This window comes from Streptomyces sp. NPDC058464 (assembly GCF_042721035.1).
Classification (GTDB): Bacteria; Actinomycetota; Actinomycetes; order Streptomycetales; family Streptomycetaceae; genus Streptomyces.
This window is the reverse complement of the sequence record NZ_JBHXMA010000019.1, coordinates 169,558-215,195: the sequence shown is the minus strand read 5'-3', so window position 1 is coordinate 215,195 and position 45,638 is coordinate 169,558. Positions and strand designations below refer to the sequence as shown.

The following is a 45,638-nucleotide window of genomic DNA, read 5'->3' as shown; positions in this document are numbered from 1 at the left end:
CCCCACAACCCCACCCCCACCCAACTCCCCCACCCCAACCCCAACCCCACTCCACCCCTCCACCAACACCCCACGCTCACCCACAGAAACCATCGGCAGTTCCGACAGCCGTACCTCCGCATCCGCGGCGACCGCCCCCAACATCGTGGTCAGGTGGCCGATCAGCCGCGTGATCGTCGTCTCCTCGAACAGCGCCGTGCTGGACTCCACCACTCCGGCCAGTTCCGTGCCGTCGTCCATCACGATCAGTCGTAGATCGAATTTCGCGATGACATCCGTTCCGACATCGCCCGGGTCCTCGACGTCGTAGTTGAAGAACGCCTGGACCAGCGGGGTACGCGACCGGTCCCGCTCGGTCACCAACGCATCCACCAACTGCTCGAACGGCAGATCCTGATGGGCGAAGGCCCCCAGTGCCGCCTCCCGCACCCGGCCCACCAGGCCCGCGAACGACGGATCACCCGACAGGTCCGTCCGCATCACCAGCGTGTTCACGAAGAACCCGATCAGTTCCTCGGTCTCGGCGCGGGTCCGGTTCGCCACCGGTGTTCCGATCACCACGTCGTCGGTTCCCGCGTACCGGCCCAGCAGCGCCGCGTACGCGGCGAAGACCACCATGAACATGGACGCGCCGCACTCACGGGCGACCTTTCGCAGTCCCTGTGTCGTCTCGCCGGGGACGGTGAACCGGGTGACCCTGCCCGCCGACGACCGGACCGGCGGGCGCGGGTGGTCGGTGGGCAGTTCGAGCAGGGGCAGTTCGGCCAACCGGCGCTTCCAGTAGGCGAGTTGGCTGTCCAGTACGTCGCCGGTCAGCCAGTCCCGTTGCCAGAGCGCGAAGTCGGCGTACTGAACCGGCAGGGGCGGCAGCGGATCGGACTCACCCGCCCGCAACGCCTCGTACAGTGTGGTCAGTTCGCGCCGGAGGACTCCGCCCGACCATTCGTCGAAGGCGACGTGGTGCAGGGAGAGCGCCAACACGTATCCGGGCCGGCCGAGGTGGATCAGACACGCGCGGAGCAGCGGGCCGGCCGCCAGGTCGAACGGGGCGAGCGCGTCGAGGGCGATCAGCCGGTCGGCCGCCCGTACCGGCTCCGCCGCGGTCGACAGGTCGGCGATCGGCAGGGGCACCGGGGCGGGCGGGTCGATCAGTTGACGGGCCGTGCCGTCGGGGCCGGCCACCAGCCGGGTCCGCAGCACCTCGTGCCGGGCCACCATGGCGTCCAGCGCGGCGCCCAGGGCGCGTACGTCGGTGTCCGCCGGCAGCGGCACGCGCATCGGCACGTTGTACTCGGTCGATCCGGGTTCGAGCTGGTCGAGGAACCACAGCCGCTGCTGGGCGAAGGACAAGGGCAGCGTCTGGTCTCGGGGGGCCGGGGTCACCGGCGGGGCCGGGGTCCGCGCCGCCGGTCCTTCGACGGCTGCGGCCAGGCCTCGTACCGTGGGCTGGTCGAACAGGACTGAAAGCGGCAGTTCGACCTCGAACACCGTGCGCACCCTGGAGATGACCCGCATGGCCAGCAGGGAGTGGCCGCCGAGTTCGAAGAAGTCGTCGAGTGCGCCGACCGGGTCCACGCCGAGGACCTCGGCCAGGATGCCGGCTAGCAGGTCCTCGGTCGGGGTCGCGGGCGTGACGTAGGGGCCGTCCAGGGCGGTGCGGTCCGAGCCGGGGGCGGGGAGGGCGGCCCGGTCGGTCTTTCCGGCCGGGGTGAGCGGCAACGCGGCCAACACGACGAACACGGACGGAATCATGTAGTCCGGCAGCCTGCGCCGCGCATACGCCCGCAGGTCGGCGCGGTGCGGGAGGCCGGCCCCGGGATCGACCGGGATCAGGTAGGCCGCCAGCCGGGACCGGGCGCCGTCCCCGGTCAGCGTCACGACCGCGGTCCGTACGCCGGGGTGGGTGGCCAGTGCGGCCTCCACCTCGCCCGGCTCGACGCGGAAACCGCGCACTTTGACCTGGTCGTCGGCGCGGCCGACGAACTCGAGGTCACCGGTCGCGGTCCTGCGCACCAGGTCGCCCGTCCGGTACAGCCGTGTTCCGTCCCCTGCGAACGGGTCGGCTACGAACCGCTCCGCCGTCAGCACCGCCCGGCCGCCGTAGCCACGCGCCACCTGCGGCCCGCCGATGAACAACTCCCCGGTGACGCCCGGCGGTACCGGCCTCAGTTCCTCGTCGAGGACGTGCAGGGACGTCCGGGGCAGGGCGGAGCCGATCGGCGGTGCCTGCCGGGTTCCGGGATCGACCTGTCCGGTGGTGACCATCACCGAGGTCTCGGTCGGCCCATAGGTGTTGACCAGCCTGCGGTGGGGCGCCCATGCCCGGGCCACCCGCTCGGTGAGCCGTTCGGCGCCCACCAGGACGGTGCCCAGGCCGGGCAGTTCCTCCGGTGTGAGCATGTCCAGCAGCGACGGCACCACGCTGGCGGCCCGCACCGCTCCTGCCCGGAGCAGCGCCGTCAGGCGGGACGGTTCGGCCCGCTCCTGCGCGGTGGCCACCACCAGGGTGCCGCCGCACGTCAGCGTGGCCGCGATGTCGAGCACCGCGGCGTCGAAGCTGAACGAGGCGAACTGCAGCATGCGTACGCCCGGAGCGATCCCGAGCACAGGTCCGAGGCCGGCCACCAGACGGGCCAGTCCGGCGTGGGGCACCTGGACGCCCTTCGGCGTCCCGGTCGATCCCGACGTGTAGATCGTGTAGGCCAGTGCGGCCGGGTGGACCGGCACGGGTTCAGGGGGGACGGCGGGCAGCGCGGCCAGGTCGGTGCGTACGGCCGGGTCGTCCAGCCACACCACCGCCCTGCCGTCGTCCACCGCCTCCGCGACGGCGCCGCCGAGGCCGCTCACGGCGCCCCGGCCGACCGGCCTGCTCGCCACGCTCCGGTCCCCGACCAGGGCGGTCGCGGCGCCGTCGGTGAGCATGAACGTGAGCCGCTCGGCCGGGTAGTCCGGATCCAGCGGCAGGTACCCGCCCCCGGCCTGCCACACCGCCAGTACGGCCGTCACCATCTCCGCACCGCGCGGCAGGTACAAGGCCACCGCGGACTCCGGTCCGACCCCCCTGGCGCGCAGGTACCGGGCCAGCCGGGCCGACCGGCTCATCAGCCCGGCGTAGGTGAGCGACCGCTGCCCGCACACCACCGCCACCGCGTCCGGGTGGGTCGCCGCCCGGGCGGCGACGAGCTCGTGCACCGGGATGAAATCGGCCTTTTCCTCGTCGGCCGGGTGATCGGAAGCCACTGCCAACCCCTCCGTCGGAACGCGGCGCTCAGGATGTCGCGGGACCGGAACCGCCGCCGGCCTGCCGGACGAACTGCTTGTCGTACAGGTCCGCGTACAGACCGCCCGCCTCCAGGAGCACCTCGTGGCTGCCGCGTTCGACGATCCGGCCCCCGTCGACGACCAGGATCTGGTCGGCGTCGCGGATGGTGGACAGCCGGTGGGCGATGACCAGCGAGGTGCGGTCGGCCAGCGCGGTCTTGAGCGCGCCCTTGATCGCCGCTTCGGACGCCGTGTCCAGATGGGCCGTCGCCTCGTCCAGGACGACGATCGGCGGGGCCTTCAGGAGCAGCCGTGCCAGGGCGATCCGCTGTTTCTCGCCACCGGACATCCGGTACCCCGCGTCGCCGACCCTGGTGTCCAGGCCGTCGGGGAGCGAGGCGATGAGCTCCCAGATCCGGGCGGCGTCGCAGGCCTCGACCAGTTCGGCTTCGGAGGCGTCCGGCCGGGCGTACAGCAGGTTGGCGCGGATCGTGTCGTGGAACAGGTGGGCGTCCTGTGTCACCACGCCTATCGCGTCGCGCAGCGACGTGAGGGTGAGGTCGCGGATGTCGTGCCCGCCGATCCGTACGCTTCCGGACGCCGGGTCGTAGAACCTGGGAACCAGGTGGGTGATGGTGGTCTTCCCGGCGCCCGAGGGCCCGACGAGCGCGGTGAGCCGGCCGGCCGGGGCGAGAAAGCTGACCTCGTCGAGGGTGAGGGTCTTGTCGTTGCGTTCGGGTGCGGGGAGCGCGATCGACTCGAGTGAGGCCAGGGAGACCTCCGCCGCGCTCGGGTAGTGGAAGGAGACGTCGCGGAACTCGATCTCCGGTACCGGGCCGTGCACGTCGGCAGGAGCGCCGGCGCCGGCGCTCCTGCGGGCGTGCAGTGCCTCGGCTTCGGGCCGCTCCGCGACCAGCGGCCGGAGATCGAGCACCTCGAAGACCCGGTCGAAGCTCACCAGCGCGACCAGGACGCTGACCGGCAGGCTGGTCAGCTGGTTGACCGGGCCGTACAGCATGGTGAGCAGGGTGATCATGGAGACCAGCGTGCCGACCTGGAACGCGTGGTCGACGACGAGTGCGCCGCCGACGCCGAGCATCAGCGCGAGGGCGAGTGTGCTGGCCAGGCCGATGACGAGGGCGAGCGTCTCGCCGGTCACGTCGGTCTTCACGCCGACGTCGCGAACCCGGCGCGCTCGTGTGGTGAACAGGCCGGACTCCTGGTCCCGCCGTCCGTACAGCTTGACCAGCATGGCTCCGGCCACGTTGAACCGCTCGTTCATGAGCGAGCCCATCTCGGCGTTGAGCTGCATGGTCTCCCGGGTGAGCCGTTCCAGCCTGACCCCGATGATCTTCGCGGGAAAGATGAAGAACGGGATGGTCAGCAGCGCGGCCAGGGCAAGTTGCCAGGACAGGTAGAACATGGCGGCCAGCACCAGGACCAGGGTCAGCAGGGTCTCCGCGGTCTGCGACAGCAGCATCGTCACCGCCCGCTGCGCGCCTACGACGTCGGTGTTCAGCCTGCTCACCAGCGCGCCGGTCTGGGTGCGGGTGAAAAAGGCGAGCGACTGCTCCTGCACATGCGCATAGGCCTGGACGCGGAGATCGTAGATCAGGCTCTGCCCGATCCCGGCCGACAACCGGGCCCGGAAGTAGTCGGTTACGGCTTTCACCAGGGCCAGCCCGGCGATGGCCACGGCGAACCCGATGACGACGCCCAACCGGCGCGGCACGATGCCCTCGTCGATGACCTTCCCGAACAGCACCGGGGCGACGGCGGCCATGCCGGCGCCCAGCAGCGTGACCGTCATCAGCAGCAGCAACGGCCAGCGGTACGGGCGGATGTACGGGACGATCCGCGGCAACGTCCCCGGCCTGAGCCGCCTGCGGGGCTGTCCGGGTCCGTCCCCGGCTCCCCTGCCGTCCAGTCCCGGGGGAGCTGGAACAGTCCTGCCTGTCATGTCAACCGACTCCGTCTCGGCCCGTCCTCCACGATCCCTATGAACTGATGGCAGAGAAGTTCTGGGAGAAATAGATCAGAAGGCTGCATTTTTCATCTGAAACATGCACATCGGTGACGGCGCCGATCAGGAGCAGATGGGTCGCCCGCTCGACGACGCCGTCGACCTTGCAGAGGAAGTGCGCGGGGGCGTCACCCAGGACCAGGACGCCCTCCGCACTCGGCCGCCAGTCACCGTGGTCGAACCGCGCGGTGCCGCGGACCCCCGCCACCCTTCCGGCGAACACCTCGGCGACCGGACGGTGTTGCGTGCCGAGGATGTTGACCGCGAAGGCGGGCACCTCCCCGATCACCTCCCCCAGCCGGCTCCGCCGGTTCACGCCGACGACGAGGGAGGGAGGAGTCACCGACAGCGACGAGACCGCCGTGGCGGTCAGTCCGCACGGGCTGCCGTCGGCGGTGGCGGTGGTCACCACGCACACACCGCTCGCCAGCCGCCGCATCCCCCGGACGAAGCCGTCGGCCAGATCCATGATCAGCCGGCACCGTGCAGCCGGCGGAGGAACTCGTGGTTGGCGGGCAGCGACGCCACGAGCGACCGCTGCTGCTCCCGGACCTCCTGGAACACGGTCTCGGCCCGCGCCACCGACCGGTCCCGGTAGGTCAGCGTCGGCGGTCCGTCCGGGGTCAGGCCCAGTCCCGCCAGGATGCAGTAGTAGTTCCCGTTGTTCCAGAAGTTGCGGAACTCCGCCTCGAGGTTGCCGTAGTAGGTGCTCACGTCGGTCACCGGCTGGTCGACCGGGATCCCGGCCCTGAAGGCCTCGATCTTGGCCGCGATGCTGTCCGACAACCGCAGTTCCTTGTTCGCCGACCAGAAGGGCGTGTCGTGTCTCGGCGAGAAGTAGTAGTGGATCTGCAGGAAGTCGCGCGAGTCGTCGAACATGGTCTCGATCTCACGGTTGAAACGGTCGCTGAGCACCGGGTTGAAGGTCTTGTCCGGGAAGTGTTTGACGAGCTGGTACAGGGCGCCGTAGATGAAGTAGAGGCCGGTCGACTCCAGGGGTTCCAGGAAGCAGGACGACAAGCCGATGCCGACGCAGTTCTTCACCCAGGCGCGGCGGTTGCGGCCGACCCGGAAGCGGATCTGGTTGAGTTCGGTCTGCGCCGGGTCCAGGTCCCACAGACCGCAGAAGTCCTTGGTGGCCTCGTCGCGTTCGGTGAACCGGCTGGAGAAGACGTAACCGCTGCCGAAGCGGCCGAGCATCGGGATCCGCCAGGTCCAGCCCGCGCGCATCGCGATCGACGAGGTGAAGGGCTCCACTCCGTACCGCTCGTCGTCGTGCGGGACCGAGGCCGCCACCGCGCTGTCGCAGAGCAGGTAGTCGCTCATGTCGACGAAGGGCTCGGCCATGGCCTTGTTGATGAGCAGTCCCCGTGTTCCGGAGCAGTCCACGAAGAAGTCCGCGCTCAGCGTCCGGCCGTCCCGGGTCCGCAGGGCGGTGATGTGGCCGCGCTCGTCGAGCACGGCGTCCTGCATCTCGCCCTGGACGTGCTCGACGCCGAACCGCTCCGTGGCGACCCGGCTCAGGAACGCCGCGAGCCGGTGGGCGTCGAAGTGCCAGGCGTAGTTCGTGGCCCGCCGGCCGTCCAGCCACCGCGGGGACCTGTTGGCGTCCAGGAGCGGCGGCTCCTTGAAGCAGGCGTAGGCGAAGTCCTGGTCGGTGCCGCCGGCCTGCTTCTTGTTCGCCCAGTAGTGGGAGAGCGGGAACCGGTCCACCTCGGGGAGCAGGCCGAAGAGGTGGTAGAAGTGGTCGGTGCCCTCGCCCATTCGGCGCGGCTCGGGCGCAGCCTGGCCGGGGGTGCGCCAGTTGACGTACTTGATGCCCATCTTGAAACTGGCGTTCACCTCGGGCATCCACTCGTCCTCTGCGATGCCCAGCTGGTCGAAGAAGGCGCGCTGGAGGTTCGGGATGGTCGCCTCGCCGACCCCGATCTTGGGGATGGCCGGCGCCTCCAGGACCGTGACGCGCACGCTGCCCTGAAAGTGGCTGCCGAGATAGCAGGCGCTCATCCAGCCCGCGGATCCGCCGCCCAGGACGACGATGCTCTTGATCCTGTTGTCCACGGTCACCACCGCCACTCGTGCTGGCCGTAGAGGTGGTCGGCCTTGACGCCCTGGGCCGCGCACCAGGTCATGAATTGCTCGACCTGCTTGAGCTGGAAGGAGTCCTCGTTGTACGAGGTCGCCATGACGTGGCCGACGAGCCACTGCTCCTCGCCCATGGCGTAGATGTAGGCCTCGCTCGCGCCCAGTTCGGACACGATCGCGCTGGCCTGCTCCGCGTTGGAGCCCGAGAGGGTCCGCGAGTCGCTCATCTTCTTGCTCACCGGCCGGACCAGCAGCGCCTGATAGAGCCAGGTGAGCGGGGCGCCGGCGCACTCCATGCCCAGGAAGGCGACGTCGATCGGCCCCAGGTGGTTGCGCATGTGGCGGTAGAGCCCGGGGTCGATGCCGGAGGAGTCCGCTCCGATGAAGATCCTCCGGCCGCCGAGTTCGAGGTGGTAGGTCGTCTTGGCACGGATGTCGAGATCCGCGTGCTCGCCGAGGAACGGCGTCGCGGTCACCTTCCCGCCGGGGAACTCCACCTCGGAGAAGTCGTCCACCTCGATCACGGGCAGTCCGACGCGCTTCAGGTAGAGCGCCAGCGACGGGTCGCAGAGGTTGCCCCGTGACGAGCCCGGTACGACGACGGCCCCGACCCGGCCGCGCAGTTGCAGCAGGGTCTCCAGCACGATGTGGTCCTGGTGGCCGTGGGTGATCAGCACCAGGTCGATGAAGTCGGGCAGGTCCCGGTAGGTGTACCGGCCGGAGGCCGTGCTGTCGGCGCTGACCCAGGGGTCGGTCATGACCGCGGCTTCGGGTGTCTGCATGACCAGGCAGGCGTGCCCGAAGTAGCGGATCCGGCCGCCGCCCTCGATGTGGCGGTCGCCCGCCAGGTCGGGTGCGTCCGTCAGGAGCCCGTCGAGTGCGCCGGCTTCGGCGTCGCCGAGTTCCAGTGCCTCGCGCAGGCGCGCCGTTGTCGTCGGCTCGATCCGCGCCCGGAACAGGTCGACGAGGCCGGGGTGGCGGAACGGGATCGGCAGGTCGAGCACGCCGGGGGCCGGCAGCCGCGGGGTGCTGAGGATGAAGGGCCGTTCGACGCCCGATTCGAGAGACAGCTGAACCGACTGCCGGTCCTCGGAGTAGACGTCGCTCTCGTACACGACCGGCTCGTGGAACCGGAACGACGCCTGGTTGCTGGTGTCATAGGTCAGTTCCACGAGTCCGGCGACCTCTGGGGGCAGCTTCGGGTAGAGCGGGGTCAGGTCGAACCCGGTCGCCTCCCGCCCGATGAGCTCGTCGACCTCGGCGACCGCCTCGGCGAAGCGGAGCTGTGCGGCTCGGTCGCGCTTGATCGAGGCCAGCAGCTCCCGTACCTCGCCACTGCGCTCCTCGGGGACGTTGACGAAGAAGCCGCCCCGCAGCTCGGGGTTGACACTCGCGTTGATGTGCACCTGCGGCGACTGCAGGTACGACTCGAGCAGCGGCACCTGAAGGAAGGCCAGGTTCATCGCGGACTGGACCGGGGCCACGTTGTGCATCCAGGCGTAGAACCGGTCAACGAGCGGTTCTACGATCGCGTTCGGGCGAAGGAACTTCGGCTCGTCCATTTCGGTTCTCCCTCGGTGTCCGGTGCTGTTCAGTCGACGAGTACTTCGGCTTCTGTTACGACCTTCAGGCGCCCGGTCCCCTTCAGGGTGGTCAGGTCGATATCGGCGATGCAGCGCACGGGGTCGTCGTTGAGAATGAGCGTCCCCTCGACGTGCACACTGCCGCTGCCCTGGTCGAAATCGGCTCCGGTGGTGTCGGAGGCCGAGCGGTCCAACTGAATTCCGAGATCGGTGCCGCCACGTGTCTCCGTGAACTTGATGAACACCGTCCCGATCTCGTCGAGGCGGGTCCTGAACTCCTCCAGCGAGGGGTTCGGTCCGCCCACCGCCACCGACTGGTCGGTGGACAGGCGCTGGGTCAGTTCATCCATGGGTTTACCCTCCCGAGGGCGATGTCTTCGCGGGCGGTCCGCTCAGCTCTGTTCCGGCTCGGCGTAGGCGAAGGCGAGGTCTTCCGGAATCTCGAACTTCAGGACCTCCGTGCAGAACTCCCGCCATTCGGGAGTGACGTCGGAGAAGAGCCTCTTGTCCTTGTCCTTGCCCACCGGGCTGATCAGCACGGTGAGTTCGTCGCAGAGAAAGACCGGCTGGTCATCGGCGATGTCGTGCTCCTCCGGGGCCGCGCCGGCGGCCCAGCCGGGGAACGTGCGCAGCTCACCCAGTGAATAGGCCTTGCAGTATTTCTTCACCAGTAACCCTCCAGGAGTTCCCGCCTTCAGGGAGTATTCGGCGCCAGACGGACTTTACGACAACGGCGCTTCCCCATCGAGAGTGTCGGCCGCGCATCCCGAAACCGCACCTGTTCAACTGACGCGAATCATCGGTTGAACGAGAAGTGAGGGCGCCTTGTCGGCCTTGTTCCCGGCTGCCATAGTCGGCGGGATGGAGCCGATGAACAGCACCGAGGGTCTTGACGAAGAAGCCCATGTAGTGGTGGTCGGTGGCGGACCGGGCGGATCCACACTGGCGACGCTGATCGCGATGCGCGGACACCGTGTCGTCCTGCTGGAGAAAGAGAAGTTCCCCCGATGGCAGATCGGTGAGTCGCTGCTGCCGTCCACCGTCCACGGGATCTGTCGGCTCACCGGTGTCGCGGACGAACTCGCCAAAGCCGGATTCACCAGGAAACGCGGCGGCACAATGCGCTGGGGCGCCAACCCCGAGCCGTGGACCTTTTCCTTCTCGGTGTCACCGCGCATCGCCAGTGAGACGTCCCATGCCTATCAGGTCGAGCGGAGCAGATTCGACCAGATCCTGCTCGACCACGCCCGGCACACCGGTGTCGACGTCCGTGAGCAGCACGCCGTCGTCGACGTCGTCGAGAGCGACGGCAGGGTCGGCGGCGTGACGTACGCCGACGCCGAGGGCGCCCGGGGGACGATCCGCGCGCGGTACGTGGTGGACGCCTCCGGAAACAGGAGCCGTATCCACCAGCACGTCGGGGCGGCCCGGGAGTACTCGGAGTTCTTCCGCAGTCTCGCGTTGTTCGGCTACTTCGAAGGCGGCAAGCGGCTGCCCGAGCCCAACTCCGGCAACATCCTGTGCGCCGCCTTCGAGAGCGGCTGGTTCTGGTACATCCCGCTGAGCCCCACGCTCACCAGCGTCGGCGCGGTCGTGCGACGGGAACTCGCGGACCGGGTCCAGGGCGATCCCGAAGCGGCGCTCACCTCGCTCGTCGCGGAATGCCCGCTGATCGGCGAGTACCTCCGGGACGCCACGCGGGTCACCGAAGGCCCGTACGGGGAACTGCGGGTGCGCAAGGACTACTCGTACGCGAACACCCGGTTCTGGCGACCCGGCATGGCACTCGTCGGCGACGCGGCGTGCTTCATCGACCCCATCTTCTCCTCCGGCGTGCACCTGGCCACCTACGGCGCGCTGCTCGCCGCCCGCTCCATCAACAGCGTGCTCGACGGGACGGTCGAGGAGGACACCGCCTTCCGCGAGTTCGAGGAACGGTACCGGCGTGAGTACCGCGCGTTCCACGACTTCCTCGTGTCCTTCTACAACATGCACGTCGACGAGGCCTCCTACTTCTGGTCCGCCAAGAAGGTCACCGAGAGCACCGGTTCCGACCTGCAGTCGTTCGTGAGCCTGGTCGGCGGGGTGTCCTCGGGCGAGGCCACCCTGGCCACGCAACAGGCGCTCGTGCAGCGCTACACGAGCCAGTCCGGTGAGTTCGCGGCGGCGGTGGACGAGCTCGCCGGCAGCACGGAGCCGAGCATCCTGCCGCTGATGCGGGCATCGGTGGTCAAGGACGCGATGCAGGAGGGAGCCAACGAACAGATCCGTGCCCAGCTCGGGTCGGACGTCGGCCCCGAGATCCCGCTCCTCGACGGCGGGCTGATCGCCTCGCCGGACGGGTTGAGCTGGTCCTCGCCGGCCTGAGCGGCGCAGGCGACCGGTACCCGGAAGGACGCTCATGAGAATAACCAGGCCGGCCGGCCGGGCGCGGGTTCCGCTCGACCGGATCGATCTGACCGACACCGACCTCTACGTCCACGGCGACGCCCACCTCGTATGGCAGACGCTGCGGGCCGAGCGGCCGGTGTTCTGGCAGGAGCGGCGGAACGGTCGCGGGTTCTGGGCGGTGACCCGGCGGGCCGACGTCTATCGGGTGCTCAGCGACCACGAGACGTTCAGCTCCGAGGGCGGGACCGCCATCGCCATGCTCGACGCGCCGGATCCGGCCGCCGGTCTGATGATGCAGTCGACGGACCCGCCCCGGCACCGGAAGTACCGTGAGCAGGTCGGCAGGCCGTTCTCCGCGCGCGCCGTGCCCGCCTACACGGAGTTCGTGCAGGCGTTCGTCAGGAAGTCCGTCGAACCGGCGCGCGACGGCGAGGTGTGGGACGTGGCGTCGGCGTTCGTCCGGCTGCCGATGGCCCTGTGCGCGATGATGATGGGCCTGCCGGAGGACGACATCGACCCGCTGCTCCGGCTGGCGTACGCCTGCCTCGCACCGGACGATCCCCGGTACCGCACCCACGACACCGCGAAGCCCACCGCCGGTTCGGCCCACTACGAGATCATGGGTTACTTCGCGCAGCGCATCGGGGAGCGGCGGCGGAATCCCTCCGACGACCTGACGAGCCATCTGATGTCGATCGAGATAGCCGGGCGGCGCCTGACCGACGAGGAACTGCTGTACAACTGCCTGAGTCTGCTCCTGGGCGCGGTGGTGACCACCTCGCACGTCATCAACGCGACGGTCATCGTGCTGGCGGAACAGCACGGCGGGGAGGGCCGCTGGCCGGACGCCATGCCGGCGGCGGCCGTCGAGGAGGCGTTGCGCTGGGCCTCTCCGGTGACGCACTTCATGCGGCGGGCCCGGCGGGACACCACGATCGCCGGGCAGCGGATCGCGGCCGGTGAGGCGGTCACCGCGTGGATCGCGTCCGCCAACCGCGACGAGGACGCGTTCGAGCGGCCGTACCTGCTCGACTTCGCGCGCACCCCGAACCACCACATCGTGTTCGGCGCCGGTCCGCACACCTGTCTGGGGAGCCATCTGGCGCGGCTGATGCTGCGGACCTCGTTCGCGGAACTGTGCGCCGGCATCGAGTCCTTCGAACTCGCCGGCGAGCCCGTGCACCTCGCCTCGAACGAGATAGCGGGCGTGGTCAGCCTGCCACTGCGGACCAGGTTCCGGGCCTAGGGGCTGTCCGGCGCGTCACAGGGGGCCGGCTCTCCCTCCAGTACCACCGGGAGGCTGCTCATGCCGGTGAGGAAGTTGGAGTAGATCCAGCGTTCCGGTCCGGTCTGCCGGATTCCGGAGACGCAGGTGCGCAGGCTGTCCAGCATCGCGCGGATCTCGATGCGTCCCAGGTGGGCGCCCAGGCAGAAGTGCCGACCGTGGCCCAGCGCCAGGTGCCGGTTCGGCGAGCGGGTGATGTCGAACCGGTCGGGGTCCTGGAACACCGCCTCGTCCCGGTTGCCGGAGTTCAGCCACAGGGTGACGAGGTCCCCCGCGCGGAGGGTGCGGTCCCGCAGGCCGACGTCCGCGGTGGCGGTGCGACCGAAGTGCATCGCCGGGGTGGTCCAGCGCAGCACCTCCTCCGCCGCCACGTCGACGGACGAGCCGGGGTCCTTGAGCGCCCGCCACTGGTCGGGGTTCCGGACGAAGGCCCGGACGGCTCCGATCATGGCCAGTCTGCTGGTCTCGTCCCCGCCCATGATCAGGCTGTAGCAGTTGAGGACGATGTCCAGGTCCTTGAGGCGTCTGCCGTCCACCTCCGCGGTCGCCATCAGACTGACGGGGTCGGTCCCGGGCGCCTTGCGGCGTTCCGCGACGAGGTTCTGGAAATACACCACGATCGCGCTGCGCGCGGCCATGTCGGCATGGGCCTCCGGGTTCTCGTAGTCCGATGCCAGAGCGGACTTGGTGAGCCTGGCGACGTCCTGCCGGTCCCCCTGGGGGATGTCGAGGAGATCGCATATCGTCTCCAGCGGTATCGCGGATGCTATGTCACGGGCGAAGTCGCATTCGCCTTTCTCGACGGCGTCGCGTGTCAACTGCTGTGCGATACGGCGCACATGGCGCTCGACCCCGGCGAGCGCACGGGGCGAGAACGCCTCGTGCAGGAGCTTGCGCAGACTCGTGTGATAGCCCCCGTCGCTGACGGCCAGCATGCTGCCGGCGCTCATGTCCCCGCCCTTGAGCATGGTCGCCAGGACATTGCCCTTCTCGGACGTGAAACGGTCGTCGTCCCGCAGCACGCGCACGATGTCGTCGTATCTGCTGACCACCCAGAATCCGGGCCCCTCGGACGTCGGCGGGTGCCAGTGCACGGGATCCTGGGCACGCAGGAACCGCCACACCTCGGGCATGTCCTGGTCGAGGTGGCTCTTCGGGTCCACGAGGTTCGGCACGTCGACCGGGGATGGGGCCATGGTTTCCGTCGTCTCCTTCGCGTACGCGTCTCATCGGTGACGGATCAGGCCGAGGATCTCTCCGGAGTGAAACTCAGCCCGTCGGAGCGGAGCCGGTCGATCGCGGCTGTCGTCTCGTCGAGCAGGCCGATGTCCGCGAGCCAGCGATCGGAGTAGAAGGTGTCCAGATACTTGGTGCCGTCGTCCGGGCACAGGCACATCGGCAGCGGGGTCTCCCGGTGGACGGATGCGGTGACCATCGCGTGGAGCACGCTGCCGCTCGAACCGCCGAGGGTGATCTCCAGGTCGTCGCGCAGGACCCTGCACATGGCGAAGGACTCCGCCGCGCCGACCACCGCGAAGTCGTCGTAGCAGGTCGCGTCGAGGAAGCTCGAACGCACGCTGGACCCGAGGCCCGGCACCAGTCGCCGGCCCACGCTGTCGGTGATCGCCCGTGAACCCGCCGCGTCGACCGCCACGATGCGCATGTCGGGGCGGTGACGGCGCAGGTACCACGAGACACCGGCGAGCGTGCCGCCCGTGGAGACGGCGACGTAGACACCGCCGCAGGCGGGGCCGCCCTGCTCCGCGATCTCCCGGCCGGTCGTGAGCTCGTGGATCCTCGGGTTGGCGTGGTTCCGGTACTGGTCGGGCCACCGGTAGCCGGGATGGGCGTCGCGCAGGCGGGCGACCTCGCGCAGGCGGCTGACCAGGTAACCGCCGTACTGGTCCGGTTCGTCGACGAGTACGGTCTCGGCTCCCCACCGGGTCAGCCGCTCGCGGGTCGCGGCGGGCGTCCGCGGATCGATGACCGCGATGCACCGGCAGTCGATCTCGCGCAGCAGCGCCGCCATCGCCACGCCGAGATTTCCCGACGTCGATTCGATGACGACACTGCCCGGAGTCAACGGCCTTTCGCGTTCGAGCATGAGAATGAGACCGCTCGCCGTGCGGTCCTTGATCGAGCCGGTGATATTCGCGCCTTCGAGTTTGAGTATGAACTTCCGGCGTTTTCCCCGGTATTCGAAGGCCGCGGTCACCGTGGGGGTGGGCTGGAGACTATTCCGGAGAACGGAGGAAACAGGACGCGCCGACGTTCGGTCCACCGTCCAACCTCCCGACGAAATGACGAGCGCCGCACCGGAATTACACGGTGCCGTCCCTGCCGATAAACCTAGGGCATGACCGAGGGGAGAGCCATGCCGTCGGCCGGTCCACGGTTTTCGCCCTCCCCCGGGCCGCCGGCCGGAGCCGGTCGCGGACCGGCGGCGGCGCCGTCGGCCAAGTGGGCATGACCGACGGGCGGAACAGGCACAATGAGCGCATGGGCCTGACGAGTGGGGGCTGGACGGGAAAGGGGCGGCAGACCGGGACGGGTCCGCAGCCCCCGGCCGCGGCGGGCGTGCTGCTGGCAGGGGCGGCGACCGCCGAGTCCGTGGGGCGGGCCGTGGTCTCCGACTGGGGTCTGTCGAACACCCTGGTGGTGTGTCTGCTCGGGCTCGCCGGCACCCTGCCGCTGACCTTCCTGCCCACCGCCGCGGCCGCGGCGAGCATCTCCGCCGTCGTCGTCCTGTCGCTGGCGGGCTTCCGCGTCCTGACCGTGGCGGCGCTCTGCGCCACCCTGATCGCCTTCCACGGACTCGGCCGGACGGGCCCTCGGCAGGGCGGCGCCCTGGCCGTCGCTCCCGTCGCGACGGTCTCCCTCCTCGTGCTGGCGCTGTTCGGCCACCCGGCGCGCGAGGTCGAGGTCCTCACCGTCGTACTGGCCTCGCTCGCACCGGCCGCGGCCTGGGCCGGTGCCGTCCGGCGCGCCCACGTCGACGCCGCGCAGCACGGGGCGGCCCGGCAGGCCATCATGGGCCGCCTGATGGAGCACACGGCCCGCGGCGAGCGGGCGCGCATCGCCCGCGAACTGCACGACGTGGTCGCGCACCATGTCTCCGTGATCGCGGTGCAGGCGGAGACGGCCCGGCTGACCACTCCCGGCATGCCGGCCGCCGGGGCGCAGCGGCTGTCCGAGATCGGCGACGGAGCACGGGCGGCGCTGACCGAGATGCGACGGCTGCTCGGTGTGCTCCGTGAGGACACCGAGATCGAGGACGCCGAGGAGCGCCGCCCGCAGCCGGGGCTGCGGCAGCTCACCGAGCTGCTCGACGACGTCCGGAACACCAACGGCGCCGGGACCCGGCTGATCATGCGGGGCCGGCCGGTGACCCTGGACTCCGGGATCGAGCTGGCCGCCTTCCGCATCGTCCAGGAGGCCCTGACCAATGCCCGGCGGCATGCGCCCGGCGCCGCGGTCGATGTCGAACTGGTCTATGCCGAGCAGGCGTTGCTCCTGCGCATCCGCGACAACGGGCCGGGGCCGCCCGCGGAGTCGTCCGGCGCGGGACACGGGCTGCTGGGGATGCGCGAGCGCGCCGCCGCGGTCGGCGGTCGGCTGAGCTCCGGATCCGCGCCGAGCGGCGGTTTCCTGATCGAGGCGTCGCTGCCGGCCAGGGGAGAGCAGTCCGCGCTCGGCACGGCGGACACGAGGAACATCGAGACGGGGAGCGTTCGGTGACGGGTTCGCCGCCAGAGATCCGGATCGTCGTGGCCGACGATCACCTTGTGGTCCGCACCGGGTTCGCCGCCCTCCTGGACGGCCAGCCGGACTTCACGGTGGTCGGCACCGCGTCCGACGGGGCGCAGGCGCTCCAGCTGTGCGCCGAGCTGTCCCCGGACGTCGTGCTCATGGACGTACGCATGCCCGGCATGGACGGCATCACCGCCACCCGGCAGCTCACCGGCGCCTCCGCGGGCGGCACGCGCGTCCTCATCCTGACCACCTTCGACCTGGACCACTACGTCTACGACGCGCTCTGTGCCGGCGCCAGCGGCTTCCTGCTCAAGGACGTCACCGCCGAGACCCTCTTCGAAGCGGTGCGGGTCGTCGCGCGCGGCGAGGCGCTCCTGGCGCCGAACGTGACCCGCCGTCTCATCGCGGAGTTCACCCGGCTGCGCCCGCAGGCGCAGGACGCGCCCGCTCCGGAGCTCGGCCTGCTCACGGCGCGCGAGACCCAGGTGCTGCGCCAGGTGGCGCGCGGCCTGTCCAACGCGGAGGTCGCCGACCGGCTCTCGATCACCGAGGAGACGGTGAAGTCACACGTGAGCCGGATCCTGGCCAAACTGCAGCTGCGTGACCGGACACAGGCCGTCATCACCGCCTACGAGACGGGGCTGGTCGTCCCGCAGGGGCGGGAACCGCACCCGTGACGACGCCTTCGGCGGCCGCGCCTAGCGGCTCGTGCGTCCCTTGGGCCGCAGGCCGCGGACGGGTGAGGAGAGGAACTTCGTCCGGTGGCGCAGTCGTGCCGTGTAGCCTTCCGGGTCGTTCGCCGTCAGTCTCCGGTGCAGGTTGCGGATCCGATGGTGCGGAACGCCCGGCCACAGGTGGTGCACCGTGTGATAGCCGTCGCCGTGCGGGTGGATGAGCAGGCGCTGCAGCAGGCCCAGGTTGGAGACGGTCGCGTCGAACACGGTCTGCGAGCCGGTGTAGACGTGCTCGTTGCACTCCCCCAGAAAGCGCACGACCGGGAGCAGGACGCCGTAGCCGAGGAGCCAGACGCCCGCCGCGGCGAAGGCCGCCGACCAGCTCCCCCAGACGATCCCCGCCGGCGCGATCGCCAGCAGGACGGCCCAGCCGAACGGCAGGACGGGAAGCCTGCCCGGTCCCCCCGAGGTCTCCCGCCACCGGCGCCGGTACGCCGGCATCCGGCTGAGGGCGTCCCGTGCGAACGCGCGGACGGAGGTCCGGTCGAGCTCCTCCAGTGCGAACCGGCGGTAGTTGGCCAGATCAGGATCGTCCCGGGTGCCGAAACGCCCGTGGTGGCGCAGGTGGGACGCGCGGTACACGGCGAGCCTCGACCCGGTCGGGACGCAGGCGAGGACCGTGGCGAGCAGGTCGTTGAGGCGGCGGTGGTCGCGCGCCCAGTTGAAGTGGGACGCCTCGTGGGCCAGGCACTCCAGCGCCCGGAACTGCCGCCCCAGCAGCACCGCGCCGCATCCGGCGGCGGCCAGCCCGGCCACGAGGTGCCGGCCGGTCCACAGGACCGGCCAGGCACAGCCCATCACGACCGCGGCGATGACGGCGTGGTCGACGACGGCCGCCGCGGTGGACCACCACAGTCTGGTCGTGTGCGCGTCGGCGACCGCGCGGCGCTCCTGCGGCGGTGCGGTGTATCCCCGCGGGAACGGGCGGTCGGCGGCGTACCGGGGCGAGGACCCGGTGGACGGGCCGGAGGGCTGACCGGCTGCGCTGGACATGGTCAGGCCTTGTCCAGGAACTCGGTGATCGCCGAGTTGACCTCGTGCGGGCGCTCCAGGTACCCGAAGTGACCGCAGGCCGGTATCTCCACGTAGTCGCAGTCCGGTAGGGCCTCCGCGACCTCCGCGGCCAGGTGCGGCGGGGTGATCAGGTCGTGCTCGAAGGCGATCACCCGGCAGGGTACGGCGACCTCCCGGAGCGCCGCCCTGCGGTCCTGGCTCGTGTCGATCCAGACCTGGCCGCCGCCGGCGTTGTCGTTCGGTGCGAGCCGGAACGTGTCCAGCCACATCGGGGCGGTCCCGTCGTCGTTCAAGGTGGCGGGCGACAGTGCCTGCATCGCCGCCGTCGCGGCGTGGTAGGCGGGCGGCAGCGTGATGCCGCTCTCCTCCAGCGCCTGCTCCGCCCTGGCCTGGGCGTTGCGCATGGCGTCCGAGCGCGCCTTCGTCGCGATGAGCACGGCGCACCGGACCAGTCGGGGGGAATCGATCATCAGTTCCTGGGCGATGAGAGCGCCCAGCGAGGCGCCCACGATCCGGCACGGCGCCAGGGCCAGCGCCTCGATCACTCCCCTGGTGTCGGCGACCATGTCGGCCAGTGAGTACTTGCCGGCCGGGACGTCCGAGGGCGGGATCCCCCGGTTGTCGAACGTGATCGCCTGGTACCCGGCCTCGGCCAGGGCGGGCGTCTGATGCATGGTCCAGACCCGGCCGGCGGCCGCGGATCCCATGATCATGAGAACACGTTCGCCCCGGCCGGACCGTTCGTAGGCGATGCGGATACCGTTGGTGAAGACGTACGGCATGGCGGTACGGACTACTGACCGTCGAGCGCGATGCGCAGACTCTTGGGTCGCATGTCGGTCCAGGTGGCTTCCAGGTAGGTGTCGCACTCCTCCTTGGAGGCGCACACACCGGTCTCCGTCCAGCCGCCGGGCACCTCCAGGTCGGCGGGCCAGAGCGAGTACTGCTCCTCGTGGTTGATGAGCACCTTGAAGCGCGCTTCCGGTGAATCGAAATCAAAACTCACGGTTCGCATGACAACCTCCCGCTCCCGGGTCAGGACATCTCCACTATGGCAATTCACGGCGCATTCGTTCAATGCCGTGCCGTTCAACTGCGGTAGGGGCTCAGTTGAACAGCCGTGACGGGCACGCCCGTTGACCGGGCGCGCCACTTCCGTACGGGTGGTCCGGACTGTGCCGGTACTCGCTCGCCGGTCAGTCTTCGCGACGCCCGGGTACCGTCTTATTTTTCGCGTGAAAGCGGCCCGCTTTGCTTATCACGTCGTCGCTGTAGAGGCGTAGCGCCTGCTGGAGCGAGAATTCCGCCATGTACCGCAGGAATTCCTCGGGGGTTTCCTCGGCGACGGTCAGCATCCGCCGGTTGGCGACCACCGCGGGGCTCTGCAGCCGGGCGAGGCAGCGTTCGACGGCCGCGTCCAGCTCCTCGGGTTCCGCGGTCTCGTCGACGAGCAGTCGGGCGTCCGGCTCGCTCGCCCGGATCCTGCGCCCGGTGAGGATGACCTGGCGGGACAGCCGGGGGCCGGCCCGCCGGGTCAGCCGCAGGTTGGCGGCACCGGGGACGATGCCCTCGTCGGCCGCGGGGAGGCTGAGGTAGGCGTCGGCCGCGGCCAGCACCTGGTCGAAGACGAGCAGCAGTTGTGCGCCGCCTCCGATGGCGAAGCCGTCGACCGCGGCGACCCACGGCTTCTCGGTCGTCGGCGCGTGCCAGCGCGTGCCTTCCGGGGCCACGACTCCGCGGAGCAGCTTGTGGATGTAGCCGAGCTCGCGCCGAAGCAGGAAGGCCACCAGCGAGATGCCTCCGCCGTGCAGTGCCTTGAGGTTGATGCCCGCGCTGAACACCCGCCTGCCCCGGTGGCGGGGGTGGGTCATCACTCCGCCGCGCAGCAGGCCGACGCGCACGGCCGGGTCGAGCAGCGCGAGGTCGACCGCGGTCTCCATGTCGTCGACCTGGCGGTCGTCCTCCGCGTTCAGGCAGTCGTCCCGGCACATCGTCAGTCGTGCGACCCCGTCGGTGCGTTGCAGGGTCACCGACCCGAGGTCGGCCTCGCCGGTCAGGACGAACTCCGGGAGCAGCCGCAGTGCGCGAGGGGTCGGCCGGAGCATGGCGTCGAGCAGGTGCGGGCCCGACACCGGTGAACGCAGCACGCGGCTGAAGAAGATGCCCTGGTCGATCTCGTGCCCCTCCTTGGCCGCCTGCGGCCGCACCCGCTCGGCGGCGAGCCGGTCGGCGGTGGGCACCAGTCCCGGAAAGGCGGTCGCGGCGGATTCGGCGAGTTCCACCAGGCGCAGGTGGCGTGTACGGCCGTCGGTGAGCTCGTCGTAGACCGCGTCGGCGTGGGCGTCCATGAACCGGCAACGCAGCGCGCGGGCGGCGTCCTTGGCCGCGTCGGCGGCGGCCCGCTGCCGGGGTGACCGCTGCCCGGGCCCGGGCAGCGCGGCGAGTGCGTCGTCACAGCGACGCGCCGCCTCGGCCAGCGCCTTCCGGGCGAGCGGGAGGTCCTGGTCGAGTACGGTCGGGGGATCCGCGCGGCCGCCCGGAGGCTCCCCGCGGACGGCCGGCCCGCCGCCTGCCCCGTTCATCGGCCGGTCTCGGCGGCGGCGAGCCGGAGCGCGCGGTCGCAGGCCGCGAGGTGGGCGCCGAGGGCTTCCTCGAAGCTGACCGCGGTGGCGTCGTGCATGAGCTGCCGCCGGATGGCCAGCTCCGGGCCGGGGACGGCGGCGGTCAGCTCGGTCGCGGCCGTCAGCGCCGTCGCTGCGTCCGCCGTCACCTCGTCGACCAGGTGCGCCGCGAGCGCGTCGGCGGCCGTGAGGGGGATGCCGAGCAGCACCGCCCGGCGGGCCGCCGCGGACCCTGCCTGCCGCACGATCCGGTACAGGGCCATGCCGGGCCAGGTCGCCGCCGCCCCGCCGGCCATGAGCAGCCGGAGCGACGCCGTCCCGATGCGGTAGTCCGTGGCCAGCAGCGCCTCCAGCGCGACGCCGCCGCACTCGTCCGAGGCCACCGCGACGGTGGCGGCCGGGAGCCGTTCGAAGCGTCGTAGCGCGCGTTCCCACTTGCTCACCAGGGCGATGGTGAGATTCCCGGGCGCGGGTGCCGCAGGGGCGCCCGACACGTGCACGATGACCGTGTTGCGGCCGGTACGGTCCTCGGCCCGGTCGCACAGGGCCTCGAAGGCCGCGACCAGTTCGGTCGACAGGGGGCGCCTGCCGTCGACCCGGACGACCAGGGCGTCCGTCTCCGGCGTCACCATCGGACCAGCGCCGTCTCGATGGTCGATCCCGGTCCCATCGTCATCAGCACGCCGTAGTCCCCCGGCCTGGTGACGCCTTCGCGGACCAGGCGCTGGTAGGAGAAGAGGAAGGAGCCGCTGGACAGGTTCCCGTAGTCCCGGAGCACACCGGTGGTGTGCCGTACCTCGTGGCGGGTCAGGCCCAGGTTGACGCGGATCGCGTCGATGACCTTCTTTCCGCCGGAGTGGACCAGCCAGTGGCTGATGTCGCTGCGCCGCAGCCCGGCTCCCGACAGGAGCCGGTCGACGACGAGTTCGGCGTGGGCGCCGACGACGTAGGGAATGCCCGGATCGAGGAAGAAGCTGAACTTCCCCTGGGCGCCGTCCCAGTCGTAGCGCATGGCCTCGACCGCGTCGGTGATGACGTGGCCGGCGAACGAGAGGAGCCGCGGCCGCGCGGCGGCGGGCTCGGGTGGATCGTCGGTACGGCCGTCCTCCGGCTGCCCGCCGCTGACGATCGCGACGGCGGCCGCACCATCGCCGAACAGGCTGTTCACGACCGCGGTCCGCATCGTCGAGTCGAAGGCGTAGGCCGCGGAACAGGCCTCGGCGCACAGCATGACGGCCAGCTCGCCGGGGTGGGCCGCCGACCAGGCGGCCGTGACGCCGAGCGCGTTCAGCCCGGCGTTGCATCCCATGCCCACGATGTCGACCCTGCTGCACGACGGCGCGATGCCCATCTCGCGGATCAGCAGGGCGCTCAGGCCGGGGGTGAGGAATCCCGTCGAGGTGACGCAGCACAGGTGGCGGACGTCGGCCAGCGCGGCTCCTGTGTCCTTCAGGCAGGCGTCCACGGCCCGCGCCCCCATGTCGACCGCGAGCGCCTTGTGCTTGTCGAGCAGCTCTCCCTGCGTCTCCGGGACACGGACACCGTCCTCCCCGGGCGGGGGGACGGTGAGGTAACGCCGTTGGATGGCGCTGTTCAGGAAGACGGACCGGACCTTGGCGTCCTCGATGCCGAAGGCCTCCAGCACCTCCTCCTGGGAGTACGGTTCGCCGGCGACGGCGGTCCCGATGCCGGCGATCTGCGGGGTGCCGGTCCCCTGGGGACCGCGCACGCCAGAGTCCGCAAGTTCAACGCACATGGTCATCGGTACGTCCACCCCCATCGGCGGCGCTGACTGCGCACCGGCGGCTCTGCCTCGGTCATCCTTCTTTCCCTTCCGGTAGGCGGTACCTGATCACTGGTCACTTCTCGGCCTCGGCCGCGACGAAGCGGGCGAGCCGGCCGATCCCTTCGGTGATCTCCTCGTCGGAGAGGCTGCTGACGGACAGCCGGATGCCGTGCTCCCCGCCGCCACCGGGATAGAAGTACGACATCGGCGTCCAGATGACCCCGAACTCCTCGGCCGAGCGCGCCAGGGCGGCGTTGTCCGCCCGGAACGGGACGCGCAGGCTCAGGAAGAAGCCTCCGGCGGGGGTGTTCCAGCGCACCCCGAGGGCCCCTCGCCGGTCCGCCGGGAAATCTCGCTCCAGTTGCCGCAGGGTGGACCGCATCGCGGTGGCGTAGTACTCGGCCGCCTTGGCGTTGAGTTCGGAGACCCGCCCCCGGCAGCCCAGGAGCATCCCCGCCACGACGGCCTGGCTCAGCGGCGAGGTGTTCACCGTCACCATGCTCTTGATCTTGGCGAGTTGGGCCGCCAGCGGAGCGGTGCCGCCCGCGGGATCGGCGACCGTCTGGTCGGCGACGGCGAAGCCCACCCGGGCGCCGGGGAACGCGGTCTTGGAGTAGGAACCCAGCTGGACGACCCTGCGGTCGCGGTCCAGGGACTTCAGCGTCGGCAGGTGCGGTGCGGGGCTGACCAGGCGGTAGGGGCTGTCCTCCAGGATCAGGATGTCCTCGCGGCGGGCCAGGTCGAGGAGTTCACGGCGGGTGTGCATCGGCATCGTGGAGCCGGTGGGGTTCGAGTGGTCGGGCACCACGTAGAAGGCGCGGGGGCGCCGGCCCCGCGCGCGCTCCGTCCGGATGGCCCGCGCCAGGTCCGCGCAGTCCAGCCCGTCCTCGCGCTCCGCCACCGGCGTCGGCTCGATGTCGAGCAGCCGGGCGGCGCCGGTGATCCCCACGTAACAGGGGCTGGACACCAGGAGCACGTCGCCGGGACCCGCGATGAGCGCCCGCAGAACCAGGAACATGGCCTCCTGGCAGCCCACGGTGACCACGATCGACTCCGGGCCGACGTCGATGCCCTCGTCCACGCGCAGCGAGTCCGCGATCAGCTGCCGGATCAGGCCGGCTGTGGGGCCGTACTGGAAGATCGCGTCCCGGATGCGGTCGGCGGAGTCACCGCCCGCGGCCAGATGACCGATGTACTCCCGGAGATGACCGAAGACCTGGTCGACGTCGAAGAATCCGTCATAAGGCTTTCCCGGTGCGAACGAGATGGCCTCCGGATACCGAAAGGTGATCTCGTTGAGGAAATTCATCGTGTCCAGCAGCGGATCGGACAGACTGCCGTGCAGATCATCGATACGCAGCTCGGCATGCGATATCTTCTGTGCCGACATTGGACAGCCATCACCTCGGCGAATTGAAATGTGGGATCAGCGTCGCGTTCCGGCAATATCCTGTCAAGGTCGGTCCGGCGGTGTTCGAGTGCAGCAAATCCTCAGTTGAACACCGCTCGGGGAGTAATTGCCGCTCACCACGGCGCGGTTTACGCTCGGCGCCTGCCCAGGGGGATCATGGAGGTGTCGGATGTCGGTGCAAACGGAACGGACGGAACAGGCAGAACAGGAAGTCTTCGACTTCCAGGCGGAAGCGGTACAGGTCCTGGATCTGATGATCCATTCCCTGTACAGCAACAAGGAGATCTTCCTGCGCGAGCTGATCTCGAATGCCTCGGACGCCATTGACCGATTGCGGCTGGAACTGCTGACGCATTCCGAACTTCCCGAGGCGGAGGGCCCGCTGCGCATCCGGATCGGATACGACAGGGATGCCGGGACCATCACCGTCGCGGACAACGGCATCGGCATGAGCCGGGAGGAGGTGATCCGGCACATCGGCACGATCGCCAAGTCCGGGACCGGGGAGTTCCTGCGCTCGCTCACCGGTGACCAGCGCCGGGACGCCGCCATGATCGGCCGGTTCGGGGTGGGCTTCTACTCCTCGTTCATCGTCGCGGAGCGGGTGGTGCTGACCACCCGGCGCGCCGGCCTCGAACCGGGCCAGGGGGTGCGCTGGCAGTCGGACGGAAAAGGCGAGTACACACTGGAGACGGTCGAGCGGCCCGAGCGGGGCACCACGATCGTGCTGCACCTGCGGGACGGCGAGGACGAGCTGGCGAACGGGTGGCGGCTGCGGTCGATCGTCGAGAAGTACTCCGACCACGTCCGGGTGCCGATCCTGATGCCCGCCGAGGGCGAGGACAGGACGGCTCAGGCGGCGGGAACGGCGGCATCGGAGATCACGGTCAACCGGGCGTCGGCGCTGTGGAGCCGTCCGAAGAGCGAACTCGCCGACACCGACTACCAGGACTTCTACCGGCACGTCTCCGGTGAGCCCGCCGACGCGCTGGCGTGGGTGCACGCCAAGATCGAGGGCACCTACGACTACACGATGCTGCTGTTCGTCCCGTCCCGCGCGCCGCACGACCTGTGGGTGCCCCAGACCCGCCGCGGGGTACGCCTCCATGTGCAGCGGGTCTTCGTCCTGGAGGACACCGGGCAGATCCTGCCGAACTACCTGCGGTTCGTCCGCGGCGTGGTCGATTCCGCCGACCTTCCGCTCAACGTCTCCCGGGAGATTCTGCAGGGCAGCCGCGCGCTGGCCCACATCCGCGCCAACGCGGTGAAGAAGGTGCTGAAACGGCTCGCCGAGCTCGCCGCGAACGAGCCGGAGAAGTACGCCGCGTTCTGGAAGGAGTTCGGCACCACCCTGAAGGAGGGCATCGCCGACGACCACTCCCACCGGGACGAGATCGCCAAGCTCCTGCGGTTCACGTCCACCAGGTCCGCCACCGACGACCCGGACACCTCGCTGGACGCCTACGTGGCGCGGATGAAGGAGGGCCAGGAACACATCTACTACCTGCTGGCCCCCTCGCCGACCGCGGCCAGGTCGAGCCCGCACCTGGAGGCGTTCCGCACCAAGGGCGTGGAAGTCCTGCTGCTCGGCGAGGGGGTCGACAACTGGGTCGTGTCCAGGATGCGCGAGTACGACGGCAGGGCACTGCAGTCGGTCGCCCAGGGCGCCGGGGACCTGGGCGCCCTCGCGGACGAGACGGAACGGCAGACCAAGGAGCGGGCCGACGCCGAGTACGCGGACCTGCTCGGCCGGCTCAAGGCGCACCTGGCCGGGCAGGCCTGGGACGTACGCCTGTCCACCCGTCTCACCACGTCGCCGGCGTGCATCGTCGGCAACGAACCCGAGAGCGACGTCAACCTCATGCAGCGGATGCGCGGAACCGGTCTGCCGCGTCAGGCGGTGCTCGAACTCAATCCGGACCACCCGATCGTCCGGCACCTCAACCGCGCACCGGACGACGAACAGCTGCGGGCCTGGGCCCAGGTCCTGTTCGACCAGGCGGTGCTCACCCTCGGCGCCCGGATCGAGGACCCCACCGCGTTCGTCCGGCAGCTCAACAGCCTGCTCACGACCCTCGCCGACGAGCGGAACCCGTCGCACGACGACCCGCCGACGAGGACGGAACACATAGCCAACCCATAGAGCAGGTACGGCAATTCAGTGTCAGCCGGCCACCAGTCGGCCGCCAGCTCCGCCGCGTAGCGTCACGCCGGTAAAGCTCGACCGAACCACGCGAAGGAGCGCAGCCGTGGCCCACCCAGGTGCACGTGTGTCCCAGCCGGTGAGCAATACGACCTCCTCCCATCCATCCGTAGCCGACCCTGCCGCGCACACCGGTGGTGACGACACCGCCGTGGTGTCCGTTCCCGTGCTCTCGCTCCGCCCGGCCGACTCCCCACGGCTCAACGGCGAGGACAAGGCCCACATCATGCGCCTCGCCGAAGCCGAGACCCCGCTTCCTCCGATCCTGGTGGACCGCCGCTCCCTGCAGGTGATCGACGGGATGCACCGCCTGATGGCCGCGTCCCTGCGCGGTCAGGAGACCATCGACGTCATCTTCTTCGACGGCAACGAGGCCGACATCTTCCTGCGCGCCGTGCAGGAGAACGTCACCCACGGCCTGCCGCTGTCCCGGGCCGACCGGCGCGCCGCCGCGGAGCGGATCATCGCCTCCCACCCGCACCTGTCCGACCGGGCCATCGGCCAGACCGCCGGGCTGGCGGCGAAGACCGTCGCCGCCATCCGGAAGATCTCCGGCGAGAGCACGCTGCAGCCGAACGTGCGGATCGGCAGGGACGGCCGGGTCCGCCCGCTGGACGGCCGGGCGGGCCGGCGACGCGCCGCGGAGCTGCTGGCCGACCAGCCGAACGCGTCCTTGCGCGATGTGGCGCGCGCCGCGGGCATATCGCCGGCAACCGCGTTCGACGTGCGCCGACGTCTCGAGTCCGGCGAGTCGCCGGTTCCGGAGAGAGCAGCCGGGCGCACCGGCCGGACGAGCGCTGCCGGTATCGGTGCCGGTGCCGGTGCCGGTGCGAACCCCGAGACCACGGGGGCCCACCATGGCGCCGGTGCCGACCGGGACGACTCCGCCGCCGCCCGGGTGCCGCCGCTCGTCGAACCCCGGTCAGCGGCCGGCAGGTCGTCGAGCCCGGATCCCGCGGCCACGGTGGAGAAGCTCATGCGTGACCCCTCGCTGCGCAACAGCGAGCAGGGCAAGAGCATGCTCCGGCTGCTGCACATCAACGCGGTCGGTGCGAAACAGCTGCCGGACGCCGCCGAGACCGTACCGGCGCACTGTGTCACCATCATCGTCCAACTCGCCCAGCAGTACGCGAACATGTGGCAGGACTGCGCTCGGGAACTGGACCGGCGCGCGCGCATCGTCGACCCCTTCACGACCCGTGCGCCGACCAGATCCGCGTGAGTTCGGAGCGGCTTGAGACGACCTCGGCCGCTCCGCCCGGGAAGCCTCGGCAGGGGGTGCGACCGCCTCGCGGAGAGGGGCCCGCCGATGCTTCCCGGCCCGGGTGTGCCCGTCAGGTCCGCCAGTAATAGGGACAGCAGCGCAACCGCAGTGTGCGGTAGGCCCTGGGCGTACGACGGCTGAGATCTGCCGCCTTCGCACGCCCGCCCAGCTGCACGAGGCACCAGTCGATCGAGTACAGGGCTCGCACCTCCTCCTGGAGGTTCCCGGCGTCACGGGACAGCAGCAGTATCTTCCGTGCCCGGTCCGTCGTTTCCACGACACGGTGCCGCGGCGGCCGGGCGGGCGCGTTGCACAGGCCCGACACCGCCTGGAGCCGGACCCGGCCGAACTGCTGTGACAGCTCCTCGGCCTCGTCCAGATGGTGACGTGCGCCGGCGACATCACCGAGCAGGAATCCCAGCCAGCCGAGCTGCTGACGAACCATGGCCATGCCCACGAGATCGTCCTGACCGGTGGCGACCGTCAGTGCCGCCTGCTGGGCCGCGGCGAGCCTCTGCCAGCCCTCCTTGTCCCGGAAGAACCACCCGGCGGTCCAGGGCAACTCCCAGGCATATGGGGCGTAGCCGCCTTCGGCGGCCTGTCTGATGAGGGCGAGCAGGACGTGCTGTTCCCTCTCCAGCCAGTCGACCGCCTGTTCGGGTCCCCGGATCTCCGCGAGTGTCACCCCGGGACGCGGTGGGACGGACAGGGCCTCCGCCTGTCCGTGGCAGAGAAGACCCGACGCCACGGCGGAGGCACGCAGGTAGTGGTCGAGCACGCGCTGGACCGCGGCCCGCCGGTTCTCCCGGTTCTCCCGGATGCCGGCCTCTTCGGCCGCGTAGGAGCGCAGCAGTTCGTGACAGGTGTAGCGACCGGGCACGTGCTCCGTCAGCAGGTGTTCGGCGCACAGTTCACCGAGTGCCAGGCCCGTCTGGCCTGGTGTCAGCGCTGCCAGACTCGCTGCCGCCGGAACGGTGATGTCCGGGCCGGGATAGACGCCCAGCAGCCGGAACAGGCGCGACGCCGGGTTTCCGAGCCTGGCCCGGGACCAGGAGAACACCGCTCGCAGGCTGGTGACCGGCTCCCCCGTGTCCAGCGCGTCCAGCCGCCTGTGGGTGTCCCGCAGCTCGGACGCGAGCGTGGTCAGGGGCAGGCCGGGGCTCGCCACCGCACGGGCGGCGGCGTCACAGACGGCCAGCGGCAGGCCGCCGCACGAGGCGGCCAGTTCATTGATCACGACAGGATCGATCGCCGTCGACCGGGCGCGCAGGTGCTGGACCAGCAGGGTGCGCGACTCGGACTCCGAAAGGACGCCCAGCGTCATCAGATGGGCGCCTTCCGCGGCCAGGCCGGTGAGCCAGCTCCTGCTGGTCACCAGCACCAGGCAGGTCGGTGAGCCCGGCAGGAACGGGCGCACCTGTTCCGCGTCGTGGGCGTTGTCCAGGACGATGAGCATGCGCGAGTCCGCCAGCAGGCTGCGGTACAGGGCTGCCCGTCCGTCGATGTCCGGGGGAATCCGGGCGGGCGGCACGCCGAGCGAGATCAGGATGCCGCCCAGCGCGTCCGCCGGCACGACCGGTGTTCCGGACGGCCCGGAGCCGCGCAGGTTCACGAACAACTGCCCGTCGGGGAACCGAGCGGCCATCCGATGTGCCCAGTGCATGGCCAGCGCGGTCTTGCCGATCCCGGCCATTCCCGTGAGCGTCGCGATGACGACGCCCTTCGGGTGCGTCACGTCCTGTTCCGCGAGGGCGGACAGCCATGCCAGTTCGTCGGGGCGTCCGGTGAAACATCGTGGTGCGGCGGGCAGTTGTCTCGGCACCGGGTGCCCGGCGGCGAGTGCGGGCACCCGGGCGTGGGCCTGTTCCCGGTTCCGCGTGCGGAGCTCCTGCCGCAACACGCGCATGTAGGCGTCGGCCAGTTCCTCCCCAGGATAGAGTCCCAGCTCGCGGTCGAGGCGAGACCGCACGCCCTCGTAGACCCGGACGGCGTCCGCCTGTTGACCGGAACCGGCCAGCGCGATCATGAGATGGGCATGGACCCGCTCGTTCAGCGGTTCGGCGTCGGCCAGCGCCTGGAGCCGCAGCAGCACGCGGTTGTGCTGGCCGAGGTCTCGGGTGACCTCCGCGTACTGCAGGAGCACCCCGACGAGTTCCTGTCTGAGCGCGGTGATGCCCGGGTGTCCCCGGAGTGCGGCGACGTCGGCGAACGGCTCACCGCGCCACAGGTTCACCGCGCGCTCGTAGTACTCGGCCGCGGTCGCGTCCTGCCTGGCGTCCCGCGCCGCGGCGGCGCGGGCGGCCAGATCCCTGAAGTCCAGCAGGTCGACCGCCATGGCCGAGAGGCTCAGCCGGTAGGCGCCGCCGAGGGAATCGATCACCTCGTCGTCGCCGAAGCGGCGTCCGCCCCGCAGGGCCCTGCGGATCCTGCTGACATGCGCCTGTACCAGGGTCACGGCCGTGCGGGGCGGCGAATCACCCCACAGCAGGTCGACGATCGCGTCGCGGCGCACCGGGACACCGGGGTCCAGGAGGAGCAGTCCGAGTACCGCGCGCCGGGCGGGAGAGCCGAAGCGCAGCGACCTGTCGTCCGTCCAGGCCTCGAGCGGGCCGAGGACCGACAGCCACAGTCCCTTGTCGCGCACGGGCGAGTGCGCCCGCCATGGGAGATCGACATCGTCCTGCGGACGATATGTCGACGATGCTTCGTCGGAGCGACGGCGGGGTAACTCGGCCGCGCGGGCCAGGCTGGCCGCCTGGTCCGTGTCCAGTCCCAGGCCGTCGGTGAGCGCGACGAGCGAATCCGCTCGCGGCCGCCTTCGCCGAGACTGCTCGAAGTCGCGCAACGCGGCGAGACTGAGTCCCGCCCTAGCTGCGAGTTCCCGTTGGGTGAGCCCCATTTCACGACGGTACGTACGTACCAACGATCCGAAATGAGGGTTCTGATCACTGTCCTCCACTACGTTCTACCCCCGTATTCATGATGATGGCAGCCAGGACGTCGCGGCTTCAATGTTGTTCGGCCCCGACTGCACCTGGACCCACTATGAATGACGGTGGTCGTGACAGGCCCCCCGTAGGAAGCGTCTTATGGCCAGGGACGGGGGCCGTGCAACGGTGCGGGCGATCACCGTGAGGCTGTGGTGACGGCCTCCGGGCCCTGCGCACCGGGGCGGCCACCGTGCACATGCCGCAGGTGAACGGCCGGTTCGACCCGGAGGTGCCCGATGGCCCTGACTCGGTTCGGGACGGTGAAGGGGTCGGCCTCCCGCCCATGAGAGATTGACTATCTTCATAAGTTCCGGCTCGGTTCGGCATTGAAGCAGTGGCCCCGTCATGAACGCGGTGCCGAGCGCGATGACGACCCCGGCACCGTTGTCGCGACATGACCGACGAGCCGTCCACGCGGCCCGGGTGCGGCCTTTTGAGGTCCGGTCATGTTCTTCGGGCGGGAATCCAGCACCTCGCGAAATCGGGCGGCCCCGGCCCCGGCCTCGGCCCCGGGAACCCAAACCCAACCACCGGCCACCGGCCACACCGTCCGCCGCGGCAGTACGGCTTGAGCGCCGATCGTTCCCCGACTACCTTTCCGAAGGCTGTGTTCCCACCCGGTTCCCGGCAGGTAAAACCCGTTCGCCAGTGGGGCGAGCGCTCTGCTTGGCTCACCCCATGAGCGACCTACGCATCCGCCCGGCCACCCTCTCGGACGTCGAGGCCATCCTGCGGTTCTGGCGCGACGCCGCGGAGGGCACGAGCATCAGCGACGACCACGACGGAGTGACCCGGCTCATCGCACGAGACCCCGGCGCCCTGCTGCTGGCGGAGCGCGACGGCCTCCTCGCGGGCACCGTCATCGCCGGCTTCGACGGCTGGCGATGCTCCGTCTACCGACTGGCCGTACACCCCGGGCACCGTCGGCAGGGCATCGCCACCGCCCTGCTGGAGGCCGTCGAACAGCGCTTCCTCTCCCTGGGCGGACGACGCGTCGACGCCATGGTCCTGGAGGCCAACGAACGGGCACACCACACCTGGGCCGCGGTCGGCTACCGGCGGGAGGACCACTGGCGGCGCTGGATCAAGCCGCTGGCCGAGGCCACCGAGTGAACACTTTGCCGATCCTTTACCATTGAGGAGTCGTCCCGTTCCTCGATGAAAGGTGTGTGAGCGTCCGCCCATGGGCGAGCCTCCCAGTCCTCAGCGCCGGCAATGCCGCGCGGTCCCTTCCGCCCTGTCCGATCATGGGACGGAGGTGACCCGATGACCGAAGTGCTCCTCCTGCTGGTGGCGATCCTGCTGTCGCTCGCCTGCGGCGCCTTCGTCGCGGCCGAGTTCTCGCTGACCACGGTCGAGCGCGGCGAGCTGGAGCGCGCCGTGGCACGCGGCGAGCGCGGGGCGGCGGGTGCCCTCAAGGCCGTACGGAACCTGACGTTCCAGCTCTCGGGGGCGCAGCTGGGCATCACGGTCACCAATCTGGTGGTCGGCATGCTCGCCGAGCCCTCGATCGCCAAGCTGCTGGCCGGCCCGCTGGAGGCGGTGGGCATCGGGGCGTCGGCGGCGAGCTCGCTGGCGCTGGTGATCGGCACCGCCCTGTCCACGGTGTTCCTGATGGTCGTCGGCGAGCTGGTGCCCAAGAACTGGGCGATCTCCGCACCGCTGGCCGTGGCCAAGCGGGTGGGCAACGCCCAGCGCTGGTTCAGCGCGGCCTTCCGGCCGTTCATCACGCATCTCAACAACACCGCGAACCGGCTGGTACGGCGCCTGGGCATCGAGCCCGCCGAGGAGCTGGCCTCCGCGCGCGGGCCCCAGGAGCTGGCCGCGCTGGCCCGGCACTCCGCCAAGCAGGGCGCGCTGGAGGCGGACACCGCCGAGCTGTTCGTGCGCACGCTCAACCTCGCCGATCTCACGGCCGAGAACGTGATGACCCCGCGCGTCCAGGTCGTCGCCCTGGAGGTCCGGGCGACCTGCGAGGACGTGGCGAACGCGACCCGGGCGACCGGCCTGTCCCGCTTCCCGGTCTACGAGGACAGCCTGGACTCGGTCGTCGGCACCGCCCACATCAAGGACATCGTCGCCATGCCCGCCGAGGAGCGGTCCCGGGTCCGGGTCGCCCAGGTGATGCGCGAACCCCTGCTGGTCCCCGAGTCCCTCACCGTCGACCGCCTCCTGGACCGCCTCGGCGGCCGGCGCACCATGGCCGTCGTGATCGACGAGTACGGCGGTACGGCCGGGGTCGCCACCCTGGAGGACATCGTCGAGGAGGTCGTCGGCGAGGTCCGCGACGAGCACGACCCGCACGAGACGCCCGACCTCGCCCCCGCCGGTGCCGACGCGACGGGCCGAGCGCTCTACTCGGCTGACGGCGCGGCCCGCATGGACCAGCTCGCGCGCGTGGGCCTCAGGCCCCCCGAGGGGCCGTACGAGACGCTGGCCGGGCTGATCGCGGCCGAGCTGGGCCGGATACCGGAGACCGGCGACGGTGTCGAGGTCGCCGGCTGGCGGCTGGACGTGGTGGACGCGTCGGGACGGCGGGCGGCCCGGGTGCTGCTGCACGCACCGCTCGGCGGCGAGGACGACGAGACGGGCCGGGAGGGGCAGCGGTGACCGCCGTACAACTGCTGATCGGTTTCGCGACGCTGGTCGTGAACGCCTTCTTCGTCGGCGCCGAGTTCGCGCTGATCTCCGTGCGCCGCTCCCAGATCGAGCCGCACGCCGAGGCGGGCGACCGGCGGGCCAGGAGCGTGCTCTGGGGGCTGGAGCACGTGTCCGCGCTGCTGGCCGCCGCCCAGCTCGGCATCACGCTGTGCACGCTGGTGCTGGGTGTGGTCGCGGAGCCGGCGATCGCGCATCTTCTGGAGCCGGTGTTCCACGCGGTCGGCGTGCCCACGAGCGCGGGCCACGTCATCTCCTTCGTGATCGCGCTGACCCTGGCGACCTATCTGCACATGCTGCTGGGCGAGATGGTGCCGAAGAACGTGGCACTGGCCGAGCCGGTGCGCAGCGCGCTGCTCCTCGGCCCTCCCCTGGTCGCGCTGTCCCGGGCGCTGCGCCCGGTGATCTTCACGATCAACGCCTTCGCGAACGGCCTGCTCAGGCTGCTCCGCGTGGAGACCAGGGACGAGGTCTCGGCGACCTTCACGGACACCCAGCTCGCCCAGATCGTGAAGGACGCCAGCGAGGCGGGCCTGATCGACGACCGGGCGCAGGAGCGGCTGCACGACGCCCTGGAGCTGGGCCGGCGGCCGGTGCGGGACGTGGTGGTGCCGCTGGAACGCGTCGTCTACGCGCGCGTGGGCGTCACCCCGGAGGAGCTGGAGCGGCTGTCGGCGGAGTCGGGCTTCTCCCGGTTCCCGGTGGTGGACGAGGGACGGCGGATCGTCGGCTACCTGCACGTCAAGGACGCGCTGGACGCCTCGCCCCGGGACGAGGCGTTCCGGCTGCGGGACATGCGGCCGATCGCCCGGGTGCGGGAGGACACCCCGCTGGACGACGTGCTCACCGCGATGCGCGGCAGCCGTACCCACCTGGCGGGCGTGCTCGGCGACGACGGGCGGCTGGCGGGTCTTGTGACGATGGAGGACGTGCTGCGGGAACTGTTCGGGCAGCACGCCTAGGCCGCACCGGAGAAGGAGTCTCCGCCGGAGGGAGTGACCGACCGACGGGTATGCGCCCCGGGATACCATCTCTGTCGCCATGCAGAAGAACCCGGTGCTTCCCGCACACTCCAGCCTGGTCGCGATCGGCGACTCCTTCACCGAGGGCATGTCGGACCTCAAGCCCGACGGCTCCTACCGGGGCTGGGCCGACGTCCTCGCCGCCCGGATGGCCGCCCGCGACCCCGGCTTCCGCTACGCGAACCTCGCGGTGCGCGGCAAGCTGATCGGCCAGATCGTCGAGGAGCAGGTGGACGTGGCGGTCGCGATGCGGCCCGATGTGATCACGCTGGTCGGCGGGCTCAACGACACGCTGCGCCCCAAGTGCGACATGGGGCGGGTCCGGGACCTGCTCACCGAGGCGGTGGAGCGGCTGGCGCCGGCCTGCGATCGGCTGGTGCTGATGCGCAGCCCCGGCCGCCAGGGCCCGGTCCTGGAGCGGTTCCGGCCCCGTATGGAGGAGCTGTTCGCCGTCGTCGACGAGCTGGCCGAGCGGCACGGTGCCCTCGTCGTCGACCTGTACGGCGCGCCCTCGCTGGCCGACCCCCGGATGTGGGACGTGGACCGGCTGCACCTGACGGCCGAGGGGCACCGCAGGGTCGCCGAGGCGGTCTGGCAGACCCTCGGCTACGAGCCCGAGGACACCGAGTGGCGCACCCCGATCCCGGCCACGCCCCCGCCCGGCTGGCTCGCCCGCCGGGTCGAGGACGCCCGCTTCACCAGGGAGTACCTCCTGCCGTGGATAGGCCGCCGGCTCACCGGCCGCTCCTCCGGCGACGGCCGCGCGCCGAAGCGGCCGGAGCTGCTGCCGTACGAGGCGTAGGGGCGGTCCCGTGCCCACCCGGGTGATCAATGTCAGGGGCCGGATCCACGCGTTCGGCCCCCGGCTGGAACACGCCCCCACGGACGTCGTCTACGTGGGTCGCCGCTGGACCGGTGGGGGTCCCCCCGGCTCGAGCGCAGCCGAGAGCTGGGGGAGGCTGGGATCTCCCCCGCCATCCCCTGTACAACCCCTTCGCCTACGACACCCCGAAGAAGAAGCGGGACGGCACCCGGGCCGAGGTGATGGCGATGTACCGGGCGTATCCGCTGGAACGGCCCGAACTGCTGGAACTGGTGGCCGAACTGCGCGGAAAGACGCTGGCCTGCTGGTGCACGCCCGAGCCGTGCCACGCGGACGTACTGGCGGAACTGGCCGACCTGCCACAGCCGTGACCTGGCTCTCGTAGCTTCGCACGAGCGGGCCCGTGACGCTGGCCTGCAGGAATCGCCAGTAGAATCCGTACACGTGACTTCAGCCGCGCCCGCCAAGCCCCGCATTCCGAACGTCCTCGCCGGACGCTACGCCTCCGCCGAGCTCGCCACGCTCTGGTCGCCCGAGCAGAAGGTGAAGCTGGAGCGGCAGCTCTGGCTCGCCGTGCTGCGGGCCCAGAAGGACCTCGGGATCGAGGTGCCGGACGCGGCGATCGCCGACTACGAGCGGGTCCTCGACACCGTGGACCTGGCCTCCATCGCCGAGCGCGAGAAGGTCACCCGGCACGACGTGAAGGCGCGGATCGAGGAGTTCAACGACCTCGCCGGGCACGAGCACGTGCACAAGGGCATGACCTCCCGGGACCTGACGGAGAACGTCGAGCAGCTGCAGATCCGGCTCTCCCTGGAGCTCATGCGCAGCCGTACGGTGGCCGTCCTCGCCCGTCTGGGCAGGCTGGCCGGCGAGTACGCCGAGCTGGTCATGGCCGGCCGCTCCCACAACGTCGCCGCGCAGGCCACCACCCTGGGCAAGCGTTTCGCGACGGCCGCCGACGAGCTGCTGGTGGCGTACGGCCGCGTCGAGGAGCTGTTGGCCCGCTATCCGCTGCGCGGCATCAAGGGCCCGGTCGGCACCGCCCAGGACATGCTGGACCTGCTGGGCGGGGACGCGGCGAAGCTCGCCGAGCTGGAGGACCGGATCGCGCGGCACCTCGGCTTCTCGCAGGCGTTCACCTCGGTCGGCCAGGTCTACCCGCGCTCGCTGGACTACGAGGTGGTGACCGCGCTCGTACAGCTGGCCGCCGCCCCCTCCTCGCTGGCCAAGACGATCCGGCTGATGGCCGGGCACGAGCTGGTCACCGAGGGCTTCAAGCCGGGTCAGGTCGGCTCCTCGGCGATGCCGCACAAGATGAACACGCGGTCCTGCGAGCGCGTCAACGGCCTCATGGTGATCCTGCGCGGCTACGCCTCGATGACCGGCGAGCTGGCCGGCGACCAGTGGAACGAGGGCGACGTGTCCTGCTCGGTGGTGCGCCGGGTGGCCCTGCCGGACGCGTTCTTCGCCCTCGACGGTCTGCTGGAGACGTTCCTGACCGTCCTCGACGAGTTCGGCGCCTTCCCGGCCGTCATCGCCCGCGAGCTGGACCGCTACCTCCCGTTCCTCGCCACCACCAAGGTGCTGATGGGCGCGGTGCGCGCGGGTGTCGGCCGTGAGGTCGCCCATGAGGCGATCAAGGAGAACGCCGTCGCCACCGCGCTCGCGATGCGCGAGCAGGGCGCCGAGCGCAACGACCTGCTCGACAAGCTCGCCGCGGACGAACGGCTGCCGCTGGACCGCGAGCAGCTGTCGGCTCTGATGGCCGACAGGCTGTCCTTCACGGGCGCGGCCGCCGCCCAGGTCGGTGTCGTCGTCGGCCGGATCGAGGAGCTCGTCAAGCAGCACCCCGAGGCCGCCGGTTACACCCCCGGAGCGATCCTCTGACCGGCCGTTCCCCTCGCTTCACGGCGGCGGAACTGGAGGCCGCCCGCGACCGTCTGGTACCGGACGTGCTCGCGGACGGCCTCCACGTCCTGTTCTGCGGGATCAACCCCGGCCTGATGACGGCGGCCACCGGGCACCACTTCGCCCGTCCCGGCAACCGCTTCTGGCCGGTCCTGCACCTGTCCGGCTTCACCCCGAGGCTGCTCAAGCCCGCCGAGCAGGGCGAGTTGCTGTCGTACGGGCTCGGCATCACGAACGTGGTGGCGCGGGCGACCGCGCGCGCCGACGAGCTGACGGCCGAGGAGTACGCGCAGGGCGGGCGCCTGCTGACGGCGAAGGTCGAGCGGGTGCGGCCGAGGTGGCTGGCCGTGGTCGGCGTCACGGCCTACCGGGCCGCCTTCGCCGACCGCAAGGCCCAGGTGGGGCCACAGGAGCGGAGGATCGGGGACACCCGGGTGTGGGTACTGCCGAACCCCAGCGGCCTGAACGCGCACTGGACGGCGGCGACGATGGCGGAGGAGTTCGGGCGGCTGCGGGTGGCGGCGGAGGGATAGCGCCGGCCTCAGGCGTCAGGCGTCTCGGCGCCGGATGCTCCACGCTCCCGCGAGCAGCGCGGCACCCGTCCACAGTGCCGTCACCGCGAGCCCGCTCCACGGCCCCAGGGGGCCGTCCCACGTCTCCTGGAACACCACCTGACCTGCCCTGTCCGGCAGGACGTCCGCGACGGTGCCGAACACGTCACCGATCACGAACGACACGGTCAGCAGGAGCGGGATCAGGATGCCGAGGGTCGCGGTCCCGCTGCGCAGCACGGCCGTGAGGCCTGCCGCGAACAGGGCCATCAGGGTCAGGTAGACGCCGCAGCCCAGCGCCGCGCGCAGCCCTTCCGGCCAGGTCGGCGCGGAAGTTCCGAGCAGGAACCTGCCCAGCACGAGGGTGACGAGGCCGGTGAGCAGTCCCACCGCGAGCACGGGCAGCGCGATCGCCGTGGCCTTCGCCGCGAACCAGCGCCGCCGGTCGGGCACCGCGGAGAGGGTGAGGCGCAGGGCGGCGCCCCGGAACTCGGACGAGACGGCCGTCGCGCCGAAGGCGACCGCCGCGATCTGTCCGAGGGACACGCCGGCGAAGGCGGAGAAGAGCGGGTCGGAGCCGCCGGAGCCGGCCGCCGAGAGCGCGGAGCACGCGACGGTGGCGAGCAGGACGGCGCACAGGGTGCCGACGAGCGGGCGGAGCGTACGGATCTTGATCCACTCGGCGTGGAGCACGGGCCGGAACGGCATGGTCAGGCCTCCTGGCGGTGCTGTGCGGTGAACTCGGCTTCCGCCGCGGTCAGATCGAGGTAGGCCTGTTCCAGGGTGGCCTCCTCCTGGGTGAGTTCGAGGACGGGGACGGCCGCGTCGGCCAGCAGGCGGCCGAGATCCTCCACGCGCGCGTGCCGTACCGTCCAGACCCCGTCCGCGCCGCGCGCCGCGTCCTGGCCGTGCCGGGCGAGCAGTTCGGCGAGTCGTTCGTCGTCGGTGGTGCGGACCCTCGCCGCGGGCCGCACGCGCGCGTGGATGAAGTCGCGGACCGGGGTGTCGGCCAGGAGCCGGCCGCGGCCGAGGACGATCAGGTGGTCCGCGAAGGCGGCCGTCTCGTTCATGAGGTGGCTGGAGACCAGCACCGTGCGGCCTTCCGCCGCGAGTCGGCGCAGCAGACGGCGGATCCAGACGATGCCTTCGGGATCGAGGCCGTTGGAGGGTTCGTCGAGCAGCACCACCTCGGGATCGCCGAGCAGGGCGGCGGCGATCCCGAGTCGCTGGCGCATGCCCAGGGAGTACGTGCGCACCCGGCGCCGGGCGGCGGGCTCGAGTCCCGTCTCCGCCAGCAGCTCGTCGACCCGGCCGGCCGGGATGCGGTTGCTCGCCGCGAGGGCGCGCAGATGGTCGCCTCCCGTGCGCGAGCCGTGCGCGGCGTCGGCGTCGAGCAGGGCGCCCACCCGGCGCAGTGGGTCGCGGAGTTCGGGGTACGGCCGCCCGCCGATCGTGGCGGTTCCGGAGGTGGCGTGGTCGAGGCCGAGGACGAGCCGCAGGGTGGTGGACTTGCCGGCGCCGTTGGGGCCGAGGAAGCCGGTGACGAGTCCGGGGCGGACGGCGAAGGTGAGGCGGTCCACGGCCCGGCGGCCCCCGTACTCCTTGGTGAGGTCGTGCACCTCGATGCTGGTCATGGCCGACAGCCTTGCCCGGCAGGGGGGTCGGGGTCCTCCCCCGCCGGTGGAGGTCTCCTCCCCCGCTCGGGGGAGGACCGTTGTCAGTGGTGCCTGCCACGATGTCCGCATGGCCCGCTTTCTCCGCCCGCTGCTGCGGGGGACGACCTACACGCGCCTGCTGCATCTGTGGGTGCCGATGCTCGTCGTCGCCCTGTGGCTCTTCATCGACCCGTCGACACCGTGGGTGCCCGCACTGCTGCTGATCCCGGTCGGGCTGATCCCCGCCGTGCGCCGGGGCGAGGGCGTGCAGGCACGGCTGCTGCTCACCCCCGGTGAGGAGGAGTCGGGGATCTCGGAGACGCCGTCGGCGACCTGGCGGGACCGGGGGCGCACGGTGCTGTGGCTGGAGGCGCGGATGGTCCTCGGCTCGGTGGGCGCGCTGGCTTCGGTGTGGCTTCCGGCCATCGCCTTCGACCTCGGCCTGCTCGCCGCCGGACAGGCGCCCGACGGCAACCCGTTCCTCGACACGGCGCGGCCGCACTGGGCCTACGCCCTCCTGGTCCCGCTGCCGCTGATCGCCCTCTACGGGGCCGTGGTCGGCCTCGGAGAGCTGGTCACCGCGCTGGCCCGGCGGCTGCTCGGGCCGTCCGCCGCCGAGCGGCTCGCGGCACTGGAGGAACGCACCGAGCAGCTGCTGGAACGCACGCGTATCGCGCGCGAGTTGCACGACTCGATCGGGCACGCCCTGACGGTGGCGGTGGTGCAGGCGGGCGCGGCCCGGGCGGCTGGCGACCCGGAGTTCACCGACCGGGCGCTGGCCGCCATCGAGGAGACCGGCCGGAGCGCGCTGGAGGATCTGGAGCGGGTGCTGGGCGTGCTCCGCGAGTCCCGGCGGCCGGTGAGCGGCCGGCCCACGCTCGCCGACGCCGGCCGGCTCCTGGAGTCCGCGCGCGCCTCGGGCGCCAAGGTGGACGCCGAGGTCACCGGCCCACTGGAGGCGGTGCCGGGGCCGGTCTCCCGGGAGGGCTACCGCATCCTCCAGGAGGCGCTCACCAATGTGCTGCGGCACGCGGGGGCCGTGCCCGTGCGGGTCCGGGTGAGCGTGGCCCACGGGATGCTGGATCTCGAAGTCCGCAATCCGCTTCCGGGCGCGATACCCGGGCCCGGGCGGGGCAGCGGGCTGCGCGGGATCCGCGAGCGCGCGGCCCTGCTCGGGGGCCGCGCGCACACCGGACCGGACGGGGGCGACTGGCAGGTACACGCCGAGTTGCCGGTCGGTTGATCTAGGCTGGCCGGATGCCGGTCACCGTCCTGCTCGTCGACGACGAACCCCTCGTCCGCGCGGGCCTGCGGGCCGTGCTGGCGGCCCAGCCCGACATCGAGGTGGTCGGGGAGGCGGCGGACGGGGCGGCGGTGATCCCGCTGGTGCGGCAACTGCGGCCGGACGTGGTCGCGATGGACGTACGGATGCCGCTGCTGGACGGGATCGAGGCCACCCGCGCGGTGCTGCGCACGGTCGCCGAGCCACCGAAGATCCTCGTGGTGACGACGTTCGAGGACGACGAGTACGTGTACGAGGCGCTGCGCGCGGGCGCCGACGGGTTTCTGCTGAAGCGGGCCCGGCCGGCCGAGATCGTGCACGCGGTGCGGCTGGTCGCCGAGGGCGAGTCCCTGCTCTTCCCGGCGTCGGTGCGGCAGCTCGCCGGACGATACGGCCGGGGCGAAGGGCGGGACGGCCTGGAGTGGGCGCGGCTGACCGAGCGGGAGGCCGAGGTGCTGCGGCTCATGACGCAGGGGCTGGCCAACGCCGAGATCGCCGGGCGGCTGGTCGTCGGAACCGAGACCGTGAAGTCCCATGTGGGGGCCGTGCTGGCCAAGCTCGGGGTGCGGGACCGTACCCAGGCGGTGATCGCGGCGTACGAATCGGGGTTCGTCACGCCCCGCTGATCGCGGATCTCCGGCAGATCGAAGGCGTCCGGCACTCGCCCCGGTCGTCGGCGCCGAAGTACGATCCGGCCAACGTGCGGGGTCAGCTGGGAGGACGGACATTGGCGGGATTGACCGGCGGTGATCCGTCTCTGCTGCGAAGGATCAATTCCGCGGTGGTGCTGCACGCGCTGCGGGCCACCGACTGCGCGACGCTCACCGAGATCACCCGGGTCACCGGGCTGTCCCGGCCGACCGTCGAAGGGGTCGTCGAGGGGCTCATCGAAGCCGGTCTGGTCGTCGAGAAGGCGGCCGAGGAGGGCGCCACCCGGCGGCAGGGGCGGCCGGCGCGCCGGTTCCGGTTCCGGGCCGAGGCCGGGCACCTGCTGGGCCTGGAGATCGGCCCGCACCGGGTCGCCGCGCTCCTGGCCGACCTGGACGGCCGGATACTCGGGGCCCAGGCCAAGGAGGTGGAGGAGACGGCCGACGCGGACGAGCGGCTGGAGCGGCTGCGCACCGCCGTCGCCGAGCTGCTGCGCCGGGCCGGGGTGGCGCGCAGTTCACTGCGGGCCGTCGGGGTCGGCACACCCGGCATCGTCGAGGCGGACGGCCGGGTGCGGCTGGGCACCGCGCTGCCCCAGTGGACGGGGCTGCGCCTCGGTGAGCGGCTCAGCCGGTCCTTCAAGTGCCCGGTGCTGGTGGAGAACGACGCCAACACGGCTGCCGTCGCCGAGCACTGGAAGGGCGCGGCCACCGACTCCGACGACGTGGTGATGGTGATGGCCGGGCTGAGTCCGGGAGCCGGTTCGCTGATCGGCGGGCGGCTGCACCGGGGGTACGGCGGGGCGGCCGGGGAGATCGGCGCGCTGCACCTGCTGGGCCGGGAGGTGACCCCGGAGACGCTGCTGTCCACCACCGACGAGCCGCTGCACCCGCTGGACGAGCAGGCGGTCGCCGAGGTGTTCGCGCTGGCCCGCAAGGGTGACACGCGGGCCCGGGCGGCCGTCGACCGGTTCATCCAGCGGCTGGTCCACGACGTGGCCGCGCTGGTGCTGGCACTGGACCCGGAGCTGGTGGTCATCGGCGGCTGGGCGGCGGGCCTGGACGGTGTCCTGGAGCCGCTGCGCCGTGAGCTCGCCCGCTACTGTCTACGGCCGCCCCGGGTGGCACTCTCCCTGCTCGGTGAGGCGGCGGTGGCGACAGGCGCGCTGCGGCTCGCCCTCGATCATGTGGAGGAGCAGTTGTTCGCGGTGGACGGGACGGTCACCGCACGCCGCTGATCGGCTGCTGCTGACCGGCCGCCACTGACCGGCTGCCTCTGATCGGCTGCCCTCGGCACATGCGTCGCGCCCCGGCGGAGAACCGGGGCGCGATCTGGTCGTCCGGCGCGGGGGCGTCGCCCGTCGCGGGGCCAGGAGGCCTGCCGTTCCGGCGCGGGAGGGCTAGGAGGCCTGCCGCTCGGGGCCGTGGTGGATCTCCACGCCGCCGGTGTCGCCGAAGGTCAGCCGGCAGGTGTCCGCGCGGTAGGTGGCGACCGAGAGCGCGGCGGTGCGGCCGGCGGCGAGGAAGCGGGTGGTGACGACCAGCACCGGGGCGCCGGGCAGCCGGTCGAGCTCCTTGGCGTCGTCCGCACGGGCCGAGCCGAGCTCCACGGCGCGGTCCTGGCCCTCCAGCTCCAGGCGCTGCAGCTCACGCAGGACGGCACGCGCGCGGGGCGCTCCGGACGGCGCGTCGATCGCCGTCAGCTCCGGGACCGAGGCCGCCGGGATGTAGAGCAGCTCGGCGGCGACGGGCTGGCCGTGCGAGACGCGCGAGCGGCGCACGATGTGCACGGGCTCCTCCGCGCCGGTCTCCAGCGCGGCCGCGACCGCGGCGGGCGGCACCGCGAGGGTGCAGTCCACGGCCTGCCAGGCGTCGCCGGAGGCGCCCGGCCAGGCGTGCTGGTCGGTGCCCACTGCCACGCCCATGCGCGGAGGCGCGACCGTCGTACCGACACCGCGGCGGCGCTGCAGCCGACCCTCCAGTTCGAGCTGTTCGAGGGCCTGTCGGAGGGTGGCCCGGGCCACGCCGAAGCGGGCGGCGAGGTCGCGCTCGTTGGGCAGGATCTCGCCGACCGAGAACTCCGAGTCCAGTGCCTCACTGAGCACGGTCTTGAGATGCCAGTACTTCGGTTCCGGCACCGATTCCAGCTGCGTGGTCCCCACCCTGTCCTCCGCAATCGCCGTGGTCCGGCGGCGTTTTAGCGCCCTTGTTTATTAAAGGTTGTTGTACTTATCTGCGACCATAGGACGGCGCACACCCTTGGTCAAGACCAATCGTCGATCCCATGGCCGGCGCATAGAAAGCGGTGCCATTCATCGTTCACGAGGCGTTCGCGCGAGGGCGTTTTCGTGACATGGCGGCAAAGCTCCCGTCGCAGCGCGAGAACCGCCCGGAACAGCGTGTTCATCGGGCGGACAGCGCCGACGCCACCCCGCCCCGCCCGACACGCTCCCGCACGCCCGGCGGAATCGCGCCGCGGTCGGCACCCCCGGCCCAGAATGATCCACGGACCGTCGACGACCGGTGACCGGCAGCCCAGGCACGGAGGCGGAGGCACGGAGGCGGAGGCGGCCGGTGCGGTGAGCACGCGAGCCGGCACGGCACCCCGTTTTCAACCTGGAGCCACGCAGGGTGCGTTGACGGACAGGCCGATGCGCGACACACCCCATCGGGGACTACCCGCGAGTAGCAATTGCTGACAAGCTGTCTACGGCGTCCGCCGAAGTCCCAGACGAGGAGCCCCCATGTCCGCCACCGTCTCCTTCGCAGTCCCGGCCGCGCTCGGCGGGCAGGATGTGACCGTCTCGTACGCGCGCGTGGGCCGCGGCGAACCGCTGGTCCTCATCCACGGCATAGGGCATCACCGGCAGGCCTGGGACCCCGTGGTGGACATCCTCGCGACCGAGCGGGACGTGATCGCCGTGGACCTGCCCGGCTTCGGCGCCTCCCCGGCCCTTCCCGACGGCCTCGCCTACGACCTGCCGACCACCAACGCCGTGCTCGGCGCCCTGTTCGAGGCCCTGGAGCTGAACCGGCCGCACGTGGCGGGCAACTCGCTCGGCGGGCTGCTGGCGCTGGAACTGGGCCGCGAGAAGCTCGTACGGTCCGTCACCGCCCTCTCCCCCGCCGGATTCTGGTCACAGGCCGAGCGGCGCTACGCCTTCGGCGTGCTCATCGCCATGCGGCGGATCGCGGAGCGGCTGCCACTGCCGCTGATCGAGCGGCTGTCCCGGTCGGCCGCCGGGCGGACGGCCCTGACCAGCACCATCTACGCCCGCCCGGCGCGCCGTTCACCCGAGGCCGTGGTCGCGGAGACGCTGGCCCTCGCACAGGCCGGCGGATTCGCGGACACCCTGCGGGCGGGCTCCGCCGTCCAGTTCACCGACGACGTCCCCGGCATCCCGGTCACCGTGGGCTGGGGCACCCGGGACATGCTGCTGGTGCGCCGCCAGGGGGTCCGGGCCAAGCAGATGATCCCCAAGGCGCGACTGGTCCGGCTGCCCGGCTGCGGACACTGCCCGATGAACGACGACCCGGCGCTGGTCGCCCGCGTCATCCTCGACGGCAGCCGCTGAGGGACAGCCGAGCGCCGACACCGCGTCCGCACCCGCCGACACCGCGTCCGCACCCGCCGACGCGGTGGCCGCACCCGCCGACGCGGTGCCCGCACCGGCCGACGGGTTGCGGTCCGTGCGGAGGGGTGCCGGAGCATCGCAATCGCCGACCGGCGGTCGCCATGGCGGGGCGGCACCGGCGATCGCCGACGGACGTCGGCATGGCGGGACTGCGCACGGGAAACGGTCACCGGCGGTCGGCGCGGCGGCGCGGCGTACGGTCGGCCGCCGTCCGGTAGCCGGTGCGGTGGGGCCGGCGGGCGGTCGGCGCCGGTCCGCGGCCGCGGCGGGGCAGGGCGCCGGAGCCCAGGGCGACCCCGGCGCCCACCAGGACGCCGCCGACGGCCTGGGCGGGGCCGTAGGAGCCCGTTCCGGCGAGCGGGGCGGTGCACACGGCGGTGAGCGGGACGAGGCCGGTGAAGAGCGTCGCGCGCTCCGTGCCGATCCGCTGCACGCCCATGTACCAGCACACGAACCCGACGACCGTCACCACGGCCGCCTGCCACAGCAGCGCGGCCGTCTCCGTGGCGTCGGGCCGGCGCAGCCACGCCGCGCCGTCGAGCACGGCCCCGGTCAGCGCCGCCTCGGCCGCGGCGAGGGCGCACACGGTGGCGGTCAGCAGCCGTGGCCCGAGTGCCCGCAGCACCGGTCCGGCGAGCACCGCGAACCCGACCTCACCGGCCAGGGCGCACACCGAGAAGGCGAGACCGCTGCCGTCCGTCCGCCCCCAGCCCTGGACCACGAAGGCGCCGGCCGCGACCAGCAACGCCCCGTGGAGGACGAGGCGTTGGGGCCGGCGGCCGTCAAGGAGCGGGACCAGGACCGCGACCGCCACCGGGGCGCAGCCGACGAGGACGCCAGGGACCGCCGGTTCCGCGGTGCGCTCGGCGGCGAGGATCGCCAGGTTGAAGCCGACCATCCCGACGGCGGCGAGCAGGGCCAGCCGCAGCCACGCGCGCGCCCCCAGCCCGCGCAGCCGCTCGGCCGCGCCCCGTCCGACGAACGGCACGAGCAGCAGGCAGGCCAGTCCGTAGCGGAGGAACTGGCCGCCCGCGTACGGGTAGTGGCCCA

The 45,638-nt window shown here is 71.4% G+C and carries 37 protein-coding genes and 2 pseudogenes (1 of these 39 running past the window's edge); 17 read left to right on the top strand and 22 right to left on the bottom strand.

Annotation, left to right across the window (positions count from 1 at the left end):
• The 7 genes from ACFWPQ_RS25175 to ACFWPQ_RS25145 form a co-directional block, all read right to left on the bottom strand.
• Window positions 1–3,240: amino acid adenylation domain-containing protein (locus ACFWPQ_RS25175; protein ID WP_384038869.1), on the bottom strand; the 3,240-nt coding region annotated here is incomplete at its 3' end.
• A 28-nt stretch (window positions 3,241–3,268) separates the two neighbouring features.
• Window positions 3,269–5,221: an ABC transporter ATP-binding protein gene (locus ACFWPQ_RS25170; protein ID WP_384038866.1), complete on the bottom strand. Its 1,953-nt coding sequence runs from the start codon at window positions 5,219–5,221 to the stop codon at window positions 3,269–3,271.
• 37 nt (window positions 5,222–5,258) lie between these two features.
• The gene (locus ACFWPQ_RS25165; RefSeq protein WP_384038863.1) at window positions 5,259–5,753 is read right to left on the bottom strand and encodes a flavin reductase family protein; all 495 of its coding nucleotides are present in this window, start codon (window positions 5,751–5,753) and stop codon (window positions 5,259–5,261) included.
• A 2-nt stretch (window positions 5,754–5,755) separates the two neighbouring features.
• On the bottom strand, window positions 5,756–7,345 hold the full coding sequence (locus ACFWPQ_RS25160) for a tryptophan halogenase family protein (protein WP_384038860.1): 1,590 nt from the start codon (window positions 7,343–7,345) through the stop codon (window positions 5,756–5,758).
• Window positions 7,346–7,347: 2 nt separating this feature from the next.
• Window positions 7,348–8,931: an MBL fold metallo-hydrolase gene (locus ACFWPQ_RS25155; RefSeq protein ID WP_384038857.1), complete on the bottom strand. Its 1,584-nt coding sequence runs from the start codon at window positions 8,929–8,931 to the stop codon at window positions 7,348–7,350.
• Window positions 8,932–8,960: 29 nt separating this feature from the next.
• Window positions 8,961–9,302 (bottom strand): hypothetical protein, encoded by a 342-nt coding sequence (locus ACFWPQ_RS25150; protein ID WP_384038855.1) that lies wholly within the window; start codon window positions 9,300–9,302, stop codon window positions 8,961–8,963.
• A gap of 42 nt (window positions 9,303–9,344) precedes the next feature.
• On the bottom strand, window positions 9,345–9,620 hold the full coding sequence (locus ACFWPQ_RS25145; RefSeq protein WP_384038852.1) for a hypothetical protein: 276 nt from the start codon (window positions 9,618–9,620) through the stop codon (window positions 9,345–9,347).
• 202 nt (window positions 9,621–9,822) lie between these two features.
• Between ACFWPQ_RS25145 and ACFWPQ_RS25140 the strand changes: the two genes are divergently transcribed.
• The gene (locus ACFWPQ_RS25140; protein ID WP_384038849.1) at window positions 9,823–11,319 is read left to right on the top strand and encodes a tryptophan 7-halogenase; all 1,497 of its coding nucleotides are present in this window, start codon (window positions 9,823–9,825) and stop codon (window positions 11,317–11,319) included.
• A gap of 34 nt (window positions 11,320–11,353) precedes the next feature.
• Complete coding sequence (locus tag ACFWPQ_RS25135; protein WP_384038846.1) at window positions 11,354–12,589, top strand: cytochrome P450; 1,236 nt, start codon at window positions 11,354–11,356, stop codon at window positions 12,587–12,589.
• Here ACFWPQ_RS25135 and ACFWPQ_RS25130 read toward each other — a convergent pair.
• Together ACFWPQ_RS25130 and ACFWPQ_RS25125 are read right to left on the bottom strand one after the other, a co-directional pair.
• Window positions 12,586–13,824, bottom strand: coding sequence for a cytochrome P450 (locus ACFWPQ_RS25130; RefSeq protein WP_384038842.1), 1,239 nt, complete (start codon window positions 13,822–13,824; stop codon window positions 12,586–12,588). The two genes, ACFWPQ_RS25135 and ACFWPQ_RS25130, sit on opposite strands and share 4 nt — an antisense overlap.
• Before the next feature lie 44 nt (window positions 13,825–13,868).
• Window positions 13,869–14,909: a pyridoxal-phosphate dependent enzyme gene (locus ACFWPQ_RS25125; protein ID WP_384038839.1), complete on the bottom strand. Its 1,041-nt coding sequence runs from the start codon at window positions 14,907–14,909 to the stop codon at window positions 13,869–13,871.
• A 218-nt stretch (window positions 14,910–15,127) separates the two neighbouring features.
• Here ACFWPQ_RS25125 and ACFWPQ_RS25120 point away from each other — a divergent pair, with 218 nt between their 5' ends.
• Together ACFWPQ_RS25120 and ACFWPQ_RS25115 are read left to right on the top strand one after the other, a co-directional pair.
• Window positions 15,128–16,366, top strand: coding sequence for a sensor histidine kinase (locus tag ACFWPQ_RS25120; protein ID WP_384038836.1), 1,239 nt, complete (start codon window positions 15,128–15,130; stop codon window positions 16,364–16,366).
• On the top strand, window positions 16,363–17,058 hold the full coding sequence (locus tag ACFWPQ_RS25115) for a response regulator (protein ID WP_384038834.1): 696 nt from the start codon (window positions 16,363–16,365) through the stop codon (window positions 17,056–17,058). Before ACFWPQ_RS25120 ends, ACFWPQ_RS25115 begins: the two co-directional genes overlap by 4 nt.
• A gap of 21 nt (window positions 17,059–17,079) precedes the next feature.
• On the opposite strand, the gene ACFWPQ_RS25110 is transcribed toward ACFWPQ_RS25115, so the two are convergent.
• The 7 genes from ACFWPQ_RS25110 to ACFWPQ_RS25080 form a co-directional block, all read right to left on the bottom strand.
• On the bottom strand, window positions 17,080–18,108 hold the full coding sequence (locus tag ACFWPQ_RS25110) for a fatty acid desaturase family protein (RefSeq protein ID WP_384038831.1): 1,029 nt from the start codon (window positions 18,106–18,108) through the stop codon (window positions 17,080–17,082).
• Between the two features lie 2 nt (window positions 18,109–18,110).
• The gene (locus ACFWPQ_RS25105) at window positions 18,111–18,911 is read right to left on the bottom strand and encodes an alpha/beta fold hydrolase (protein ID WP_384038828.1); all 801 of its coding nucleotides are present in this window, start codon (window positions 18,909–18,911) and stop codon (window positions 18,111–18,113) included.
• 11 nt (window positions 18,912–18,922) lie between these two features.
• Window positions 18,923–19,144: an MbtH family protein gene (locus tag ACFWPQ_RS25100; RefSeq protein ID WP_384038827.1), complete on the bottom strand. Its 222-nt coding sequence runs from the start codon at window positions 19,142–19,144 to the stop codon at window positions 18,923–18,925.
• Window positions 19,145–19,325: 181 nt separating this feature from the next.
• The gene (dpgC, locus tag ACFWPQ_RS25095; RefSeq protein ID WP_384038824.1) at window positions 19,326–20,711 is read right to left on the bottom strand and encodes a (3,5-dihydroxyphenyl)acetyl-CoA 1,2-dioxygenase DpgC; all 1,386 of its coding nucleotides are present in this window, start codon (window positions 20,709–20,711) and stop codon (window positions 19,326–19,328) included.
• Complete coding sequence (dpgB, locus tag ACFWPQ_RS25090; protein ID WP_384038821.1) at window positions 20,708–21,382, bottom strand: enoyl-CoA-hydratase DpgB; 675 nt, start codon at window positions 21,380–21,382, stop codon at window positions 20,708–20,710. Before dpgB ends, dpgC begins: the two co-directional genes overlap by 4 nt.
• A complete protein-coding gene (dpgA, locus tag ACFWPQ_RS25085) occupies window positions 21,376–22,512 on the bottom strand; it encodes a 3,5-dihydroxyphenylacetyl-CoA synthase DpgA (RefSeq protein ID WP_384038818.1) in 1,137 nt (378 codons plus the stop codon). Before dpgA ends, dpgB begins: the two co-directional genes overlap by 7 nt.
• 97 nt (window positions 22,513–22,609) lie before the next feature.
• The gene (locus tag ACFWPQ_RS25080) at window positions 22,610–23,926 is read right to left on the bottom strand and encodes a PLP-dependent aminotransferase family protein (protein WP_384038816.1); all 1,317 of its coding nucleotides are present in this window, start codon (window positions 23,924–23,926) and stop codon (window positions 22,610–22,612) included.
• Window positions 23,927–24,116: 190 nt separating this feature from the next.
• Between ACFWPQ_RS25080 and htpG the strand changes: the two genes are divergently transcribed.
• Window positions 24,117–26,090, top strand: a complete 1,974-nt coding sequence (gene htpG, locus ACFWPQ_RS25075) for a molecular chaperone HtpG (RefSeq protein WP_384038813.1) — start codon at window positions 24,117–24,119, stop codon at window positions 26,088–26,090.
• Window positions 26,091–26,217: 127 nt separating this feature from the next.
• A complete protein-coding gene (locus tag ACFWPQ_RS25070) occupies window positions 26,218–27,372 on the top strand; it encodes a ParB/RepB/Spo0J family partition protein (RefSeq protein WP_384038810.1) in 1,155 nt (384 codons plus the stop codon).
• Window positions 27,373–27,484: 112 nt separating this feature from the next.
• Here ACFWPQ_RS25070 and ACFWPQ_RS25065 read toward each other — a convergent pair whose 3' ends face one another.
• Together ACFWPQ_RS25065 and ACFWPQ_RS25060 are read right to left on the bottom strand one after the other, a co-directional pair.
• Window positions 27,485–30,058, bottom strand: coding sequence for a BTAD domain-containing putative transcriptional regulator (locus tag ACFWPQ_RS25065; RefSeq protein ID WP_384038882.1), 2,574 nt, complete (start codon window positions 30,056–30,058; stop codon window positions 27,485–27,487).
• Window positions 30,059–30,169: 111 nt separating this feature from the next.
• A pseudogene (locus ACFWPQ_RS25060) lies at window positions 30,170–30,373 on the bottom strand (helix-turn-helix domain-containing protein); the annotation flags it as partial.
• Window positions 30,374–31,082: 709 nt separating this feature from the next.
• Here ACFWPQ_RS25060 and ACFWPQ_RS25055 point away from each other — a divergent pair.
• From ACFWPQ_RS25055 to mug, 7 genes and pseudogenes are all read left to right on the top strand, one after another.
• Window positions 31,083–31,517 carry a GNAT family N-acetyltransferase gene (locus ACFWPQ_RS25055; protein WP_384038808.1) on the top strand — a complete coding sequence of 145 codons (435 nt, stop codon included), beginning with the start codon at window positions 31,083–31,085 and terminating at the stop codon, window positions 31,515–31,517.
• Between the two features lie 153 nt (window positions 31,518–31,670).
• A complete protein-coding gene (locus tag ACFWPQ_RS25050) occupies window positions 31,671–33,014 on the top strand; it encodes a hemolysin family protein (protein WP_384038805.1) in 1,344 nt (447 codons plus the stop codon).
• The gene (locus ACFWPQ_RS25045; RefSeq protein ID WP_384038802.1) at window positions 33,011–34,024 is read left to right on the top strand and encodes a hemolysin family protein; all 1,014 of its coding nucleotides are present in this window, start codon (window positions 33,011–33,013) and stop codon (window positions 34,022–34,024) included. Before ACFWPQ_RS25050 ends, ACFWPQ_RS25045 begins: the two co-directional genes overlap by 4 nt.
• 79 nt (window positions 34,025–34,103) lie before the next feature.
• Window positions 34,104–34,886, top strand: a complete 783-nt coding sequence (locus ACFWPQ_RS25040; protein WP_384038799.1) for an SGNH/GDSL hydrolase family protein — start codon at window positions 34,104–34,106, stop codon at window positions 34,884–34,886.
• A 10-nt stretch (window positions 34,887–34,896) separates the two neighbouring features.
• A pseudogene (locus ACFWPQ_RS25035) lies at window positions 34,897–35,278 on the top strand (DUF4326 domain-containing protein).
• A 73-nt stretch (window positions 35,279–35,351) separates the two neighbouring features.
• Window positions 35,352–36,797 (top strand): adenylosuccinate lyase, encoded by a 1,446-nt coding sequence (gene purB, locus ACFWPQ_RS25030; RefSeq protein WP_384038796.1) that lies wholly within the window; start codon window positions 35,352–35,354, stop codon window positions 36,795–36,797.
• 65 nt (window positions 36,798–36,862) lie between these two features.
• The gene (mug, locus tag ACFWPQ_RS25025) at window positions 36,863–37,351 is read left to right on the top strand and encodes a G/U mismatch-specific DNA glycosylase (protein WP_384038793.1); all 489 of its coding nucleotides are present in this window, start codon (window positions 36,863–36,865) and stop codon (window positions 37,349–37,351) included.
• Window positions 37,352–37,366: 15 nt separating this feature from the next.
• Here the strand turns inward: mug and ACFWPQ_RS25020 are convergent, their stop codons facing one another.
• Together ACFWPQ_RS25020 and ACFWPQ_RS25015 are read right to left on the bottom strand one after the other, a co-directional pair.
• Window positions 37,367–38,077 carry an ABC transporter permease gene (locus ACFWPQ_RS25020; RefSeq protein ID WP_384038790.1) on the bottom strand — a complete coding sequence of 237 codons (711 nt, stop codon included), beginning with the start codon at window positions 38,075–38,077 and terminating at the stop codon, window positions 37,367–37,369.
• A 2-nt stretch (window positions 38,078–38,079) separates the two neighbouring features.
• Window positions 38,080–39,003: an ABC transporter ATP-binding protein gene (locus ACFWPQ_RS25015; RefSeq protein WP_384038787.1), complete on the bottom strand. Its 924-nt coding sequence runs from the start codon at window positions 39,001–39,003 to the stop codon at window positions 38,080–38,082.
• A gap of 109 nt (window positions 39,004–39,112) precedes the next feature.
• Here ACFWPQ_RS25015 and ACFWPQ_RS25010 point away from each other — a divergent pair, with 109 nt between their 5' ends.
• The 3 genes from ACFWPQ_RS25010 (at window position 39,113) to ACFWPQ_RS25000 (ending at window position 42,191) form a co-directional block, all read left to right on the top strand.
• Entirely contained in the window at window positions 39,113–40,267 is a 1,155-nt protein-coding gene (locus tag ACFWPQ_RS25010; RefSeq protein WP_384038784.1) for a sensor histidine kinase, read from the top strand.
• A 14-nt stretch (window positions 40,268–40,281) separates the two neighbouring features.
• Entirely contained in the window at window positions 40,282–40,932 is a 651-nt protein-coding gene (locus tag ACFWPQ_RS25005) for a response regulator (protein WP_384038781.1), read from the top strand.
• A gap of 101 nt (window positions 40,933–41,033) precedes the next feature.
• A complete protein-coding gene (locus ACFWPQ_RS25000; protein WP_384038778.1) occupies window positions 41,034–42,191 on the top strand; it encodes an ROK family transcriptional regulator in 1,158 nt (385 codons plus the stop codon).
• 162 nt (window positions 42,192–42,353) lie between these two features.
• On the opposite strand, the gene ACFWPQ_RS24995 is transcribed toward ACFWPQ_RS25000, so the two are convergent.
• Entirely contained in the window at window positions 42,354–43,115 is a 762-nt protein-coding gene (locus ACFWPQ_RS24995) for a GntR family transcriptional regulator (protein ID WP_384038775.1), read from the bottom strand.
• Between the two features lie 582 nt (window positions 43,116–43,697).
• On the opposite strand from ACFWPQ_RS24995, the gene ACFWPQ_RS24990 reads away from it, so the two are divergent.
• Window positions 43,698–44,528, top strand: coding sequence for an alpha/beta fold hydrolase (locus tag ACFWPQ_RS24990; RefSeq protein WP_384038772.1), 831 nt, complete (start codon window positions 43,698–43,700; stop codon window positions 44,526–44,528).
• A 226-nt stretch (window positions 44,529–44,754) separates the two neighbouring features.
• Here ACFWPQ_RS24990 and ACFWPQ_RS24985 read toward each other — a convergent pair whose 3' ends face one another.
• Window positions 44,755–45,638, bottom strand: partial view of a DMT family transporter gene (locus ACFWPQ_RS24985; protein WP_384038769.1) — the 3' portion only. The gene runs 85 nt beyond the window's last position; only the last 884 of its 969 coding nucleotides appear in the window; the start codon falls outside the window, past its right edge; it ends in the stop codon at window positions 44,755–44,757.

Coding starts and splice junctions, on each gene's coding strand:
- ACFWPQ_RS25170 (WP_384038866.1), bottom strand. CDS start 5,221: ATGACAGGCAGGACTGTTCCAGCTCCCCCGGGACTGGACGGCAGGGGA.
- ACFWPQ_RS25165 (WP_384038863.1), bottom strand. CDS start 5,753: ATGGATCTGGCCGACGGCTTCGTCCGGGGGATGCGGCGGCTGGCGAGC.
- ACFWPQ_RS25155 (WP_384038857.1), bottom strand. CDS start 8,931: ATGGACGAGCCGAAGTTCCTTCGCCCGAACGCGATCGTAGAACCGCTC.
- ACFWPQ_RS25150 (WP_384038855.1), bottom strand. CDS start 9,302: ATGGATGAACTGACCCAGCGCCTGTCCACCGACCAGTCGGTGGCGGTG.
- ACFWPQ_RS25140 (WP_384038849.1), top strand. CDS start 9,823: ATGAACAGCACCGAGGGTCTTGACGAAGAAGCCCATGTAGTGGTGGTC.
- ACFWPQ_RS25135 (WP_384038846.1), top strand. CDS start 11,354: ATGAGAATAACCAGGCCGGCCGGCCGGGCGCGGGTTCCGCTCGACCGG.
- ACFWPQ_RS25130 (WP_384038842.1), bottom strand. CDS start 13,824: ATGGCCCCATCCCCGGTCGACGTGCCGAACCTCGTGGACCCGAAGAGC.
- ACFWPQ_RS25120 (WP_384038836.1), top strand. CDS start 15,128: ATGGGCCTGACGAGTGGGGGCTGGACGGGAAAGGGGCGGCAGACCGGG.
- ACFWPQ_RS25110 (WP_384038831.1), bottom strand. CDS start 18,108: ATGTCCAGCGCAGCCGGTCAGCCCTCCGGCCCGTCCACCGGGTCCTCG.
- ACFWPQ_RS25105 (WP_384038828.1), bottom strand. CDS start 18,911: ATGCCGTACGTCTTCACCAACGGTATCCGCATCGCCTACGAACGGTCC.
- ACFWPQ_RS25100 (WP_384038827.1), bottom strand. CDS start 19,144: ATGCGAACCGTGAGTTTTGATTTCGATTCACCGGAAGCGCGCTTCAAG.
- dpgC (WP_384038824.1), bottom strand. CDS start 20,711: ATGAACGGGGCAGGCGGCGGGCCGGCCGTCCGCGGGGAGCCTCCGGGC.
- dpgB (WP_384038821.1), bottom strand. CDS start 21,382: ATGGTGACGCCGGAGACGGACGCCCTGGTCGTCCGGGTCGACGGCAGG.
- dpgA (WP_384038818.1), bottom strand. CDS start 22,512: ATGACCATGTGCGTTGAACTTGCGGACTCTGGCGTGCGCGGTCCCCAG.
- ACFWPQ_RS25080 (WP_384038816.1), bottom strand. CDS start 23,926: ATGTCGGCACAGAAGATATCGCATGCCGAGCTGCGTATCGATGATCTG.
- htpG (WP_384038813.1), top strand. CDS start 24,117: ATGTCGGTGCAAACGGAACGGACGGAACAGGCAGAACAGGAAGTCTTC.
- ACFWPQ_RS25055 (WP_384038808.1), top strand. CDS start 31,083: ATGAGCGACCTACGCATCCGCCCGGCCACCCTCTCGGACGTCGAGGCC.
- ACFWPQ_RS25050 (WP_384038805.1), top strand. CDS start 31,671: ATGACCGAAGTGCTCCTCCTGCTGGTGGCGATCCTGCTGTCGCTCGCC.
- ACFWPQ_RS25040 (WP_384038799.1), top strand. CDS start 34,104: ATGCAGAAGAACCCGGTGCTTCCCGCACACTCCAGCCTGGTCGCGATC.
- ACFWPQ_RS25020 (WP_384038790.1), bottom strand. CDS start 38,077: ATGCCGTTCCGGCCCGTGCTCCACGCCGAGTGGATCAAGATCCGTACG.
- ACFWPQ_RS25015 (WP_384038787.1), bottom strand. CDS start 39,003: ATGACCAGCATCGAGGTGCACGACCTCACCAAGGAGTACGGGGGCCGC.
- ACFWPQ_RS25010 (WP_384038784.1), top strand. CDS start 39,113: ATGGCCCGCTTTCTCCGCCCGCTGCTGCGGGGGACGACCTACACGCGC.
- ACFWPQ_RS25005 (WP_384038781.1), top strand. CDS start 40,282: ATGCCGGTCACCGTCCTGCTCGTCGACGACGAACCCCTCGTCCGCGCG.
- ACFWPQ_RS24990 (WP_384038772.1), top strand. CDS start 43,698: ATGTCCGCCACCGTCTCCTTCGCAGTCCCGGCCGCGCTCGGCGGGCAG.